Here is a 56,349-nt window from a genome sequence, read left to right on the forward strand (position 1 = left end):
GGGCGTGATGTCTGCCTGGGGGACTTGATCCAGCAGTTCGGCCGACTGGTTCAACACGGAGTTGATGCGGGCGTGAGCGTACTGGATGTAGTAGACAGGGTTCTCTTCGCTCTTGGACAGGGCCAGATCGATATCGAATACGAACTCGGAGTCCGCTCGGCGCTGGATCAGGAAAAAGCGTACGGCGTCCTGGCCAACCCATTCGATCAGGTCGCGCAAGGTGACATAGCTGCCAGCACGTTTGGAGATTTTTACTTCCTGGCCATTGCGCATGACCTTGACCATCTTGTGCAGGATGTAAGCCGGGAATTCCTTAGGAATGCCCAAACCCAGACCTTGCAGGCCAGCGCGCACGCGGGCGATGGTGCCGTGGTGGTCGGAGCCTTGAATATTGATGGCGTGGTGGAAACCGCGCTCCCACTTGGCGACGTGGTAGGCCACATCCGGCACGAAGTAGGTGTAGCCGCCTTCGGATTTGCGCATTACGCGGTCTTTGTCGTCGCCTGTGCCCAGTTCCGTCGTGCGCAACCACAAGGCGCCGTCCAGTTCGTAGGTATGGCCGGCGTCGATCAGGGCCTGCACGGTTTTTTCAACTTTGCCGGAGGTGTACAGCGAGCTTTCCAGGTAGAAGTTGTCAAACTTCAGACCAAAGGCTTGCAGGTCCAGATCTTGCTCACGGCGCAGATAGGCCACGGCAAAGCGACGGATATCTTCCAGATTGTCCAGATCACCACTGGCCGTGACAGACTCGCCATCGGCGGCCTGAACCGTTGCACCGGCTTGGTAATCGCGGGCGATATCCAGAATGTAGTCGCCCTTGTAGCCGTCAGCGGGGAACTGCTCGCTATCGGGTTCGATACCACGGGCACGCGCATGCACGCTGGTGGTCAGGTTGTCGATCTGGTTACCGGCATCGTTGTAGTAGAACTCGCGGGTAACGTCATAACCTTGCGAGCTAAACACGCGGCACAGCGAATCGCCCAGGGCGGCTTGACGGGCATGGCCAACGTGCAAGGGGCCGGTGGGGTTGGCCGATACAAACTCCACCATCAGTTTTTCCTGGGTGGGGGCCACGTGACCAAAGCTTTCGCCTTGCTCGGCAATGGTGTTCAAGACCGCCTGATGCGTTGCGGTCGACAAGCGGAAGTTAATAAAGCCTGGACCCGCGATTTCGGCACCGGCCAGCAAGGCAGCGGCGTTTGGATCGGCTAAAAGGGTATCGACGATTTGCTGAGCCAGCTCGCGCGGGTTGCGTCCGGCTGGTTTGGCCAGTTGCATGGCAATATTGCAGGCGGCATCACCGTGCGCAGCCACTTTAGGGCGCTCCAGCGTGATGTTGGGCTCAGCCTGGGGCAAGATGGCACGGACGGCAGCCTGAAGGCAGGCGATTAATTGAGTTTGTTGCTCAGCAAGCATAGGAAAGGTCTGGATCGGTAGAAAGACAACTGGGGCGGGTTGAACGCACCCAGATGGAAGGCGCGACATTGGCCCGCCGGGTAGCCCCACATGATAGCGTGATTTGACGCCAAATTCTTTTCAACGCGCCTAGCGTTCCCATCCCAGGTGGTTCTGTAACCACGCATCGTAAGCGTCCATGTCTATCCAGGCGGCCTGAGAATCAATGCGTGTGCGCCAATTATCAAAGCGTGTGATCAGGTTTTCCATCGCCTCCCGTGTCTTTTGGCCCAAGGCAGGGTGGGAATCCTGGTACAGCAAGTCTTGGCCGTGGCCGTGATAGTTCACCCGGCGCACACCGTGCTTGGTCAGGCGCATGCCAGGAGGCCGCATATCCAGCAAAACAGGATGCATCACGCTTAAATCAGTCTGGGGAAGTTCCGCCAGTTTCAGTCCGGCTGCCTTGGCCTGCCAATGCATCCAGGCCAAGGCGACTTTGTCCAGGTCGCTGACCTCTGCATTTTCGTCGGGCAGGACGCCGCCACCGATCTGGCTATGGGAGCCGATAAAGGGCATTTCCACCGTATTCATGGCTTGGGCCAAGGCGCTTAAGGGGAAGTGAAGGCGGTGTTCGTGCATGGCTACTGCATGGGCAACCCAGTTCCAGGCTTCGGATACTCCCAGGCGATATTGCTTGTTGCTCCACCCTCCCAGACCGAACTGGGCCACCGTATCGAATAGCCCCAGAAAACGCGGTGTGATGCAGGCCCGTATTGCACCGCGTTGGGGATCATTCAGTACAAACCAGCCCTGATTGGTGTAGTCCATGATGCGGTTGGAAAAATCCCGTGCCAGTGCTGCGCCGCGTGAAAAACCCAGCAGATCAATGGGTATGGCGGTGGGCGCGGGGCCCTGCTCTTGCAGACGATTCAAAAATTGATTCCATTGGGATTCCAGAATGCGGCCCGCTCGCCACGCAGTCAGCGTATCCCAATCGGTGGTGAGCGGATTGCCGGGGCCTTCGCTGTAGTGCACGGCCCCGTCCTGATACAACTGCGACAATTTCCAGACATTGCTTTGAGTAATTGGGGCCTGTCGGGTGCCATCAAAGGCAAACAGCAGCAAACCAGTGGGATCAATATGGCGCATAGCTTGTTGCCGGGCATAGCCTACGGCCTGAGTGCCGGGCCACGGCCCCAACGGGTCGGCTTCCAGATACTGTCCGTGGCTGGGAAGATAGCTGCGCAGCAGATTGTCATGCCAGCCGGTGGCGGTTTCTTCATACTGACCGGGTAGACGCAGATTGAACTCCACCGACTCCTTCAGTAATTCGGCCTGCCCCAAGGGGTTCAGGTCCGCTCCCCATACTGCTTGCCCGTCCTCGTCACTGATCAGCCGCACTGCCGCCATCAAATCACTGTGCAGGTAGTACAGTTGGCCTTGCTGATTTTGCCCATACACAATCATGGCCACGGGAGTCAGCCCTGCATAGAGATAACGCCGGGATACGAGCTGGCCGGAAGATGCGGGTAAATCCAGTTCGGCCATCAGTTGCTGACCATGAAAGAAAAAAGCCCGTTCTTGCTGGCCCTGTTGACGCCAAATGCGCTGGCCAAAGGCATCGTGATGATATTCAACCAGAACTTGATCGGGCGCTTGCACACGCCGCAGTCGGCGGTTGGGCCCATAGTCCAGACTTAGCGAGCCTACGTTTTCAGCCATGCCAGTGGGGGAGCGTTGAATCCGCTCTATCTTTTGCGGAGTACGCGCTTGCAAAGCACCACTATCGTCCCAAGACAGCCAGTGGGTCGGCCCTGCTTGACCTTGGCGGAAGGCGGCTAGAGCTTGGTTGGAGTCGTAGTGCATTAACCAGTGCCGGTTTTGGCCTAGTGCCAAATAGTCATGCCGTTCTTCCAGCACCTTGCCTTGCTCATCCACACGGCGGGATTGTGTCCAAACGGGTTCACCGTTTGGGCTCAGAACCATCTGGTCTAAAGTCTGGCCTGCGCTATTGGCGCGACTGATTAATTGCAAGCCGTTGCCCCAACGATAGCCATACTCCTGGGCTTGGATCACCGTGTGGCTGCGCCCTTCTTGGTTGATCCACTCCAGCGATTGCAGGCGGCCATTGTCGTCCCATTGATAGCGAATGTGGCCGCCTTCGGGCAGTGAGTAATGCGTCAGCCTTTGCTGCCCATCGTATTCAAACCGCTCGGTCCACTGCTGGCCTGGGCTGTGGCTACGTTCCAGACGACGCTCTTGCAGGAGACCAGCACGCAGCTTGAGCCATTGGGTTTCCTTGGGGTGGCGGATGCGCAGGGTGGTCGGGCCCAACCAGTCCAGCTCACTGAGTTCGCTTTCATTGTTTTCTTGGTGCCGTACACGGCTTAAGCGTCCTTGCTGGTCGTGCTCAATCACCAGTTTTCCGTGTCCGGCGTAGTCGATCTGCTGGAGTTGCCCGGCGGCATTCCAGTGCCGTTCTTCAGTGCCATATTGATCACTGCCCCAGCTTTGTAAGCGCCCTTCTGCATCCAGATTCAGTGTCAGCCCACCCCAGTCGCCCCGCTTCTGGTTCAGCTGGGAAAGTGACCCATTCTCGCGGCGTTGTGCCCGCCACGGGCCCGCCTGTAGCCAGCGCCCCTGCGGGTCATACGTCCATTCCGAGCGGTAAGCGGGACAGTCTGCACACATACGGCTTTCCAGACTGTGCAGTCGCGCCTGCCCTTGGTAGTTGCCATAGAGGAAACGGTGTCGCTCTTTGCCTATAGACCATTCGCTTTGGCCTGGCGCATAACGGGCAGTCCATTCTTGATTGAAGGCTTGGGAAAGTAAACGGCTGACCCGGCCCTGCTCGTCATATTCCCATTGCTGTACAAGTTGGGCAGGCTGGCCAGGAGCTTGCAAACTGCTGCCACCCAGGCGCTTTGTCCATGGAGCCCGTGCGCGATGATAGTGACGCAGCATGCCGTCCGGGCGGCTGACACGGGCCAGCCACAGTCCTTGGTCATCTTGCTCCATATGTAGTTCAAACGGCCCGGCGGGAGTGCGTATGCGTATCTGGTTCGGATCACTGTCCCAATCTAGTTCCAGTGTTTGCCCCAGATGATTGCGTACCGTTTGAACGGCATAGGCGTGGGGATGATGGGCAGGGAGACGCTCAATCTGCAGCCATTGTTCTGGGGAAATTCGTACGTGCTCAAGCCAGCCTTGCTGGTCAAAACGCAGCACCAGTCCATGGGGGCCTTGCCAGGACCAGCCGGAATCTATCGCCCGTGCGGGAGGATACAAACGGGTTTGGCGGCCATCCGGCATGAACAAGGCATGGCCTTGCTGGCGCAATTGCAGATCGTAATTCCAGGCCCAGCCTGTGCGTCCCAGGCCAGGCGTGGAATTGTGATCCTGCCCATTCCAGTGGCGTTGCAGTTGTAGCAAGGGCCAGGCTTCACTTAAGGGCAGGTCTGTGTCGCTTTGGTGTTTGTGCCCGCTCAGGAGATCCACGGGGTTGAGCAAACCCAGGTCTGGCGCGGGCTCGGCTTGCTCTCCCAGTTGGGCGGCGGGCGCGCACTGGGTGGAGGCGGGAGGCAAGGGACATTCAAGAGTGCTTTGCGCCCAGGCCAAGGCAGGCAAAGTGGCCAGCAAAAGGATTAGCCATTGCAGAAGTGCGACAGGCATGATGGACTCTCCACAACGAGGGAAACCCTGCTATCTTGCAGGGGTGTGTATCCTGAAAGTCGAGTAGGAAACACAAAGATCCATAAGGAGAAACCGTATGCTAATCGTCTTTAAAAGCAAAGCCGCCGCCGATGTTTTGATGTTCGCTGAACATGCCACGCCTATTCTCCGGGCCGCGGGGCGTTCCTACCCTGATGGTTTGCCTGAGCGGGGAGTGTTCACGCCCGAGCAGTTGGCCGAGGCGATCGGCAACATCGAGCGAGCGATGGGGCAAGACCGTGAAACAAAAAAAGCACCCCACGAGGATGATGACCAGGACAAAGAACATCCCATGTCGCAGGCTGTGAGCTTTGGCCAGCGTGCTTATCCCCTGCTGGATATGTTGCGTCAGGCCAATAACAGCGGTGTACCTGTTATGTGGGAACCCGCAGATAGTTCCTGGTAGTTCTTGAAATGTCGGCCCGCCGACATTTTGGCTGGCCGACTTTGCTTAAGCTCCAGAGTTGATCTAATTCTTTTCGGAGATCGTCTATGAGCGCTATGGTGCTTGTGATCTTTAGTCCTCGCCAGCACATAGAGCTGGTCACTCCAATACAAACCATCGATCCTGAAAGCGGCAAACAATCTCGTGATTGGTTTGACCGCACTTGGCAGGAACTGGGCTGTGAGCCCATGCGAGCCAGCGGCAAAGTGTTATTGCTGGACAAAATTATGGGCGTTGCCGATGCCATGGGCTACACGATGCTGTCGCAAGATGACGATCGCGCCCAGGAGTTTGCGCGCCATTGCTTGCAAGCGGTAGGCTCCATGCAAGTCACCGTGGATTTGCCGGGTTTGGCGGTCACGTATTAAGTAGTTTCTTAGAAGAAAACCGGCTTTTAAAGCCGGTTTTTTTTGGTCTGGAGTTTTGTCTGGTGGAAAAGCTGCAGCAATGAAAAACCCGCCTTGTGGGCGGGTTGCGGGCAGAGCGAGGATGGCTCGCACTGCGAAAGCGGGTCTGGCGCGGCTGTGGTGAGCCGGGCGCGCGCTGGGGTGGGATCGCCACCCCAGTCGCGAAGTAAAGAAGCTTTTTAGGCCGTAGTGGCTTCGGTCTCTTGCTGCGCGATTGTGTGGCGGTTGACCGCGCTCAAGATCGCCAGGAAGGAGGAGGTCACGATGTCGGAGTGGATGCCCACGCCAAAGCCAGATTGGCTGTCGCCAATACGCATTTCCACGTAGGCGGCGGCACGAGTATCAGCACCGGAGCCAATGGCGTGTTCGTTGTAGTCCATGATCTTGATGGACAGATCCAGCGCGTTCACAAAGGCGGAGATAGCCCCTTCGCCCGAACCCTTCAGGGTGCGGACCTGGCCGTCTTGCTCGATATCCACTTCAATGGTGAATTGCTGGCCGCTTTCGGCGTGTGGCTGGCTGATGATGTTGTGCTTGAGCAGTTTGAAGTGCTTTTTGCAGTTCAGGTATTCGGACTCGAAAATACCGTACACATCGGCTGGCGTGACTTCTTTGCCGGAAGAGTCGGTCACACGCTGAATGGCGCGGCTGAATTCGATCTGCATGCGACGTGGCAAGACCAAGCCGTGCTCTTGCTCCAGCAAGTAGGAAACCCCACCCTTGCCCGACTGGCTGTTGACGCGGATAACGGCGTCGTAGCTGCGGCCCAGATCGGCCGGGTCGATAGGCAAGTAAGGCACTTCCCAGAGTTCGTCTGCTTTTTGCTGAGCCAAACCTTTCTTGATGGCGTCCTGGTGGGAGCCGGAGAAGGCGGTAAAGACCAAGTCACCTGCGTAGGGGTGGCGGGGGTGGACGGGCAACTGGTTGCAGTACTCGGCGGTGCGACGCACTTCGTCGATGTCCGAGAAGTCCAGCTCAGGGTCCACGCCCTGGGTGTACAAGTTCAGGGCCAAGGTCACCAGGCAGACGTTGCCGGTGCGCTCGCCGCTACCGAACAAGCAGCCTTCGATACGGTCTGCGCCGGCCATCACGGCCAACTCAGCCGCCGCCACGGCGGTGCCACGGTCGTTGTGCGGGTGCACGCTCAAGATCACATTGCTGCGCTGGGCCAGGTTGTTGTGCATCCATTCGATCTGATCGGCGTACATATTGGGCGTGGTGGCCTCAACAGTCGCTGGCAAGTTCAAGATGACGCGCTCGTCGGGAGCGGGGTTCCAAGCTTTAACGACGGCATCACACACGTCCAAAGCAAACTCTGGCTCGGTGGTGCTGAACACTTCAGGGGAGTACTCGTAGCCCCACTGGGTTTGCGGGTACTTGGCCACTTCGCTCTTGATCAAGCGGGTGCCGGTCAGGGCAATTTCTTTGATCTCGTCTTTGCTCAAGTTGAAAACAATCTTGCGAAAGGCGGGAGCACATGCGTTGTACAAGTGAATGATGGCGCGCTTGGCACCGGCAGCGGCTTCGGCCGTGCGCTTGATCAGGTCTTCACGCGATTGCGTCAGGACGATGATGGTGACGTCTTCAGGAATACGGTTTTCATCAATCAGCTTGCGAACGAAATCGAAGTCGGTCTGCGATGCGGACGGGAAACCGACCTCGATTTCCTTGAAACCGATTTTGACGAGCTGCTCGAAAAAACGCACTTTACGAGCCACGTTCATGGGTTCGATCAGGGACTGGTTGCCGTCGCGCAAGTCTGTGCTCATCCAGATGGGCGCTTTGGTAATGCGCTTGGAGGGCCAGGTGCGTTCAGCGAAGTCGCGATCAAAGGCGACAAAAGGACGATACTTTTGAGAGGGGTTTTTCAGCATTGCCATGGGGATACCTGTCGGACAAAAAGTGTTTAATTACTTCTTGCCGTCACCAGCGATTGCAGCATTTACGTAGGCCGGTGGCGGCACAAATTACGTAGATGTGGCTGAGTATTGGCTGCCGAACTGCCACAGGACACTAGGCCCGGCAACCGGACGCTAGTAGTAGCAGGCAGGATAGGCTGGAGGTGGTGGCCAACGAGTGGCCGCCACGCACGCAACGCAACAAGGCTGCTTCAGCAGCTGGGCTGAAACCTTGAGAGGCGTAGGAGAATTGGCGTGCGTGAGTCATGACCGTAAGTCAAACACAAAAGAAACAGGAAGGCAAGTATCAGGCTTGCGGTTCGTGCCGTTCATAATCGGCCTGTAACAAGCGGTTTTGCTGTTGAGCCAGTTCAATTTTGCCAAAGCGACCGGCGCGCAATTCGGCGTAAGCGCGTTGTAAATCACCCACAGTCAATGGGCTGCGTTGGTCTGGCCAAGACCATAAAATCACTTCACGCGCTGGACGACTAAGGGAACGGGCCAATTGCGCCACGGTTGCCTCGTCAATAATGCGTTGCTGATTACGTCGCATGATCGCTTGTACGAAGCCGTGCAAAAGATAGGCAATAATGAGGGTTATGACGCCCACTACCGTCCACCAGAAAAACGGGTTGTATTGTTTGATCAGCGCCAGGTTTTGAATGCTCAAGGCTTGCAGGCCGGAGTAGTCCAGACCGCGCCCAAAGCTGATAAGACGGTTCAGCAGGTCCCACCAGATAATGGCAACCACGATAGTGACGACGGTACAAATGATAGTGGCCGTGGCACACAGCTTAAATAGCGTGCTGCGCAGAGCCTGACTGTCATTGGAAGTGGGGGTCTGGGCGTTGTCGGTTTTCATGGAAATGATTGTACCTATGCTTACGCGTCAGTCACTAGATTTACGCCAGCAGCAGACGCTGGTTTTGACGCCGCAATTGCAACAGTCTATTAAAGTGTTGCAGCTATCGGGGGCGGAGCTGGAGCAGGAATTAGCTCAGGCTTTGTTGGACAACCCCTTGCTGGAGCGTTTGGACGTGCAGGCGGATGTCGTCGCCGAGCCGTTGCCCGAAGCCGCTTCGGGCGAGGCGGAATCCTCGTGGGCGAGTCTTGAGTTTCCCAAACATCAGGGCGACTCCGATGACCCGGACTGGAGCCCGGAATCCGCCCTTGTTCAGGACTTGCCTGCCTACCTGAGCGAGCAGTTGGGACTGTTGCGTTTGAGCGACCGTGACCGGATTTTGGCGCAGCTGATTATTGATGAGCTGGACGATAACGGCTACCTGCCCGTGTCCTTGGCAGAAATCCTGGAGTGCCTGCCGGACGAACTAGATATTGATGAAAGTGATATGCGCTGTGCCTTGGCGCAAGTGCAATCGTTGGAGCCAGCCGGAGTGGGTGCGCGGGATCTGGCTGAATGCCTGGGTTTGCAGCTATTGCAGCAAGCCGCCCAGCTTGAGACCACTGTGTTTGATTGCGCTCGTTACCTGGTGCGCGAGCACGTCAGTATCCTGGCCTCGCCCAGCCAATTGCGCCAACGCTGTGCAGGCCAATATCCAGCCGAATTGGTGGAGCGTGCTCATCACCTGATTTTGAAACTGGACCCCAAACCTGGCCGTGCCTGGACTCAGAATGTCTCGGCCTATGTGGTGCCGGACGTGCTGTTGGTACGTGGCAAGGAGCGCTGGCAAGCGGTCTTGAACCCCCTGGCGGTCCCCCGTTTGCAGATGGTCCATATGCCTGACCATGAAATCGACGCTCATCCCGCCTTGTTGGCAGAACGTCAAAAAGCCACGGGTTTGCTGCGCAGTGTACACAGCCGTTTTGTGACGATTCTGCGGGTGGCGCAAGCCATTGTGCAGATGCAGCAGGACTTCTTTACGAAAGGGGTGTCGGCCTTGCGGCCTATGCAGTTGGCTGATTTGGCTGCCGAGTTGGACCTGCATGAGTCGACGATTTCTCGTGCAACGCGGCAAAAATACATGCAGACCCCCCATGGCGTCATGGAGCTCAAGCAGTTCTTTACGGTGGGGCTGGCCAGTTCCGATGGCAAGGCGGATATGTCGGCCGCTTCGGTGCGGGCGCAGATTGTGCAGATGATTCGGGATGAGCCGCCTGCCAAGCCGCTGTCAGATCAGCAGATCACGGATCTTTTGCAGGCTCAGGGCCTGACCCTGGCGCGACGTACGGTCGCCAAGTACCGGGAAGCTGAAGGTTTGGCACCCGCGTCGCAGCGCAAGATGCGGGCGGCGGCGGGGGTTTAGCCCAGGCGGCAGTGTCCTTGTCGTACACGTCCCGCCCTCCCCACCGCCTTCGGCTTAACTAAACAGCCAGGGTTCCTTTATCTTGCGCTGTTGTTCATAGGCTTGGATAGCATCCAGCTTTTGCTCAGTGACGCTGATGTCGTCCAGGGCCAGCAGCAAGCGATGGCGACGCTCGGGCTCTACCGCAAAGTCCATGTGCAGACCCGGCCCGGTCAAAATGCCCTTTTCCAGATCCACACCCCATTCTCCCCACGGTTCACGGGCGGCGATGGTAAACAGCGTGTCTACTTGTTCCTTGGTGAGCTGTATAGGTAGCAAGCCATTTTTAAAGCAGTTATTCCTGAAGATGTCGGCAAATGAGGGGGCAATAAGTACAGCAATACCTACATCCTTCAAGGCCCAAACAGCATGTTCCCGGCTGGACCCGCAACCAAAGTTCTCCCGGCTTAGCAGGATTTGTGCGTTTTGTGCTTGGGGCTGATTCAGGCAAAAGCTGTCAATGAGTTCCCGTTCTTCCAGCGCTTTGCCGGGATAGCCAATGTCTGCGTAGCGCCAGTTGTCAAAGGCATATTGTCCAAAGCCGGTGCGCGACAGGGAGGTCATGTACTGCTTGGGCAAGATGGCATCGGTGTCCACATTGGCGCGGTCCAGGGCAATCAGGCGTGATTGTACGGTGGTAAAGGGCGTATTCATGAGGCGTCCCAAAGGCGGATATCGACAAGGTGGCCTGCAATTGCCGCTGCGGCGGCCATGGCTGGGCTCATCAAATGGGTGCGACCCAAAGCGCCCTGCCGCCCTTCAAAGTTTCGATTGGAGGTTGAGGCGCAGCGCTCTCCGGGGTTCAGGCGGTCTGCATTCATGCCTAGACACATGGAGCAGCCGGGCTCGCGCCATTCAAAACCGGCTTGTATGAAGATTTGATCCAGACCTTCTTGTTCAGCCTGACGTCGTACCAGCCCCGAGCCGGGTACGACCAAGGCTTGCAGCACGGTGCTGGCAACGCGCTTTCCTTGAATCATGCTGGCGGCGCTACGCAAGTCTTCAATGCGCGCATTAGTACAGGAGCCGATAAAGACCCGGTCTATGGCAATGCCTGTCAGTGGCTGACCGGCTTGCAGATCCATATAGTCCAGCGCTCGCTGTGCATCCGCTTGTTTTCCGATGGCTGCTTTCTGGGGATCAGGGATGTGCTGGTCAATAGGTGCCGCCATATCGGGCGAGGTCCCCCAGGTCACCGTGGGGGCCACCTGTGCCGCGTCTATGCATAACTGCTGCTCGTAGTGACAGCCTTCATCACTGACCAGCGTGCGCCAGTAGCGTTCGGCCTGAGTCCACTGCGCTCCTTTGGGGGCCAGGGGGCGACCCCGCACATAATCCAGCGTTTTTTCATCTACCGCGACCAAACCGATGCGGGCGCCTGCCTCAATAGCCATATTGCACAAGGTCATGCGCCCTTCCATCGACAAGGCCCGAATCGCCGGGCCGGTAAATTCAATGGCGCAGTCCCGCCCGCCATCGGCGCCCAGACGGGCAATGATGTGCAGGATCAAATCCTTGGCGGTGCTGGTGGTAGGGAGCTCGCCTTGCACGTCCACTTGCAAGCTGCGCATGCGGCGTATGGCCAGGCATTGCGTAGCCAGCACATGCTCGACCTCTGAAGTGCCAATGCCAAAGGCCAAGGCAGCAAAGGCCCCGTGTGTGCTGGTATGGGAATCGCCCGCCACGATGCTGGAACCGGGCAGTGTCATGCCTTGCTCGGGGCCGATAACGTGGATGATGCCCTGGCGCTCGTCATCCAAACCAAAGTAGCGCAGGCCAAATTCCCGGCTGTTGATCTCCATCTGGTCGATTTGTGCTTGGGCCAGAGGGTCATCCAGTACTTGATGGCGTTTGTGGGTGGGGACGTTATGGTCCACCGTGGCCAGTGCAGTGTCGGGGCGACGCACGTGTCGCCCTGCCAGACGCAGGCTTTCAAAAGCCTGGGGGCTGGTGACTTCGTAAAGCAATTGCCGGTCTATATAGATCAGATCGTGTTCGTCATCCAGACTGGCAACCCGGTGGCTATCCCAGAGTTTTTGAAACAGGGTACGTGGGCTGCTCATGCTTGGCACACCTTCAAGGCATAGGCTGGGCCCGCTTTGTGCAGGCGGCTTTGTATGGGCTCTTGTGTCAGTGCGGCGATTTCTTCAGCCAAGGGCTGCAAGCCTTCCAGACTAAGCCCGGTCTCTACCCCACTAATCTGGAACATATGTGCCATGTCTTCCAGGCTGGCATTGCCACTGGCCCCAGGGGCATAGGGACAGCCACCCAGGCCAGCCAAGGCGGCGTCAAAGCGACGCCCGCCTTCGCGGTAGGCGGCCCAGGCATTTGCCAAAGCCAGCCCACGAGTATCGTGAAAATGGCCGGTAACCCCTTGCTCCCCGTACAGTGCCAGCGCGGCTTGGGTCAGGCGTTCTACATCTGCGGGAGAAGCCATGCCAGTGGTATCGCACAGGCTGACCGAACTTGCGCCTATGCGCTGCACTTGTTGCATCAGCTCAATCACATGGGTTGGCGCGACAGCCCCCGTAAATGGGCAGCCAAAGGCAGTGGACAGGGAAACGTTCACAGGGGTGTCGCCCGCTGCGCTCAACACTTGTTCCAGCTGTGCCAGGGACTGCGAAATAGACATGCGCAGATTGGCCTGGTTGTGGGCCTCCGACGCTGAAAACACAAAATTCAATTCGTCCATCCTGGCTGCCAGGGCACGCTGGGCCCCCCGTAGATTGGGAACCAGGGCGGTATAGCACACCAGTGGATTGCGCTCAGTCAGACTTGCCAGCTCATCTGCATCGGCCAGCGACGGGATGGCTTTGGGCGAGGTAAAGGATGTCAGCTCGATTTTGCGCACGCCGCAGTTGGGTAGCGCCTGTGCAATGCGCAGCTTGTCCGGGGTGGGTACCCAGCGAGGCACGATTTGCAGGCCGTCGCGCAGGGTGACATCGGTAATTAACACGGTACTCATTCCACGATTCCTTGTTCACGCAGCGCCTGGAGCCGTTTTGGGGCGATACCCAGCTCTTGCAGGATGCTGTCAGTGTGTTCACCCAATTCAGGCCCCAACCACTGGGTAGCGCCGGGTGTACGGCTGAGCTTGGGGACGATGCCGGGGATAGTCAGTTCCTGGCCATCTGCCAAGGTGTGCGCTTCCAGCATGCCGCGTGCCTGATAGTGCGGGTCCTGCAGAATATCGGCGGCGGTGTAGATGCTGCCGCTGGGAACTTCGGCTTGCTCCAGAGCCTGCAATACTTGATCCAGTGTGCGTGCGCCAGTCCAGTCACTGATGGTTTGATCCAGCATGGCGCTGTGCTCCACGCGTCCCGCGTTGTCGGACAAGTGCTCGTCACTGGCCAGATCGGGTCGGTTCATGGCTTGCATCAGGCGGATGAAGATGGCATCACTATTGGCGGCGATCACCACCCATTTGCCGTCGCCGGTGGGGTAGGTATTGGACGGGGCGATACCGGGCAGGCTGGCGCCGGTGCGCTCACGTTGATGGCCGTTCAGTTGATAGTCCGGGACCAGACTTTCCATGATGGCAAAGACGGACTCGTACAAGGCCACGTCAATCATCTGGCCCTGCCCGCCGTCCTGGCGCAGGTGGTGCATGGCCAGCAGCGCGCCTATAGTGCCGTACAAAGAGGCCAAGGTATCGCCCAGGCTGACGCCAGCGCGTACGGGTGGGCGGTCGGGATAGCCGGTGCCGTAGCGCAGTCCCCCCATACATTCTGCGATGGCGGCAAAACCGGGGCGGCGGTGATAAGGGCCGTCCTGCCCATAGCCGGAGACGCGCACCATGATCAGGCGCGGGTTAAGCGCATGCAGTGTCTCCCAGCCCAGGCCCCATCGTTCCAAGACGCCGGGCCGGAAGTTCTCAATGACGATATCGCTTTGCAGGGCCAGTTCGCGGGCAATTTCCTGGCCTTCAGCCTGACGCAGATCCAGCGCAATGGAACGCTTGTTGCGGCTTTGCACACGCCACCACAAGGAAGTGTCTTTGTGCAGCTGACGCCAACGGCGTAACGGATCGCCCTTGCCCGGTGGTTCGATCTTGACGACATCGGCCCCGAATTGGGCCAGCAGGCTACCGGCATAAGGACCGGCAATAAGTGAACCCAGCTCCAGGACTTTGATGCCCTTTAAGGGTGGTTCTGAAAATGCTTTGTTATCCATTTCTTGTTTCCTCCAGTGATTCATTCTGGTGTAGAAAAAGAAAGCAGAAAAGCAATCAAATATTATGCTGCCATCGTAAAAAACGTCGGTGGAAAATAATAAAAAACCCGCCAGCGGCGGGTTTGGTTTTTAAAGGGTTCTCGGTAGCCAAAGAATAATATCGGGGAATATCGTCAAGATCACGATAGCCAGAATTTCCAGACCAACAAAGGGCAGCGCACCGCGTGTAATCTGCTGTAGCGAGATCTGAGGTGCAATTCCTTTGATTACATAGAGATTCAAACCTACGGGCGGCGTAATCACAGCCATTTCGCAAGCAATAATCATCACAATGCCAAACCAGAGCGGATCGTAACCCAAAGCCACAATAACCGGCAGTAAAACGGGTGTCGTAATCAGGATAAGAGAAACAATATCCAGAAACATGCCGACCAAAATCAGGAATAGCAAAACGAATATCAGGATTACCCAGGCTGGCTGAGAGGAAGCTGTAATCAACGCGACCAGTTTCTGGGGGATCATCAAACGCGTCATGATGTAGCCAAACAGCAGCGCAGACGCCAGAATCAACAAAATCATGCCGCTGGTTACCGCTGTGGAGCGCAGAATCTGCAAGGCGGTACTCCAGTTCATCTCCCGGTAGGCAATAGCGATGATGAAGGCACCGGCAGCACCAATACCGGCTGCTTCAGTCGGCGTGGCAATACCCAGGTAAATGGTTCCCAGCACCAGCAAAATCAGCAGTGCGGCAGCCCAGATGTCTTTCAGTGCCATCAGCTTTTGCGACCAGGTCACGGTCTCGGAGTTGCGCGGGGCTGCTTCTGGTTTGAATACGGCGACCAGGGCCACATACACCACCATCATGACTGTGACCATCAATGCAGGCAGCAAGGCACCAATAAACAGCTTGCCGATGGATTGATCCGCCATTTCGCCGTAGAGCACAAAACCGATGCTGGGGGGAATCAGCAGAGCCAAGGCACCGGCCGCTGCAATCGTCCCGCCAGACAGGCTGGGTGAGTAGCCACGCTTGAGCATTTCGGGAATGGCAAAGCGACCAATTGTGGCTGCACCGGCTACACTCACGCCGCTCATTGCACCAAAGACGGCCGAGCTGCCTACCGAGGCGACGGCCAGGCCGCCGGGCAGGCGGTTCAGCCATAGGTAGAACAGATGGTAGAGCTTGCCGCCAATACTGGTGCGGGCGATTACTTCACCCATCAAGATGAACAGCGGGATGGAGATCAGGGAGTAGCTGGCCATGCCACGGTGCAAGGTGGCGGGAATAACGTCCAGACCGCCCAGACCCGACTTCATCAGAATGCCGGAAATACTGGCAACACCCAAAGCGGCAAAAATAGGCGTACCAATGACCATCAGGATGGCAAAGCAGGCCATCATCAGGCTGAAAATGAGCATGGAATCCATGTCAGAACTCCTTGATACTGTCGTTGGATTCCACACTGTTCGGGATGAACAGTTGGCGCAAGGTCGCCAGACCCAGCAAGATTCCCCCTAGCGGGATCATGCCGTAGGCCATCCAGAGCGGAAAGCGCAGCATGGAGGCCGACCGGTAGTTACGGGCAATTGCGGTCTCTACAACCGAGATGCCTGCCCAGATCAGGACCAGACAAAAGAACAGCACGCATAGTTGCGAGATGCACAGAGCTAGGCGTTGGCCTCGCGGGGAAAACTTTTGCTGGAAGGCTTCCACGCTGACGTGGCGGTTTTCCAGATGCACCCAGCCTACGGATAGCCAGGAGCACACCAGCAGCAGGTAGACGCAGATTTCGGTGATGTAGATGCTGGGGCTGTTAAAGACGTAGCGGGCGATGACGCCGTAGGCGCAGGCGATCATCAGGGCGGCCAGTGCGACCTCGGCCACCAGAATGGCGACCCGGTTACTGCCGCGCGCGAAGGCGCCCATAAAATGGATAAGTGGATTCATGGTGTCTCCACACGGAGCGCGCACGCCAGCCGCTCAGGCTGGCGCACGACTGCGCGTGATCAGGGCTGGCGGGTTTTTTCGATCAGGTCCAGATAGGCGGGCCCGTTATCAACCTGCTTGCTCCATTCATCAATGGCTGGGCGGGTCAGCTTGCGCATTTCCTCCAGGGGGGCGGGTTCAACGCGGTTGATGGTCACACCGGCTTGTTCGTAGCGCTTCAATGCCTGCTCTACAAAGGCGTTGACGCGTTCAAACTGCTCCTCGTCACGCTGGTGAGCCGCTTTGGTGATGATCTCTTGCAGGTCAGGCGGCAGGGACTCCCACTTCTTGCGGTTGATGGTCAAAACGGACACATCGATACCGAAGTTGGCGATGGATACGTACTTGGCCACTTCATACAGGTTGCGGCCAATGCCTGTCAGCAAAGGACGGGGGGTGGCGTCGATAACGCCACGGTCAAAAGCCAGGTAAAGCTCGGACGAAGGCATGCCGGTGGGCGAGCCGCCCAGCAGTTGCAAAGCGCGTGCGTCCATGGAGCTGGTCGAAGCCCAGACCTTGCCTTTTACGTCGGCTGCCGAGTTGATGGGGGCTTTGCGGCTGTAGAACTCGTAAGGGTCCCAGGGAGCCAGGCCCAGCACGACAGCATCGTGGGTATCGCGCAGTTCTTGTTCTGCACCCAGCTTGAACAGACCCTGGTCCAGAGCACGTTTCAGGTGAGCGGTGCTGTCAAACAAAAATGGCAGGGTGAAGATGTTCAGCGCAGGAACGGTGCCGCTGGGGTAGGTGCTGGTCATGTTGACGATATCGACGTCACCACGGGACAGGGCAGGCAGTTCCTCGTAGCCGTCAAACAACTGGCCAGAGTGGAATACGTTGATCTTGATCCGGCCCTGGCTTTCTTTTTCCACGGTCTGAACAAAGTTCTCGATAGGCTTCCAGGCGTATTCGTAGGAAGGCGGCAAGTAGGTGGAAAAGGTCAGTTCGACCTCTTGGGCTTGGGCAGGCGAGAGGCCTAGCGCCAGGGTGCAAGCGGCCAGAGCCGCGGTCAAGGCGTTCTTCATAAAGTCTCCTGTGGTGCTTTCTTGTTGTGTGCGACGCTTTAAAGCGTCTGCAAATGCTGGATCAGTTGTGCCGAGGGTAGGACTTCGGCGTATTTGCTGGCCATATCGACCAGGTTGCTGCGGTGCTGGGCTGCCGAACGGTCAGCGACCGCATCTTCAGCCACGAAAGGGGCAAAACCGGATTGCAGGCTGTCTACCACGCTGGCGCGTACGCAACCGCTGGTGGTGGCTCCAGCCACCAGCAACATGTCGCAAGCCTGATGAGCCAGCAGTGCAGACAGTGGCGTGCCGTAAAAGGCGGAGGCCTGGGTTTTGTAGAGGATGATGTCCTGCTCGGGGTCGTAGTCCAGGCGCGGGTCCAGTTCACAGGCTGATGTGCCGCGCAACAGATTGCGCAGTGACGAAGCCTTGGTCAGCCACAGATTGGCATCAGCCAGATGTGGCTCGTAACCAATGATGGTGAAAATGACACGGCCTTTGCCACGCATGGCGCGAATCAAGGCATTGGTCTGTTCGATCTGGCTGTCGCAGTTGGACGCCAGCGGGGTCAGCCCAGGCTCAGTAAAACCACGTTGAAAGTCGATTACGACCAGAGCCGGCTTTTGCCCCATCGGCAAGGTGCCATCGAACCCCCCCTTAAGATTGTCGCTATCGCGCATCTTTTCATCTCCCGATATTTTTCTGATTTAAACAATCAGGTTCCGTATTTTTTGTGTAGTCTGTCATCGCTAAAGATGTCAGTACAGCGCCAAATTGCGATGGCGTTATCGTATTTTGTGATGGTGAATCGCTTGTCGCTACGCCTCTCATAGGGTGGAATACCAGATTATGAATATTGACCCCAAGTCCTTGCGGCTGTTTTTATTGGTGATCGAACGTGGCACGATCTCGGGTGCCGCCGAGCAGTTTCACATTGCGCCAGCTGCGGTCAGCAAACGCTTGAGCGATCTGGAAGAGCAGTTGGGAGCGACGCTTATCGAGCGCAGCAATAAAGGTGTGCATCCCACGGCTGCCGGCAAAGCCCTGGCTGCTATGGCGCAGCGCTTGCTGGACGATATGGCCGCGATGGGGGCGCTGATGCGTGATTTTGCGGGCGGCGCAACGGGTCATGTGCGCATTGCCGCAAACCTGTCCTCCATTACCCAGTTTTTGCCCCAGGCGCTCAGTTCCTTCATGGCCCGCCATCCCAAGGTTCGGGTGTCGTTGGAAGAGCGCATCAGCTCCGATGTCGCGCAAGCGGTGGCCGACAATAATGCCGATCTGGGAGTGCTTATACGGGGCGCAGGCAGTGTGGAGGTCGAATACTACGATTACCGGCAAGACGAACTGGTTTTGCTGGTGCCACCAAGCCACCCCTTGGCAGGACGCAGGGAAGTCGCTTTTGCTGACACCTTGGATTTTGACTATGTCGGTATGCACACAGGCAGTCATCCCAACCTTTTGCTGTTGCGTGCGGCCAGCGAGCTGGAGCGCAACTGGCGCTGCCGTGTTCAAGTGACCAGCTACGACGCTCAGTGCCGCATGATTGAGGCCGGGTTGGGCATAGGTGTACTGCCGCGCTCAGTGGCAGGCTCTTATGTACAAGGGCTGGGACTGTCCATGTGTGTCTTGAAAGAAGCCTGGGCTAAGCGCCGCGTGGCTCTGTGTGTGCGCAGTCGCTACAGCTTGTCGCCCGCTGCCCGCTTATTGATGGATCATTTGTTGCAGAATTGATGCGCTGGCCAAGGGTGCCAGAGGACTGTGTCAGTGCGCGTCATAGAGGGGCCGAAGTCGGCCTGTGTTTTAGATGCGAATGACTCTTGATATTTTCTGGGTTCTTGATAATAATAGTTCTCATGTTTATTTGCATATGTAATGCCATCACCGAGCGGCAAGTACAAGAAGCAGTACGAGGCGGCGCTGCCAGCCTGGCGGACCTTCAAGGTCAGTTAGGTGTAGCATCTTGCTGCGGCTGTTGTGCGGAGACGGCTCAGGACTATTTGCCCGGCGGGCGCTATGCCAATCAGACCATGATTGCTAGTGTTAGCGCGGCCCGGGTGGATCATGCTGCCAACGACAGCTTGATTCCTGCTCCTGAGTTTGGCCGTCTTGTTTGTCGCGCCTGAGCGCGCGTTTTTTGTCAGGATCTTTCGTTCCCGCTAACGCTAGTGGGAATGATTGTTGTTAGTCCTGTTACTAACCCAAAAGTGCAACGCTTTCTGGGTGTTCTAGCCGTTTTTTAAGCCATTGCATATGCGTGCATGGTAGCCTGTGACATTCATCCCCCCCACTGTTTTTGGCCTGTTATCGCCTTCCAGGCGAGCCAGGCGTGAGCATGACTATGCGGGGGTTCGGCGATTCGTTGGGGATAGCGCCGTCAGATTTACAGGAGAACAGCATGTTTGGCGATAAAGTGGTAATTCAGCATTTGAACAAGCAGCTAAAGAACGAACTAACAGCAATCAATCAATACTTCTTGCACGCTCGCATGTTGAACCATTGGGGTTTTACCAAACTGGGCAAGCACGAATATGACGAGTCCATCGGCGAGATGAAGCACGCCGATATGCTGATCGAACGTATCTTTATGCTCGATGGCCTGCCTAATCTGCAGGACATGCACAAGATCATGATTGGCGAGAACGTGCCTGAACTGTTGGGCTGTGACCTGAAGCTGGAACAGGCCGCACGTGAAACCGTGGTGGAAGCCATTGAATACTGTGAGTCCTCGCGTGACTACGTGTCGCGCGATCTGTTCTTGAAGATTTTGGACGACACCGAAGAGCACATCGACTGGCTGGGCACCCAGCTTGAGCTGATCGAGAAAGTGGGTCTGCCTAACTACCTGCAGTCGCAGATGGGCGAACACGGCGAGTAATGTTTCTATCTTGCCGATCTGGTATCGGCAAGATAAGAACTGCCTTGGATTGCATTGAACCCCATAGCCTGGAATTGATTCCGGCTATGGGGTTTTTTTCATGGCTAAGGTTGTATCGGCGGGAAGTACGCCAAGGTCTGTCCCAGGCCCCACAAAAGCAGCAGCACCGCGGGAATATGGACCAACAACTGGACAAAGGTAAAGCCGATCAGATCACGCGCCTTCAGGCCCAGCACCCCTAGTAGGGGCAGCATATAGAAGGGGTTGATCAGGTTCGGTAAGGCCTCGGCAGCGTTATAAATCTGCACTGCCCAGCCCAGGTGATACTGCAGATCATTGGCAACCTGCATCACATAAGGGGCTTCGATAATCCACTTGCCACCGCCCGATGGGATAAAGAAGCCCAAGACGGCTGAATAGACTCCCATCAGCAATGCATAAGTGTCGTGCGTGGCGATCCGAACGAAGAACTCGGAAATATGGTGGGCAATAGTTTCGCCACCTGAACCTTGCACCGTCGTCATGATGGCTGCAATCGAACCGTACAAGGGGAACTGGATCAAGACCCCGGTTGTGGTTGGGACCGCTTTGGATACGGCATCCAGAAAGCTGCGGGGACGCCAATGCAGCAAAGCACCAGCCATCAGGAACAGCAAGTTATAGGTGTTCAAGCCCGAGATAGCGAGAATGGCAGGCTTGGTGGCGAACTCTTGCCACAGCCAGCCACCAGCCAGGGCGACCAGAACAATAATCAGGAAAGGACTGTATTCCAGCCACTCGCCCGGTCGCTGGGGCCTGGGTGTCTCAGGCAATACAACGGTGGGATCAATGCCGCAGGCTGCTGCATCTTTGGCGCTGGCGCCGCTGGGGGCAGTGGCATAGGCCACGATCAGGGACACCACCATCAAGACCAGGAGCATGATGCCGGACTGCCACAGGAAAATAGTCTCTGTAAACGGGATGACGCCTGTGATGGCCAGAATGGAAGGAGGCAGGCTGGCCGGGTTGGCTTGCAACTGTGCGGCGGAGGAAGACAGGCCCAAGGCCCAAACGGCTCCCAGCCCCAGATAGGCCGCCGCGCCTGCTGCGCGATAGTCCATTTTCAGGTCGGTGCGTCTGGCCAATGCTTTGACCAGCAAACCACCAAAGACCAGGCTCAAGCCCCAGTTCAGCAAAGATGCCACCATGGAGACCACGGCCACCCAGGCGACAGCAGAGCGGCCATTGCGAGGCAGCGCGGCGCAGATATCAATCAAACGGGAAGCCGGTTTGGAGCTGGCAACGACATAGCCTCCGATGACTACAAACGCCATTTGCATCGTGAACGGTATCAGGCTCCAGAAGCCGTCTCCAAATGCCTTGGCGGTTGCCGTGACAGGGGCACCGATGGCCAGGGCAGCCACCGCCACAATCAGTACGGCAAGTGTGGCAAATACCCATGAATCCGGGAACCAGCGCTCAGCCCAACTTGCGCAGCGCATTGCAAAACGCGCCGAGCGGCTTTCTTGTAATGCTTCAGACATAGAGAACCCCTCCTTTAATTGATACAAAAACAATTAGCCTGCCCTCTTTTTGGCTTTCTGATCGGCGTAGAGGTACAGGCTGTAAAGCTTTCTGAATACAAGGGTTGGGACCACCATGAATAGGGGTCGGACCATCTGCTATCGAGTTATTCCAGTGCCTTGTCTGTGCCAGGATAGCGTTTGTCCACCTTGCAGGCTCAGTCTGGGAATATTTATCTACTTGATATTACGCACAAAAAAAACAGGTAGGTGAAGCTACCTGAGGGTAAACACATTCTATAGACAGGGCGTCTGTAGGGGCACGCTAGCCAATTTCTTGGCCAAGCGTACGTCCTGACGTATTAGAAGGACTTGCTAGGACAGCCGGCCACTTGGCCCCAGGCATTGTTCGGTCCACAGTATTTGTTGCGCGCTTCCCAGGAACAGCTGGGGCGGTCAAAAAAGCCTTTGCTGCTACAGGCCTGTAATTCTTGTTGCAGTTGGGCCTGCCAGGCTCCGCCGTTATTGCTGGGAACCTGAATATCTTGCGGTGGTGGCGGTGGGAGTGTGCCCACATCCACAGGCTGAATGGCGTTGGAGTCACCCAGATTCACACGGGCAATCCCTTGCAGTTCACGATTTTGCTCGCTCATTGCAATCTGGATGGCTTGCTCCAAAGAAATGGCGGTCGTGGCCAAGGCAATAGGAGGCTTCTCGTCGGTCAGCGTGGAGGTGTCGATCTCCCAGGCAATGGGAGTGGGCTCTTGCGGCACACCTAAACGCCCATTGGGCAAAGGTTGCGGAGGCTGAGCTGTAAAGGGTTTGCCATTGGCATCCAGCGTGGGCAAGTCCGCGGGGTCCGGAGTGCTGACTGGCAAGGACTTTTCAGGGCCGTGCGCAATAAGCCAGTTCCCCAATTCCAGGCCGCCCCATACTGAAGCACCTGCGGCAAGCAGCAAGACAGCAATGATAAAACGCCAGGGCATAAGCGATGTCTCGGTTGAGTCAGGGGCAATCCGGGGGTCGGATGCACGATATTAAAAGAAAGGAGCCGTCATTGTAGCGAAATGTCGGCCCCACTCTTGTGACAGAATTAGACGGCATCCCCGAAAACGTGTCCACCATGTTCACGCAAAGCGTGGAACTCAATGCCAGGATTCAGCTCCTGGGCGACACGTAATTGAGCGGGCGAGGAGGCCAAAAAGGCAATGGCTTCCACCACGTCATAGGCAATATTGCCGGCGTTGGTTTCAATGAACTTCTTCATGTCCTTGGGATCTTTTGCAGTCACCCAACGGGCCATATTGAAGCGGCTGGATGCCAGCCTGGCCTCTACGCCATATTCTGTTTTCAGACGATGGGCCACCACTTCAAACTGCAGTTGGCCGACCGCACCCAGCAGCATCATGCCGCCTGCCATATGGGGGCGGAACACCTGAATGGCGCCCTCTTCACCCAGCTGAGTCAGGCCGGTACGCAATTGCTTGGTGCGCAATGGGTCTTTGACTTCAATGGACTGGAACAGTTCAGGGGCAAAGAAAGGCAGACCGGTAAATTGCAGATTCTCGCCTTCGGTCAGTACGTCACCCAGCTGCAAAATGCCGTGGTTGGGGACACCGATAATGTCGCCGGCAAAAGCATCGTCCAGCAGTTCACGACGTTGCGACAGGAAAGACACCACGTTGTTGGGACGAATTTCCTTGCCCGTGCGTGAGACTTTCAGTTTCATGCCACGTTTGAAGTGGCCGGAGCTGACACGCACAAATGCCACGCGGTCGCGGTGAGCCGGGTCCATATTGGCCTGCACCTTGAACACCACACCGCTGAATTTGGGTTCATCTGGTTGCACTTCACGTTGCAACGCCGTGCGTGGGCCGGGGGCTGGTGCCAGATCGACCAGGGCATCCAATACTTCTTGAACACCAAAGTTATTGATGGCCGAACCAAAGAACACCGGCGTTTGCTGACCCGCCAGGAACATTTCCAGATCGAACTCGGGTGCCGCAGCGTTCAGGAGTTCAATTTCTTCCTGAGCCTTTTCAAAGGTTTCGCCAAAGCGTTCGGCAATAACGGGGTTGTCCAGACCGGGGATGATTTCATCCTCGCCATGACGCTCCTGACCGGGCTTGAACACACGCATGTGGTTGGCACGCAGGTTGAACACACCACCAAAGCGGCGCGCCATCCCGATAGGCCAGGAAAATGGCACCACTTTCATACCCAGATGCGATTCAATTTCCGACAGCACATCCAGCGGCTCTTGAACCTCGCGGTCCAGCTTGTTCACAAAAGTGATGATGGGCGTATTGCGGGCCCGGCACACTTGCAGCAGGCGAATGGTCTGGGGCTCCACACCGTTGGCCGCGTCAATCACCATCAGGGCAGCGTCCACGGCGGTCAGCACGCGGTAGGTATCTTCCGAGAAGTCCTGGTGACCGGGGGTGTCGAGCAGGTTAATAACACAGTCGCGGTATTCCATCTGCATGACCGAGGAGGCCACCGAGATCCCACGTTGTTTCTCAATTTCCATCCAGTCAGAGGAAGCATGACGGCTGGCTTTACGCGCCTTGACACTGCCTGCAATCTGAATCGCACCCGCGAACAGCAGCAGTTTTTCAGTCAGTGTGGTCTTACCCGCGTCGGGGTGAGAAATGATGGCAAAGGTGCGGCGTTTCTTGACTTCAGAGCGTATGTCACCGGACGACATTGAAAATCCTTGTGGCAGCGCCAGTCTGGCGCGTGGAAAATAGTGAGCGAATTATCCGTAAAGCAGGGCCGTGGGGCAAGCCAATACGTGCAGGGCGCTAACGCGACACGCTGGCCAGTACCGTTCCTGCCAGAATAAATAGCGAACCAAACACGCGGTTCAGCAGCCGGACATGCTGGGCTTGGCGCAGCAAACGCAACATGCGTGCGGCCAGCGACGTGTAGCACCCCATGGCAACCAGATCCGTAAAGCACAGCGTCATGCCAATGAGCAGGTACTGCAGGGGCATGGGCCGGTTCAGATCCAGAAACTGGGGCATGATGGCCAGCAGAAAGACCAGACCCTTAGGGTTGGTGATATTGATCAGACAGCCCCGAAGGACCAGGTCGCGAATGCGAAAGTCTGTAGGTTCCTGACCGGCTACTTGTACGGGCATTGAGTCCGTGCGTAGTTGCTTCCAGCCCAGGTAAATCAGGTAGGTGGCACCGAGCCACTTTAAGATCGTAAAGGCCAGTTCCGAGCGTGCCAGGACTTGTCCCAGCCCCAGGCTGATGATGAATACCTGGATCATGATGCCGACATTCAGGCCAATCGCCATCCAGTAGCCACGCTTGAAGCCGTATTTCAGGCCGGAGGACATGGAAGAGATCGCGCCCGGGCCGGGTGAAAACGAAATAACCCAGGAAGCCGCGAAAAAGGCGAGCCAGGTGCTCAGTGCCATGATGTGCTCGGTTCAAAGGCAGGCGCTGTGCCCGCCTTTGGCAGGCACAGCCCCTAGCGGGGTTTAGGCTTTGGCTTGTGCAGGAGTACGGTTGCTGCGGTTAGGACCGCGGCTGTCCTGACGGCCACCTGGGCGACCTTGGCCAGCACGAGCTGCGCCACCAGTAGGAGCACCACCAGGAGCGGCGCTACGACGAGGGCGGTTGTCGTTACCAGGACGGCGAGGACGGCTTTCGCCATTGCCGCCACGGCCTTCAGCCGAACGAGCCTGACCACCTGCACCGCTACCGCTGCGACGAGCACCGGCAGGTGCGCGAGCACTTGGAGGCGCAGCAGCGTGAAAGCGGCGTTCTGCGTAGGTGTCTTCCTTGGCTTCTTCAGCCAGGGCGGCACGCGACGGAGGAGTCCAGCCTTCAACCACAATGCGCTCGATAGGAGTGCGCGTCATGCGTTCGATCTGCTTGAGCAGACGCATTTCAGTGCGATCCACCAGCGACAAGGCCACGCCTTCGCTACCGGCACGGCCAGTACGGCCGATACGGTGAACGTAGTCTTCAGGTACGTTAGGCAGTTCGAAGTTGACCACGTAAGGCAACTGATCGATGTCCAGGCCACGAGCGGCGATGTCAGTCGCAACCAGCACGACAACTTTGCCATTCTTAAAGCCAGCCAAGGCACGAGTACGCGCTGCCTGGCTCTTGTTGCCGTGCAGTGCTTCAGCGGCCATGCCGTCTTTGGACAGTTTTTCAGCCAAACGGTTGGCGCCGTGCTTGGTGCGGCAAAACACCAGAACCTGGTTCCAGCTGCTTTCGCGGATGATGTGGCTGAGCAGGTCACGCTTGTGTGCCTGGTCGGCCAGAATCACTTGCTGGGTAATCAGTTCATTGGTGGTGTTGCGGGCAGCAACGGCCACTTCGTCCGGATTGTTCAGCGAACCGCGAGCCAACTCACGGATTTCATCCGAGAACGTGGCCGAGAACAACAGAGTCTGGCGGTTAACCGGCATCAGGCTGATGATCTTGCGGATATCGCGGATAAAGCCCATGTCCAACATGCGGTCGGCTTCGTCCAGTACCAGAATTTCCACGCCGGTCAGGTCCACAGTGCGTTGACGCACGTGATCCAGCAAACGGCCTGGGGTGGCAACCAGAATGTCCAGTGGCTTGCGCAGCGCATGGAACTGAGGATTGATGTTCACGCCACCAAACATGACCATCGAGCGCAGACGAGTGTGCTGGCTGTACAAACGTACGGATTCTTCAACCTGGGCGGCCAACTCGCGAGTAGGGGCCAGGATCAGGGCGCGTGGGCGGCCTGGTTTACGGTTTTGCTGAGGACTGTTCAGCAGACGGTGCAAAATAGGCAGCGTGAAACCAGCGGTTTTACCGGTACCGGTTTGCGCAGCAGCCAACAGATCACCGCCTTCAATGACCTTAGGGATTGCCTGGGCCTGAATGGGAGTGGGATGGGTGTAGCCTGCGTCAGTTACAGCACGCAACAGGGGTTCTGCCAGCCCAAGGGAGGCAAAAGTAATTTGAGAGTCCAAGAATTTTCCAGTGACTAGCCCCAAAGCCCTCTTTGGGGCTATACCAATCCAGGCTAAGGTATTTTAGTTATGGCGACAATGCCACGGCAGGGGCAAGAACGCCGCCTGCTGCAAGAGGCGCAGAGATTGGTGCGCTGCGCAATCTGCCATTATAGCGTGAAATTAGTAAAAATCCTCATTGACCATCTTGTATCATTTTGAGCGGTAGCGTTAAAACAACCTGTTTCAGGCATAAAAGGTCAGGCTTGGTGCTGGCCGGGATATGACAGAAATTGTTAAGCGTCGTCATAGACGTACTTGTTATGCCGCGATACGCGGTTTACGCTTGGCGTGCACAGACCGTCAGGCTGTATTTGGCACGCGCCCGGCCCTTTAGGTCGGAACTCGTTTTTGTTGTTTATCTGCTTATTTTTGCAGGAAAAAATCATGACATCATGGATACGGTGGGTCTTTATCAGCAGCGTTGCAGTGTTGCTGTCTGGCTGTGGTTATAACGAGATCCAGCGCCTGGACGAGCAGGTCAAGGCTGCGTGGTCGCAAACATTGAACCAATATGAACGTCGGGCGGAGCTTGTGCCCAAGCTGGTCAGCGCGGTCAATGCCTATATGGTCAACGAACGAACCGTGCTGACGCAGGTAACGGAAGCACGTGCCAAGGTTGGCACCATTCAGATGAAAGTGGATGACATCGACAACCCCGAAGTCATGGCACGCTTTCAGGAAGCACAAAACCAGTTGTCCTCGGCTTTGTCGCGCCTGATTGCGGTTTCTGAAAACTACCCGCAGTTAAAGAGCGACGGGCTGTTTCGTGACTTGATGACGCAGTTGGAAGGCACGGAAAACCGCATCGCGACCGAACGTGGCCGTTATGTGCAGACCGTTCAGGAATACAACCTGTTCATCCGCCAGTTCCCCACCCTGATTACGGCCAAGCTGTTTGGCTATCAGGTGAAAGAAAACTACGGTGTGGATCGTCAAAGCGAAATCACGCGTGACCCCGAGGTCAAGTTTGATATTCCTGCCCCTGCCGGGTCTTGATTACTTCTGGAGATAGCATGATGAACGTGCACGATTTTGCACCGACTGCTGGGCCTGGGTCTGCACGTTCTGGCAGGCTGGTCTGGGTCTGTAGCTTATTGATAGCCATGCTGATGCTGTGCTGGCCTTGGGCCCAGGCGCAGGCCAAACCGGAACCCATTCCCGCTATTGCGGGTTGGGTGACGGACACCACAGGCACCTTGAGCAACGATCAAAAGAACGCGCTAAATGAACAGCTCAAAGCTGTTGAGCAGGAAAAAGGCGCCCAGGTCGTGATCTTGATGGTGCCCACGACGGGCGAAGAGACGATTGAGCAGTACGCTTTGCGAGCCTTTGATCAATGGGAGATTGGTCGAAAGAAAGTGGATGACGGGATTTTGCTGGTGGTGGCCAAGGATGACCGCCGCATGCGCATTCAGACCGGATATGGGCTGGAAGGCGCGGTGACGGATTTGCAGGCTGGCCGCATCATCCGCGAGCAAATGACACCCCGCTTTATTGAAGGTAATTTCTACGCTGGTATTCAGGCCGCCACGGATAGTCTGGTGGGCTTGGTCAACGGAGAAGAATTGCCCCCTCCCCCTAAAAATGCTCCGGTCACCTCCTCGGGTGAAGAAGGCGTGTTCTGGGAGCCCCTGCTGGCGGTGGGCGCGATTGTGTTCTTTGCCTCCCCCTTGTTTGCAGCGTTTGCGGCCGGTGTTTTCACCTTGGTCGTCTCGGGCAGCATCGGGCTGGCCTTGATCGCTGCGATTGTCGGGGCGGTGTTAAGCATGATTGGCCGCCTCTTTGGGGCAGGCGGTAAATCCAGCTCCGGGCGTGCTTCTCGTCGTGGCGGCATCATTGGCGGACTGGGTGGCTACTCCTCCGGTGGTTTTGGCGGCAATGGCGGTGGTGGTGGCGGCTTCGGAGGCTTTGGCGGCGGTAGCGGCGGTGGTGGTGGCAGCAGCGGAGGCGGTGGCGCTTCCGGTAGCTGGTAAGCCACAAGGGAGAGCGACATGAGTATGAATTGGAAAGAGTTATCTGGCTGGGCCTCGGTGCAAGGCCAATGGCTGCGCCGTCGTTACTTTGATGCCGAAATGTTGGGCCATGTGGCCGAGCAAATCCGCAAGAGCGAACAAAATCATAGTGGTGAGCTGGTGGTGGCTATCGAAGCCGTTCTGCCAGCCCACGAAGCGGACAGCGCCCAGCGTGCGCTGGAAGTTTTTGGCCGTTTGCGTGTCTGGGACACCCCCTTGAACAGCGGTGTCTTGCTGTACCTGGCGCTGGGCCAACGCCGTATCCACATCATTGCAGATCGCGGGATTCAGGCCGCTCCAGGGCAATGGGCACAGATTTGCCAGCAACTGGAGCAGCATCTGGCCTCTCGTGAATATTTATCGGGTTTGCTGGCTGCTGTTGACTCCATCGAAGCTGTCTTGCAAACAGGCGCTCCGGCGCAGCCGCAGGGCTCGGCATCGGTGAATGCCCTACCCGACGAACCCGTACTTCTCTAAGTGGTGGCCGGTGCCATGAAACCGTCTGAACCCGTCGGCTCCTGGCAGCAGCAAACTCTGGTTGAAGCCATACGTTTGCGCGAGACCCTATGGGGGCCTATTGAAGATCTGGCTGAGTCGCGCCGTGCGCGTGCGGCGGGTGGTTCATTTGCTCAGCGTGTATCGGCCCGGGCGCTGGCTTTGGCGCGTCGGGACGGCCTGGAACAAGCCTGGACCCGATGGTGGCGGATTGCCCGCCTTTTACTGATTGTCATGGCGGTGCTGGCCTTGCTGGCAGGGGCTGGAACGGCTGCAGGAGCCTTGGGTGATGGCAGCCGTCCGGTCAATGTCCTGACGGCCCTGGGGGCCTTGCTGGGCCTGCATGTGCTGACTCTGGTGTTCTGGCTGTTCAGCCTGGCGTGGTCGGGCAAAGGTAGCGGCACCGGTAGCTGGGCGGGGGATGCCTGGTGGTGGCTAAGCCGCCGCTTTGTCAAAGGCGATGCCAGTCTGGTTCCGCAGGCGTTTGCCGCTGTGCTGGCGCGTCGCGGTAGCCAGTCCTGGCTGGCGGGCCTGATCAGTCACTCGTTGTGGGTGCTGGCCTTCATGTCGGCCTTGAGCACTCTGCTTTTACTGCTGGCTTCGCGCCGCTATCACTTCAATTGGGAAACCACGCTCTTAACGCCCGATACCTTTGTCTGGCTGGTTGAAGGCATTGGTGCCCTGCCGTCTTTATTGGGCTTTTCTTTGCCCGATACGCTCACCATACGCAGCAGCGATGGCTTGCAAATGCTGGATGCTCAAGCACAGGCCCTGTGGTCCAGCTGGTTGCTGGGCGCAGTGGTCACTTATGGTTTGATCCCCCGCTTGCTGGCCTTGGCCTGGAGCCTGTGGCAATGGCGTAAACATACCGCCGCTTTACGTCTGGATGACAGTTTGCCGGGCTTGGCCGAGCTGCGCCCGCGCCTGATGCCGGCCAGCGAACCGACAGGTGTGGATGAGCTTGCTTCGCCTGATAAAGTGGCTCGGATTCAGAGTGAACCCAGGGCTCCTTTGCTTGCGGATGCTTTATGTGTGGTGGGACTGGAATTGCCTCCCGAGCAGAGCTGGCCACCCTCTTTTGTGAAGACGGGTATGCAGGATTTGGGTCGGGTGGATTCACGGGCTGAACGACTGGATATTCTGGGGCGTTTGCAGTCCGTGACCCCTCGCCATCTGTTGATGGTGTGTGATGCGGCCCAGACACCGGATCGCGGTGTGGTGGCCACGCTGGTCGAGTGGGCACAGTTGGCTCAGCAGTCTGGTGTCGTCTTGTTGGACGAGTCTTTGGCGGACCCGGATCAGGCGCGCCGTCGCAGTTGGCATGAGCGTCTGGTGGCAGCGGGTTTTGCGCCTGGGCAGATTCACGATCAATGGCCTGAATTGTCTCTGAAGGAGCCTTCATGAGTGCCGCTGCTTTAACGCTGGCTGTGGTGGGCCATACCAATACGGGCAAGACCTCTTTGCTGCGTACGCTCACGCGCGACACCGATTTCGGGCAGGTCAGCAATAGCCCTGGTACGACGCGCCATGTGGAAGGAGCTCGCCTGACAGTGGATGGCGAGGCCTTGGTGGAGCTGTTTGATACGCCGGGCCTGGAAGACAGCATGGCTTTGCTGGATTTCATGGATCAGTTAAGTCAGCCCGGTGAGCGCATTGACGGGCCAGAGCGGATTCGGCGGTTTTTGGAGTCGCCCGCTGCTCAAGGCCGTTTTGAACAAGAGGCTCGGGTACTGCGCAAGTTGCAATCTTGCGACGCAGGTTTGTATGTGGTGGATTCGCGCGACCCTGTGCTGAGCAAGCACAAGGATGAGTTGACGCTACTGGCCTATAGCGGCCGGCCTTTACTGCCGGTGTTGAATTTTGTGCGCAGCCCGCAGGCCCGGACTCAGGAATGGCGCGCCGCCTTGGCGCGTTTAGGTCTGCACGCCATGGCAGAGTTCGACACCGTGGCCCCTGCCCTGGATGGCGAGGCCTTGTTGTACGACAAGCTGGCAGTGCTCCTGGAAACTCAGGCCGGGGTGTTGCAACAGCTAAAGGTAGATATTGCGCAGCAGGCGGTCTTGCGTCGTCGTGATGCTTTGCGGCTGTTGGCGGAATTGTTGATCGATGTGGCGGCTTGGCGTGTAAGTAGCGCTGCGGATGCGGAATCTATGGAACTGGCGGCGCAGCAATTGCGTGAACCGGTTTTGGCGCGCGAGTCCAAGAGTGTGCAGGCTTTGCTCAAGCGTTATAGCTTTGGTCGCCAGGATGTAGTGGCCGATTTGCTGCATTTTGACGGTGGTCGCTGGGGAATGGATTTGTTCGACCCCCAGGCCCTGAAAGAGTTTGGCGTGCAGTTGGGCAAGGGTGTGGCTGCGGGAGCAATGGCCGGGGCCACTCTGGATGTGATGACAGGTGGTTTGAGTCTGGGAACTGGTACGGTTCTGGGGGCGTTGGCCGGTGGTCTTTGGCAAGGCGCGGACAAGTGGGGCCAGCGTTTGATGGGCAAGCTGCGCGGCGAGACTGAGTTGAGTGTGGATGACGCGGTTTTGCGTTTGCTGGCGGTGCGGCAGTTAAGTTTGATTGCCGCTCTGGAACGACGTGGGCATGCGGCGCAAACGCCAATTCGGCTAGGCGAGATTGATGCTGAAAGTTTTGATCAGGCCCTGCGACGAGAGCTGAATGTTTGGCGGGCGCAAGGCTTGCCGGAGGAGTTGGCGCAGGCGCGCATTCATCCGACGTGGTCTGCTTTGCGTTCTGACTACGCGCCGGATTCGCGGCGTGAGGCGTGTGTGCAGAGCTTGGTGCAACGCTTGCTGGGTGCTCGCAATGCAGCGCCTGGGGTAGTGGCTGAGTGATTGGTTTGTAGCGGTGACGCTGTGCCTGGCGGGGGCTTGGAGAGGGTTTCTAAAAGGCCATTCCTGATCTGCACAGGGTGTCGCAGGCTGATCACTTGCCGGCGCTGCGCACCGGGTCCCACGTTTGGGTCATTGCGACGGGCGCATCCTGAACTCGCACGATAACTCGTCCCCCGGACGAGCTATAAGCGTCGCGCTCAAACAGCAGGATGCTTGAATCCCGTCACTATGGCCCAAACGCGGCAAGTGCTCTGACTCGCCTGCAATGCCGTGTGCAGATCAGGAATGGCATTTGGTTTTTGCTCTCCCTCCCCCCTACTCATCAGGCTGTTTATTTATTTGATCTCTGTCAGTGGTTCAGGGAGTGCCGGCTTGGAGGTGTCCCTTGTCTTTGTTTCGATCTTTTGCTCTGTCGCCTGTGCAGTCAAAGGGAGCATGTTCAGGACATAAAAAAACGCCTGCCGGGGGGAGCCGGGCAGGCGTTTTTCGTTTTTGGTGATCTTGGGGATCAGGCTTTTTTGCTGACCAGCCCGTAGATAAACAGGACGATGATGGCACCGACAATGGAGCCTATCCAGCCTGCGCCTTCGCCGGGTACGTACCAGCCCATGGCTTGTCCCAGATAGCCTGCGACAAATGCGCCGACAATGCCCAGGATGGTAGTCAGGATCCAGCCCATTTTTTGGTCACCCGGCATGATGGCTCGTGCCAGCAAACCGACGATAAAGCCAACAATGATCATGGAGATAATACCCATCGCGCTACTCCTGTGTGTTGTTTGCCGGTCAGAGGTTCAGACCGCTGCGTCTATCTTAGGTATGGAGTTTTTAGGCGTCTATCGTTTTGCGCTATTCAAACGCTTGAAAGTGTCAGGCTTTGTAAACGGAATGTTGGAGCGCAGGCAGGCTATCTCGTGCAATAGCCTGCCTGTGTAGCTGTTAGGGCGCTTCTACGCCCCTATCCCGTGGCGTAGGTACAGGGTTTGCTCCATTTTTGTGGATCGCTGCCTTGGGCGGGCTTAACCCAGCAAAGCCGGTTTGTGCTTTTGTACCCATTGGGTCGCTTGTTCGTAGGCGTAGGACAGTTGCAACACGGCCAGGTCTGCCTGGGCTGGCCCCATGATTTGCAGGCCCATGGGCAGTCCGGCTTCGTTAAAGCCTGCTGGCACGTTCATGACGGGCAAGCCTGCCAGGGAGCCGCCAATCACAATTTCCATCCAGCGGTGGTAGGTGTCCATCTGGCGTCCGGCGATCTCGGTGGGCCAGTGGGTGCCGCCTGCGAAAGGGAAAACTTGGGCAGTAGGCAGGACCAGATAGTCGTAGGTCTGGAATAGTTTGCGCAGGCTTTCGTACCATTTGCTGCGGTTGACGGATGCCTGGTAGACCTGGGCAGCGCTCAGGTTCATGCCGCCTTCAATCTCCCAGATGGCTTCGGGCTTCATTTGGGCGCGAAGTTCAGGTTTGGCGTACAGGCCTTGTGCGGTGCCGGCTACCAGAAAGTGACGCAGGGTTAGCCAGGTTTGCCACAGTTGTTCCATGGAGTAGTCGGGTTGAGCTGCTTCGACGGTGCAGCCTATGGCCTGGAAGCTCTTTAAGGCGGTTTGGCACAGTTCCATGATGCCGGCCTGCATGGGCAGATAGCCGTTGAAGTCGCCCAGCCAGCCGATACGTGTCCCTTTGAAGTCCCGCTGGAGTTGGCCAGCAAATTGTCTTGGGTCCTGATTAATGCTGAGCGGGGTGCGTTCATCAAACCCGGCTTGGGTGGACAGCAGCATGGCTAGGTCGGAGACGGTACGTCCCATCGGGCCTTCGTAGCCCATTTGCTGGTAGAACACGTCGGAGGTCGGGCCATAGGGTACGCGGCCTTGCGAGGGTCGAAAACCGTAGACGTTGTTGAATGCGCCAGGGTTGCGCAATGAACCCATCATGTCGCTGCCATCGGCAACCGGCAGCATGCGCGTGGCCAGGGCAACGGCCGCGCCTCCGCTACTGCCCCCCGCGCAAAGATCGGGGGCGTAGGCGTTGCCGGTGGTGCCAAATACGCTGTTGTAGGTGTGCGAGCCCAGGCCAAATTCCGGGGTGTTGGTCTTGCCGATCAAGATGGCTCCCGAGCGCCGAACCCGTTCGACGATGATGGCGTCTTGCTTGGGCAGGTAGTCTTTGAAAATGGGGGAGCCATTGGTGGTGACAATATCAACGGTGGCAGCTAGGTCTTTCGGCGCTTGCGGCATACCGTGCATCCAGCCCAAGTACTGACCGGCTTGTAATTGCTTGTCGCGCTCATCAGCCTGGGCCAGCAAACCGCTGCGATCCTGTAAAGACACAATGGCGTTGACCTTGGGATTGATCCGTTCGATATGGTCCAGATAAGCCACCATCACTTCACGGCAGGACACTTGGCGTTGTGCTATCCAGTTAGACAGTGTCAAAGCATCGGCCATGATGATGTCTTGCGCCTGCCCAGGGCCGGGGACGGGCTTGGCAATGGCGTGACGCCCCAGGATCGGGGTCAGGCTTGCCAGTGACAGCAAGCCGCTTGTTTTCAGAAATCGGCGGCGTGCGCTCAGGGGCGTCAGTGTGTCGGTCATCTTGTCTCCAGGTGTTCTTTTTTTTGCGTGTGCCATCAAGTGGCCAAGCCATTCTATGCAGGTACAATGCGCGGCTCAAACGCCAAAAAATCATCAAGTTGATGCGGTCTGTGCATAAGCCGGTACAAGCGTCAGCAGGGGGACAAGCATGGACTTTCGCAAGCTGCGCCACTTCGTGGCCGTGTGCGAGCACGGTACTTTTCACCGGGCTGCACAAGCCGTCCATTTAAGTCAGTCGGCGCTTAGCCGCAGCATTCAGGCTTTGGAGCAGGAACTGGGGGTGCCGCTGTTTGATCGCAGCAGCCAGCGCAGCTTTCTGACCCCGTATGGCCGGGTGCTGCTGGAGCGCGCCAACCGTTTGCTGCAAGAAGGGCGAGCCCTGCAGCGCGAGCTGGCCTTGATTCAGGGCGAGGACGCGGGCAGTTTGCGCTTAGGGCTGAGCTCCACACCGGCGGCGGTTCTGCTGCATCCATGCATGGTGGCTTTACTGGGCGAATACCCGCGTTTGCGTGTTGATGCGGTCATTGGCCGCACCTTGGAATTGATCGAAGGCCTACGGCGCGAACGCTACGATATGGTCGTGCTGGATGTCAGCGCCGTTACCGACGTTCGCGGTCTGGAGATTGAGTATTTGCCTGCTATGCAGGGCGACATGCTGGTGCGCAAAGGCCACCCGCTCTTGCAACACCAGCCGCCGGATTTGGCTGCGGTCAGCCAATATCCCGTTGCTTGCTCGGTCATCAGTGATGATTTAACGGATCGTCTGATTGCTGAATTCGGGGCACAAGGACATCCAGAAGGTTTCGTGCGCTTTTGTTGTGATAGCTTCAGTATTCAGCGTGATGTGGTGCTCGATAGCGATATGGTCTTGATGAGCGTGTTGGCCGCCGTGCGTCGCGATATTGATTCGGGTGATCTGGTGCCGCTGGGGCTGTTCTCGGCGTCTTTGTCTGGCCATTACGCCTTGGTGCGCTTATCAGGGCGGACTCAACTGCCCGCTCTGGATCTTGTTTACGATCTGGCACGCCGCCTGTGTGCGACTTAAGCCAGTCGCTGTCTGTTGATTCGCCTTCTTACAGGGTTGGCTCATGACGATTCCCTTACCCACTTTGGACCTGCAACAGTTAGGCTCCGAGCAATCTTTGCGTGCGTTTATCGGCTGGTGGCCGGATGCGCAGACCCGCGCTTATCTGGCTGAGCAAGCGCTTCAGGCGCACGCCGTGTATGGCGGGCGGGTAATGCAGACCGATCACTTTCACTTGACGCTCGCCTTTCTGGACGGCAGTTCTGGCTCCTCTTTGCAGACTTTGGCGGCAGACATGGCGCACTGGACGGTGCCTGATATTCAGATGGACTTGAACCTGCGGGATGTGTTTGAAAAACCCCAGGTAGTTTGGGCGGGGCCGGATGAGTCGCAGAGTCAGGCGCAGGCTTTGTTACAGCAATGGCACGAGCAGATTTGGGACAGGCTGACCGCCTTGGGCTGGACTCAGCCGCCACGCCGTTTTCGCCCGCACGTGTCCTTGCTGCGCCATGCCCGTATTGCTCCGGAGCAATCACATTGCCATCCCTTACCCGTCCAGGCCTTTGTGGGGGAAGGCGTGGGTCTGATTGTGTCAGTGCCGGGCGAGCAGCGCAGCCAATATCATGTGGTTGCGACGGTGAACCCTGAAAGGACGGGCGCATGAACATCCGCTTTCTGGAGACATTTATCTGGATTGCCCGCCTGGGCAGCTTTCGTGCAGCAGCCAATAAGCAGCATCTGACGCAAGCGGCCGTGTCCGGACGGATTGCGGCTCTGGAGAGCGAGTTTCAAAAGACTTTGTTCGAGCGGGGCCATCGGGATCTGCGATTGACGCCCGCCGGGCGCAAGCTCATCCAGTATGCCGAGCAGATGCTGACTATGGAACATGACTTGCGTGAAGCCTTGGCGGGCTCCAGTCGCTTGAGTGGGCGAGTGCGTCTGGGCGTAGTGGAATCCATTGTGCATACCTGGTTCAAGGATTTGATTCGTCAGTTGCATGCCTTGTACCCCGAGCTGGAAATTGAACTGACGGCCGAGTCCACCCTGCGCCTGCACGACTTGTTAAAGCGCGGCACGATCGATGTGGCCTTGCAGACGGACCCGATTATGGGCGATGGCATTCGCAACTTGCCCATGGGCTCCATGCGCATGGGTTGGGTATGTATGGCGGGCGACACTATGCCGGCTCATAGTGGCTTGCAGGAGCTGGTACAACGCTGGCCCTTGGTGACATTCCCGCGTGGATCGCAGCCGCATCTGGCCTTGGTGCAGTTGCTTGAGCCTTTGCCCGTGGACCAGGCCCGGATTCACTATGTGTCCTCGATTGCGGCCAGTATGCAGTTGATTGAAGCCCAGCCCTGCGTGGCGACTTTGCCCTTGGCTGCGGTCAGCCGTCAATTAAATAGCGGCCTGTATCAGGAAATTGTTTGTGAACATACCTTGCCCGACTTGCGCCTGGTGGCCAGTTGGCGCCCTGACCCGCTGACGCAGACCGCTCAGGCTGTCATTGGTGTTGCCCTGGAACGCATGCATCATTTTGCTCAAGAACATCCCGGACTGGCCTTGCCCCCACCCGATACCCGTGTCTTCGCCATTTAGCCTTTGAGGGTTTTCCCCTTGCCTGTGCATGTGTACTGAGCGCAGGCTTGCTTGATAAGCTATATACCGCGCCACTCGCTGTAACTGATCGCTTTTTCCGATTGCTCCAGGCTGAAAAAAAACGTTTGGAATCTGCCTAGCCGCCATTGGACACTCCCATAAAGACTGTGCAATGACCTTGATTCGGGGAGCTTTTGTGTCTACTACCTTACGTACTGATCGTGATGCACCGGGGGAACTGTTCATCTGGACAGATATCGCGCCGGAGCATGAGCAGGATTTCAATCAATGGTATGAGCGCGAGCACATGGCAGAACGTGCGGCCATACCAGGCTTTCAGTGGTCTCGACGCTATGTGCGTCAGGGGGCCGGACGCAAGTATCTGGCCTTGTATCGCACTGAATCCCTAAGAGTGTTTGGGACTGAGGCCTATCGCCAGGCCTTCGAGCAGCAAACGGACTGGTCCATCGGCAATTTTGGCCGCATGAGCAATACCCAGCGCCGCGTGATGGCAGTGTCCTTATTAGGCGGTGCAGGCACCGGGGCTGTCGTCTTGTTGGTGCGTATGCCTGATTCTTCTCAAATCCAGCAACTGGCTCAGCAAAGTGCTGAGTTCTTGCAGCACACCGACGGCTTGCTGGCCTTGCGTGTGCTCACACCTGACCCAGACCTATCTACCCCCTTGCCGTCCGAAGATACGCAGCAGCGTCGTCTGGAACCGTATCTGGTGGCAGATCTGACCACTGCGGCGGCAGCTCGCACGTTCGCTGCGCAACTGCAAAAGGACCTGGGAGTAGCGAGCAATGATGTATCCGAGTTTTCTTTGTTGTGGGATCTGCGATCAACGGATCTGAATGCGAGCCGCCCATAAGGCGGTCATCACCTCAATTCTTGGGAGAAGCACCATCATGATTAAAAAACTACTTTCGCTTGCTTGCGTCGTGGCGCTGGCCGGTACGGCTCAGGCAGCCACTAATTGGAATATGACGGCTGAACAGCCCGATAGCAATTTCCTGACGCAAAACGCCCGCGAGTTTGCGGCGGACATTAAAGCGGCAACCAATGGTGAGCTGAACATCAATGTGCAATCAAACTCCGTCTTGCTGAAACGCCCCGAGGTAAAGCGCGGTGTGCAGCAAGGTGTGGTGCAGCTTGGTGAAATGCTGGTGGCCGCCATTGGCAACGAAGATCCTTTGTTCGAGGTCGATAGCGTCCCCTTCCTGGCTTCGTCTTTTGATCAGTCAGAAAAACTCTGGAAAGCGACCCGTCCTTTCCTGGCCGAGCGCCTGGACAAGCAGGGCATTGTTCTGGTCTACGGTTCGCCTTGGCCACCGCAAGGTATCTACACCAAAAAGCCGGTTGAGCAGTTGGCAGACCTGCAAGGCGTGCGCTTTCGTGCCTACAGCCCAGCCACCAGTCGTCTGGCGACTTTGATGGGCGCCGTGCCTACCACGGTGCAAACGCCGGAAGTACCACAGGCTTTTTCCACCGGCATTATTGATGCCATGCTGACCTCGCCCGCCACGGGTGTGGACTCCCAAGCCTGGGACTACGTGAAGTACTACTACGATGCGCAGGTTTTCATCCCCCAGAGCTTTGTCATCATGAACAAGCGTGCTTTCCAGCGCCTGCCTGAAAATGTTCAGAAAGCCGTGCTGGACGCCGGTGCGCGTGCCGAGGAACGGGGCTGGGCCATGTCGCGCGAACAGACCTCCAAGCTGACTCAGACCATGGCGGATAAGGGCATGGTGGTGGGCAATCTGAGCGAGAAGCTTTCAGGCGAGATGCACGCGATTGGCAAGACCATGACAGAGGAGTGGCTGGGCAAGGCCGGTGCTGATGGCCAAAAGCTGCTTGACGACTACCGTCAACCCTAAAAAGAGGTGCGTCCATGATCTTGCTGGAACGTATGGCCAGATGTTGCGGCGCACTAGCCGCCTTCTTTCTGTGTTTGATTGGGGTGGTGGTGACCGCGCAGATCGTGGCGCGCCTGTTTTCCATGCAAATACCCGCCTCGGATGATTTCGCAGGCTGGTTTATGGCAGCGTCCATTTTTCTGGCGCTGCCCTATGCCATGTTGCGCGGCGATCATATCCGCGTGTCCTTGTTGCTGCAGGTAATCCCCCAGCGCCTGCACCGTCCCTATGAATTGGGTGCCACAACTTTTGGTCTGCTTTTGTCGGCCTGGTGTACCTGGGAAACGGCTCATTTTGTGTACGAGTCTTTTATTTATAAGGAAGTGGCCCAGGGCATGGTGGCGGTGCCGCTGTGGGTACCGCAGTTGGGCATGCCTATTGGTTTGGGATTGCTGACTTTGATGCTGCTGCGGCGTTTGCTGCGTGTCATCCAGGGTCAAGAATTGGAGGCAACTGAACATGGCTGATTTATCTCAGGCAATTGTGCTGTTTGTGGTTCTGCTTGCCTTGCTGGCCAGTGGCGTGTGGGTGGCGCTGGTTCTGATTGCTTGCGGTATTTTGTCCATCATTTTGTATGCAGATGCACCAGCGGGCATTATTTTTGCCACCAAGGCGTGGGATTCCTCGGCCAGTTGGGCGCTGACGGCGTTGCCCCTGTTTATCTGGATGGGGGAGATTTTGTATCGCACCCGCTTGGCTGAAGACATGTTCAGCGGGCTGGGGCCGTGGGTGCAGCGTTTGCCTGGTCGCCTAGTGCACGTCAACACGCTGGGCTGCGGTATTTTTGCGGCAGTTAGCGGCTCTTCTGCTGCCACAGCCGCGACCATCGGCCGTATTTCCTTGCCGGAACTGAAAGCGCGGGGGTATGACGACAGCATCAGCATTGGTTCCCTGGCGGGGGCTGGAACGCTGGGGCTGCTGATCCCGCCTTCCATCGTCATGATCGTCTACGCCGTGGCGGCGCAGGTGTCCATCATTCGCCTGTTTGTGGCGGGTGTGCTGCCGGGCATCATGCTGATGTGTCTGTTCTCGCTCTACATTGCAATTTGGTCTATCCGTCATCCTGACCGTGTTCCGGCCTCTACCGAGGAGCTGAGCCTGGGCGAGAAAATCCGCCGCCTGCGTTTGCTCTTGCCGGTGGTCTTGTTGATCATGGCGGTGATCGGTTCAATTTACGGTGGGATTGCCACGGCGACCGAGGCGGCTGTGCTGGGCGTAGTTGGTTCGCTGATTATTGCTGCTTTTGGACGCTCTTTGAGCTGGAAGAACTTTACGGACAGTTTGCTGGGCGCGGCTCGCACCTCTTGCATGATCTCTTTCATCCTGATCGGTGCCGCTTATCTGACCAGTGCCATGAGCTTTACCGGCCTACCCGCGAATCTGGCTGCCTGGATTGGTTCTTTGGGCTTGAGCCAGTATGGCTTGATCGCGGTCCTGACCGTTTTCTTCATCATCCTGGGCGCATTCCTGGACGGGATTTCCATTGTGGTGCTGACTACCTCGGTGCTTTTGCCTGCTGTCATCGCGGCCGGTATTGACCCGATCTGGTTTGGTATCTACTTGATCTTGACGGTGGAGATGGCCCAGATTACCCCGCCCATTGGCTTCAATCTATTTGTGATTCAGGGCATTACCGGGCGCAATTTGTTTGAACTGGTACGCATGGCCTTTCCGTTCTTCTTGGTGCTGGTTCTGGCGACGGTGCTAGTGACGATCTTTCCGCAAATCGTCATGGTCTTGCCCAATGCCATGTAAGGGGGAGGTGGGATGACAACGTCGTATGTGGTCTTGGGTTCGCAGCGTTATCGGGTGGACCGTGTCTGGACGCAAGCCGATGTCAGCAGCATCAGCAGCGTGGCGGTCCTGGCCGATGGGCGTATTGCAGCCTTGCTGCGGCGTCCGGCCTGCGTGCTGGTGCTGGCGCCGGACGGTCAAGTTTCCGCCCGGTGGGCGCTGGACGAGGTTCTATGCCCGCACCACATCAGCGCCCGTCCGCAAGGCGGTGTCTTGATCACGGATCTGGACGGGCATCAGATCATTGCCTTGGATAATCAAGGCAATGAGCAATGGCGACTGGGCCAGCCGGACCAGCCACGCTGGCAGGAGCCTTTTAATCACCCTACTCATGCGATTGAATGTGCGGACGGTGGATTGTGGGTCAGCGATGGCTACGGCAACACCGTGGTGCATCGCTTTGACCCGCAACGTCAATGGCTGGCTGCCCTGGGGGCACCAGGCAGCGGGCCTTTGCAGTTCAGTACGCCCCATATGCTGGCCAGCGCAGCCGATGGCTCAGTCTGGGTGGCAGACCGGGAAAATAACCGGGTTCAACATCTGGACGGGCAAGGCCGTTATTTGGGTGAATTGCGCCCCATGCACAAGCCTATGGCAGTGGCGGTACAAACGGACGGCTCGGTTTTAGTTAGTGACCAAACGGCTGCCCTATCCCTTTTTGACCCGGATTCGGGCAGTTTGCTTGGCCGTTGCCGTGTTTATGGCGTGTATGGGCATGGCTTGGCTGCGGGTTTGGACGGGCGAATTTATATAGCGGAAATGCTGCCCGATTGCCTGACTTGCTTACAGTCAGCTTAATCGTCCACAAAGGATGAAAAAGTAGTCTTTGTTATGCAAGCTCGCAAAGCAAATCCATTAGACTATGCGCATGAATACGTCCGCGCCTCTGTATGTTCGTACAGATTCTCCCGGCCAGCTGCAATTGCTGGGCGATTGGTCCTTGCGTCACTATGAAGCTCTGCAAAGCAGTTTGCATGCGCTCAGTGACAAAGAGGACCAGTGGTCGCTGGATTTCAGCGAACTCAAATCCCTGGATACTGCGGGTGCCCAAGTCCTGTGTGAATGGCTGGGCGCCGAGCGCGTCCACGCTGCCCTGGACGGCGCACAAGGTCTGTCCAAAGAGCGTCATCAACTACTGAACACGGTTGCCAAGGCAATGAGCCGTATGGACCAGAAGCATCTGGCCCCAGCGCGCTGGGGCATTCTGGATTTGTTCGAGCGGGTTGGTCTGGCCATGGTGCACATCACACGCAATGTGCGTGAGCTGCTGGGCTTTATTGGTCTGACGCTGGAAACGCTGGTTTTGAATATGCTGCGACCCAGCCAATGGCGCGTCACGTCCATTGTGGCGCAACTGGAAGAAACCGCCTTTAACGCTGTTCCGATTGTGGCTTTGCTCACCTTCTTGGTGGGGGCGGTGATCGCCTTTCTGGGGGCGACTGTCTTAGCGGATTTTGGGGCCACCATCTACACCGTCAACTTGGTTGGCTTTTCCTTTCTGCGCGAATTTGCGGTGCTGTTAACCGCCATTTTGATGGCCGGCCGTACGGCCAGTGCCTTTACCGCACAGATTGGCTCCATGAAAGCGAACGAGGAAATCGATGCCTTGCGTGCTCAGGGCTTAAATCCCATCTTGATTCTGGTGATCCCGCGTGTGCTGGCGATGCTGCTGGCCATGCCCATTCTGACTTTTGTCGGCATGGTGGCCGGTATTTTCGGCGGTGCATTGGTTTGTGCTCTGATTCTGGATATTTCGCCCACCATGTTTATCAATATCTTCAATCAGGATATTGATTTGCGGCACTTTGTCCTGGGGATGTCCAAAGCGCCGATCTTCGCGTTTTTGATTGCCGTCATTGGCTGTCAGGAAGGCTTTAAAGTCACAGGCAGTGCTCAGTCGGTGGGTGAACACACGACTTCCGCGGTGGTTCAATCCATCTTTATCGTGATTCTGATCGACGCGCTGGCAGCGCTGTTTTTCATGGAGATGGGATGGTAGAGGAAAGCGCTCATGCCATTATCCAAGTGCGCGATCTGGACAATCGCTTTGGCGATCACGTGGTGCACGAACATCTGGATATGGATGTGTACCCCGGCGAAATCGTCGGTGTGGTGGGGGGCTCGGGGACCGGGAAATCCGTACTCTTGCGCTCCATCCTGGGTCTGCGCCCGCCCACTGGTGGCACAGTGCGTATCTTCGATCAGGAAATCGGCAGCTTGTCGCCCGAAGAGCGCTCGCGTCTGGAGCGTCGCTTGGGGGTCTTGTTTCAGCAAGGCGCCCTGTTCTCATCACTCACCGTGGTGGAGAACATTGCGATGCCTTTGATCGAACACATAGGCTTGTCGCGCTCCTCTGCCGAACATATTGCCGCCATGAAGATGGCGCTGGCCGGTTTGCCGGCTAATGCAGCCACCAAATATCCTGCTGAGCTGTCCGGTGGCATGATCAAACGTGCTGCCTTGGCCCGAGCCTTGGCACTGGACCCGGAAATTCTGTTTCTGGACGAACCCACTGCCGGTCTGGACCCGGTGGGTGCAGGTGATTTTGACCAGCTTATTTTGACCTTGCGTGATGCGCTGGGTCTGACTGTGTTTCTGGTCACACACGATCTGGATACGCTCTACACCATTTGTGATCGGGTGGCCGTGCTGGCGCAAAAGCGCGTGCTGGTTAACGACACACTGGCCCGTGTGGAGCAAGTTGATAACGACTGGATCAAGGAATATTTCCACGGTCCACGGGGACGGGCCGCCCAACAGGCCCAAAACCGTCGTCAGGAGCATTGTTAATGGAACCGCGTGCCCATCATGTATTGATCGGGGTCTTCACCTTAGTGGTGGCTGTGGCTGCTGTCTTGTTCTCGCTTTGGCTGGCCAAGGCAGGACAGGATGCCGAGACCCGTGATTACGATATCGTCTTTTTGGAAGGCGTCCGTGGCCTGTCCCGTGGCAGTGCCGTGCAGTACAACGGCTTGCGTGTCGGTGAAGTGCGCTTGCTGCGCCTGGACCCGAACGACTTGCAGCGTGTACGCGCACAAGTGTCGATTCAGGCCTCCATCCCCATTCATGAAGACACACAGGCGCGTCTGGCCTTAGCTGGCATTACGGGCCAGTCTGTCATTGAGCTGAGTGGCGGCACACCTAACAGCCCCTTGCTGCAAGCTACGACGGAAGAAGGCCTGCCCATGATCGTGGCCTCGCCCTCTCCGCTGGCTCAGTTGATGGCGGGCGGTGAAGAGCTGATGACGCAAATTTCCATGCTGCTGGATAACGCCAATAACTTCCTGTCGTCCGAGAACTCCCAGTCTTTGTCGGCCAGTTTGCAAAAACTGGAGACCTTGATGGGGCAGCTATCGACGGCGGGTGAAGGTGTACCTGCTTTGGTGAAAGACTTGTCTCAGGCCAGTCAGCAGGCCACGACCTTGCTGGCCTCCACCCAGGGTCTGGTGGATAGACAAGGGACACAGGCCATGAATGCTGTGCAGAAATCCATGCAAGATTTCAGCCGTGCAACGCAAAGCCTGAACAAGCTGCTGCAAGAAAATTCGGCGGCGATTGGCCGAGGCGCTCAGGGCCTGACCGAGATTGAGCCCGCTTTGCGAGAGCTGCGTCAGGTGCTGGCCGGTTTCCGGGCCGTGACATCCAGGCTGGAAGATAATCCCGCTGGCTACCTCTTGGGTCGCGACAAATTACAGGAGTTCACACCATGATGCCCATCGTTGTGCGTCGTTTGCTGCAGGCATCGGTCCTTGGTTTGGCTGCTTTGTCGGCCGCTTGCTCGATCTTGCCCCAGGCCGAATCTCTGACTTATTACCAGCTTCCTGCGACAGATCTGAGTGCCCAGACGAGCTCTGCCGCGCATAAGAATCTGGTTATCCAGGTGGACCGGCCTCATGCGGATCGCTTGTTGGCCAGTTCACGCATTACCGTCCTGCCTCAAGGCAATGAGCTGAGTGCTTATAAGGGCGTGCGGTGGAGCGATGATGTACCTGCTTTGCTGCGCAATCGTTTGGCTGATGCCTTGCGTGACGCTGCCCAATTTCGCGCCGTTGTACTCGATAGCGAGTCTGTCATTGCCGACTGGGAGCTGGGCGGAGCCCTAAGTGCCTTCCAGGTGGAGTATGTCCAGGGCGCCCCGCGAGTACGTGTTCAACTGGACGCCTTGTTGCGTGACCAGCGATCAGGCCAGTTGATCCAGACCCGCCGCTTCTTGGTGGAACAGAACGTGGATGGCACGGCTGTGCCGCAGGTGGTGGAGGCCTTTGGTGCCGCTACCGACACCTTGTCTCAGCAAGTGACCCAGTGGTTAGGCTCTTTGACGGTTCAAAACCCACCACTTTAATGACATGTATGAGTCTCGCAATCAGCCTTTGATTTCAAGTGTTCAGTTTGCCAAACGGCTGCTGGGTCATGGTGTGATCGGCATTGTGTTTGTGGCTTTTTCCCTGATGCTGGGTGCATTGGGCCATATGTGGTTTGAAGATAATGTTCATTGGCACGATGCGGCTCTGAACGCGGCCATGATGGTAGGGGGGCTAGGCCCAATGGCCTTGCCCGAGACCTGGGCAGGGAAAGTGTTTTTTGCTGTTTATGGGGCGTATGTCAGCTTGGTATTGGCCGCTACTTTCGGCTTGATCATTGCCCCTGTGCTGCATCGAATACTGCATACCTTCCATCTGGAAGATTAAAAAAGGGCGCTGTTTTCAGCGCCCTTTTTTATCAACCCTGTACCCGCTCTTGCTCCAGCCTGGCAATCAGTGCCGGTAATTCGTCCATGCGGCGAAAGGTGTCGTGCACACCGATTTCTCGCAAGTCCTGTTCTTTGTCGGGAACGGGGCAATAGCCCAAGACCGTTGCACCTGCTGCCAGACCTGCTGTAGCACCGGTCACGCTGTCTTCCACAACGATACAGTGCTTTGGGTCTACGCCCAGGCCTTGGGCCGCGGCCAGATAAACATCCGGGTAGGGTTTGTTGCGGGGCGTTTCGGCACCGCTATAAATGTGGCTGCCAAAGTAATCCAGCAGGCCGGTTTGCCCCAATTGCAGGACCAGTTTGGCCCGATCCGCACCGGAGGCGCAGGCAATCATGCCGGGCTTGTCACGCAAAATGGTGTCCAAGGCGGTTTGTATGCCGGGAATCGCTACGACCTCGTTGCTCAGGGCGTGATTGCGGCGCATGCGAAAGGCCATCACCCATTCCATATCCAGGTCTTTGCCTGTCATCTTGCGCACGGTGGGCATTTCATCTGGCAGTGCTTTGCCTATAAACCAGTCATAGCACTGCTCGTAGCTCATGACCCAGCCTTCCTCTTGCAACATGTCCCGCAGTACACGAACCGTGATTGGTTCGCTGTCCACCAGCACCCCGTCACAATCAAACAGCACAGCAGAAAATGTCATCGGTAATACCTTTAAGCCAACAAAACTATAAGACTGTGATGATACAGCAGGCAGACCTGGGTCAGGATTGAGCGTCCCGGTGCAGGCCGCGCCCTATGAGGGCTGACTGTGCCTAGTGAAAACCCCGACTCATAAATAATTGATTATTGATATATTTATATCTAAACTAAAATTTCATAATAAACCTTTCTGCGGAAATTCCGTCATGGTGCATAAAACAACTCGGGTGGTGGCAGCAGCTTTGCTGGCAATGGGAATGGCTGGCGCTCAGGCAGCGGAAGTAACGCTTAAAGCGGTATCTGTCTTTACGATGGACACCTTTTTTACCAAGCGATTCAAGCAGTTCGTTGAAAAGGTCAACACAGAAGGCAAGGGCCTGGTGCAGATCAATGTTATCGGTGGTCCAGAGGCGATTCCTCCTTTCGAGGTGGGTAATGCCCTGCGCTCCGGCGTGATCGATTTTGCCAATACCACGGCTGTGTTTCACGCCAATCTGGTGCCGGAAGCGCTGGCTTTGACGCTGACAGAAAAGCCCATGAGCGAGCTGCGCCAAAATGGCGGCTACGAGCTGATGGACAAGATTCACCGTGAAAAAGCCAATATCACCTGGCTGGCACGCACAAGCGACGGCTTGCAATACCACATCTACACCAACAAACCTGTCACCTCTGCAGACTTGTCTGGCTTCAAGCTGCGTGGCGTACCGGTGTACCTGTCCTTTTTCCGTGAAATCGGCGCGACTCCTTTGCAGATTCCACCCGGCGAGGTCTACACCGCGCTGGAGCGTGGCGTGGTGGACGGCTATGGCTGGCCATCGGTGGGTGTGATGGAAATGGGCTGGCATGAAAAAACCAAGTATCGCGTAGAGCCTGGTTTCTACAACGTGGAAGTGGGCTTTTTCATGAACCAAAAAAGCTGGGAAAAGCTGGACGAAGAACAAAAAGCCTTTATGCGTAAGCAGATCGAGTGGATGGAGTCGCAGAACGTGACTGAACACCAGATGGCTATCGACGAAAAAGCCGCTACCGAGCAAGCTGGTGTGCAAGCTCTGGTGCTGGAGCCTGAAGTGGCTCGTTCCTTGCGTACCAAGGCTTACGAATCCGGTTGGGCCGGTATCGACAAGTCCAGCCCCAAATATGCCGCGCAACTGCGTGAACTGTTTGGTGGCTACCAGCCTTAAACACGACTGCTGTTGTTAGTGCTTGACGGTGGACATTGCTCCTTTAAGGACGGTGTCCACTTTTTGATGGTGTCTCCTGGGCTGCATAGTGCAGTTCCGTTCAGTGACCTTGATTTGCGGAGAAGACGAGATGTCTGCTGCAGCTTCCCCGGAAGGCTTGCCTTCCAACCAGACCTGGGGGCGTCCTTACGCCCTGTTAATGAACACCTGCGGCGCAGTGGCGGCCCTGACTTTTGGGCTGATGAGCCTGCTGGTTTGCGCTGACGTCGTTCTGCGAAACCTGGGTTACGACCTGCTGTCCACCAGCGTGGAAGTGACTGAATACATGCTGATTATTGCCACCTTCATGGCAGCGCCTTGGGTGCTGTATCTGGGCGGTCATATTCGCATTGATGTGCTGTGCAACAACTTGCCCCTGAAGGCTCAGAAGGTGCTGGATACGATCTCCAACCTCTTGGGCTTGGTCGTGTGCGGTGTGCTGGCCTGGCAATGTGCGCTGGTCGCCCTGGACTCGCATGAGCAAGGCGCCATGGTATTTAAAGCGCTGGTCTTTCCGGAGTGGTGGTTGAACCTGCCGCTGATGGTGGGGGCTGGTCTGCTGACACTGGAATTCCTGCGCCGTCTGGTCTCCCGTAACACCGAGCAAGGAGCCTGAGCGTGGAATGGCAAATGGCACTGATCCTGATGCTCGGATCACTTTTTCTTTTGATGGCAATTGGCACCCCCGTGGTGTTCGCCTTCTTATCCGTTAACTTGCTGGGCGCCTGGTTGTTTCTGGGCGAGGCCGCCGGTTTGGCCCAGTGGGCGCGTAACACCACGGCCTCCATCGGCAGCTTTTCCCTGACGCCTATCCCGCTGTTCATTCTGATGGGTGAGGTTCTATTCCATACCGGGCTGGCCTTCAAAGCCATCGACTCCATCGAGCGCATGATCTCGCGTGTTCCCGGCAAGCTGTCTATCGTCAGTATTCTGGGCGGCACCACCTTCGCCACCTTGTCTGGTTCGTCTATCGCCAACACGGCCATGATGGGCGGCGTCATGCTGCCTGAAATGCTGCGTCGCGGCTATCACCCCACCATGGCAATGGGCCCCATCATGGCTGTGGGCGGTATCGCCATGCTGATCCCGCCTTCCGCGCTGGCAGTGATGCTGGGTAGCCTGGCTGGAATCTCCATCGAACGCCTGTTGATTGGCGGTATCTTGCCCGGCATGCTGATGGCCCTGGGCTTCCTGGCCTACGTGATCGTACGCAGCCGCCTGCGCCCGCAAGACGCACCCATGAGCGACGAAGACCCCGCAACCCGCCTGAAAGGCTGGGCGCTGTGGAAACCCTTCGTGCTGAACGTCGTACCTTTGCTGGGTATCTTTATCGCGGTTGTTGGCTCCATGCTGGCAGGTTGGGCATCGCCTACCGAATCGGCTGCCATCGGCGTGCTGGCCTCGGTGATTGCCACCATCGCCTACCGCGCCCTGACCCTGAAAGCTTTGTGGAAAAGCCTGATAGAAACCGCCAAAGTATCGGTGGTCATTTTGTTCATCCTGGCTGCGTCCACCACCTTCGCTCAACTGCTGAGCTTCTCCGGTGCCAGCGCAGGTTTTCTGAGCATGATCAAAGACTACAACCTGTCGCCGTTCGCGCTGGTTATTTGCATGCTGCTGGTCTTGCTGGTGATTGGCACGGTGCTGGATCAAATCTCCATGATGATGATCGCCTTGCCCTTCTTCATGCCCCTGGCTCTGGCCGCTGGCGTGGACACCGTCTGGCTGGGTGTGATGATCTTGATCGCCTTGGAAATTGGCCTGCTGACCCCACCCTTTGGCTTGCTGTTGATCGTGATGCAAAGTGTGGCCCCGCCTTCCATCCGCCTGCCGCACATCTATCGTGCTGCCGTCCCCTTCCTGGTGATCGAAGTCGCGGTACTGGCACTGGTGCTGTTCATCCCTTGGATTGCAGTGGGATTGCCCGGTTTGATTGGATAAGGCAGAACAGTCGGCCTGAAAGTGGGATAACAAGCAGCTTGTCCCACGCAGAAAGTCGAGATCTTGGAACGACTTTCAAACTAAAAAACCTGAGTTCGGCAGAAGCCAAGCTCAGGTTTTTTTTGTGCTTGATAGTGTCGATCGGTTTTTACCGTCGTCTGTCTGTGTGTTCACGCTGCCTTTCAAGAGTTTGCAGGCATTCAGCTTTGGGGGTGAGGGGCCAGTTGCTTTGTGTACACAGATAGCGTTGATACGAATACCAAAACCTGTCCTACAAACATTGCGATAGCCCCCGCTCGATAACAGATGCTGTGAGCTGATGCAGTGGTCCTTAAGGCTTTGGGGCGGTTTAGGTGACTTGCCGCAGGCGGATAATCGCGCAGGGGTGCAAGCACCTTGCTGTTTGAGTCCGACGCTTGTGCTTAGTCCGGGGGACAAAGCACCGGGCGAGTTCAAGGTGCGCCCGTAGCGATTAGCGGACCAGGGCACCGGGGCGCAGCACTGGCAAGTTGCCAGCACGGACGCCTCAAGGGCCCCTGAATCAGCGCCCTATAGTGTGACCTTCTTACTCTCGAATGGACGGCGCGTCAGAGTGCTGGCATGCACTCCGTCTGCACCGCTCCTGTCTTGTCATGGCACGTTAAAAAGCTCTCTCCCAAGGGGCGTAAAACTCCCAGAGAGAGCATGCTTTAGCTTTCCACGGTATCCGCGTAAATCCCGCCATCCCGCAAAACCAAAGCTACTTTATCTCCGCGTCCCACCTTCTCATCCAGCACGCGGGCAATCAGCACCGGCCCGGCATCACTGGCCACCGTCGCCAATATATACAGCGCCTGCCCGCCGTCTAGCGCAGGCGTAACACTGCGAGTTAGCTCTGTCACGGTCCCTGAACCACACTCTTGCGCCTCAAACACATCCCCATGGCACGAGGGACATAAAAACCGCGCTGGGAAAACGCGATGATCACACTGCACACAACGAAATACAGTAGAACTCATCACAGGGCCTCCAAAACAAGTGCTGTCGAACACATGCCATAGCGATACTCCACCATGCCGTAGCCCGTTACCAAGCCATAGCGGGCCTGCGCCACCTGACGTTCCCCAGCTTGACTGCTTAACTGACGCATTACCTCCACCAGACCATGCAAGCTGCATGCTGCTCCTGCCTGACCTGCGGACAATTGCCCGCCAGAAGTATTCAGGGGCAGACGTCCCGTTGCAATCGACTCGTGAATAAAGCGCTTGGCTCCATCAGCTTCAAAAAAGCCCAAATCCTGCAACTGGGCCAAGACCATGACGGGGTAGTCATCATAAATGCTGACGACATCCATATCCGCTGGACTCAAACCCGAATCCGCCCACAAAGCCGGTGCCAGGGCAGCCAATCCGGTGCTCAGGCCGTCGCCCTGCTGATCATCAATATTGTGAAAACTGCGTAAAGCCTTCACCGTAATGGCGGGTTGATTTTGCGCCGCCGGATGGTCCGCGCGCATCACAATCAAGGCATTGGCCCCATCCACCACGGGCACGCAGTCCAGGCGAGTCAAGGGGTCAGCCACCACAGGCGCGTTCAGATACTCGTCCAGACTCATGGGTGAGCGATAAGCGGCATCAGGATTCAGGCTGGCCCATAGGCGCTGGCGCATCACCAAGGCTGCATAATCTTCCCGCTCCAAACCCAGCTTGCGCATCTGGTTTGCGGTCAGCATCGCAAAGCGATGATTGGGACTACCCGCCCCTAAAGGCCGCAAATGCTCGTAGGTTGTCTGGTTATAGTTTTCAACCAGTTGCTGGAAATCTTTGGCCTGAAAGTGATCGCCCGCCACAATCGCAATACAGCGCGCATCACCTGCTTGTACGGCGCGAATGGCGTGCTGCAAGATGTTCAGGCCGCTGGCACCGCCATTGCTGTCGTCCATAACCCAGCCCACCTTCAAACCCAACTTCCAGGCCAAATCAATTGCCCGGTCCGGCGCATGCGTGAATGAAGCCACGCCCAGCCCGTCAATATCGCTGGCCTGAACACCGGCTGCCGCAATGGATTGCTTGAAAGCCTGGGCCAAGAGCTCGGATGTGCTGCGCTGACCGCGCCGTGTATAGGTGACTTCGGTAGCGCCTAGAAGGCGCACCGTATCCAGATTGAAACTAGGCGTCATAGTGAAGTCCCGTGGCAGCGATTAGCGGCGTACTTGGTAGCCGGCTTTTTCTCTATCCCAGGTGTCGGGACCAATGCCACGATCACGCAGGGCAAACTTTTGAATCTTGCCATTTTCCGTGGTGGGCAACACGTGTGCAAATTCAATAAAGCGCGGCACTGCAAAGTAAGGCAGACGGCGTTCGCAGTGTTGCAGCAGTTCTTCGCAACTGACCGCGCAATCCGGGCGCAACACAATCATGGCCATAACTTCGTCTTCGGCCAGCTCAGACTTAGCCGCATAGACGGCCACAGTGTGCACGGAGGGATGGCTGGCCAAAGCCTGCTCGACCTCATAAGAAGAAATGTTTTCACCACGGCGGCGAATCATGTCTTTTAGGCGGTCCACAAAACGGTAATAACCATCAGCATCGCGCACGACACGGTCGCCGGTGTGAAACCACAGGTTTTTCCAGGTTTCCACTGTCTTGTCAGGCTGGCCGTAGTAACCCAGTGCGAAAGCATAAGGCTCATCGGCGCGCAGCAACAATTCACCCACTTCACCGTCTGGTAAAGGGCTGTCATTCTCATCAACGACCAAGGCTTCAAAGCCCTCAGAGACGCGGCCCATATAGCCATTGCGCTGCTCTTGAATGCCGCGGCCCATCACATAGTTGGTTTCAGTGGAACCGAAGCCGTCCAGAAGGTGCATATGGCAGCGTTCCAGAAACTGGCTGTGAAATTGTTCCGGCACGCCAGGGCCCAGGGCGATGCGGGTCTTGTGCTGCTTTTCAGCTGGAGTGACTGGCTTGGACAGCAAAATAGGCACCATCGCACCGAGCAGGTAAGTGATGGTCGCGCCGGTCTGGCACAGATTGTCAAAGAAACGGCTGGCAGAAAAACGCTTGTCCACGACCATGCAGGCGTCGCTGACCAATGCCTGGAAGAAGGTGTTCAAGGCATTGGTATGGAACAGGGGCAAGCAGGTATAGAGCACATCGTCCGGCTTCATGCCCAGCTTGCTGGCGGTGTAGATGCCCCACCAGTAAAACTGAGCGTGCGGGCATTGCACGCCTTTAGAAGGGCCGGAGGTGCCGGAGGTGTACAGAATGGCCAGCGTGTCGCCGGGGCCGATATCGGCAGGCTCGCAGTAGTCACCCAAAGGGGGGAGTTCGCAGGTGGCAACCGACAGCGTTTGTGCGGCTTGTTCCCCCTGGATCAGCCAGGCCTGTTGCACGGCCGTGGCACCCAGGTCCACGTCCGCCAGCAATGGGGTCAGATCGGTTTCGATGACCAGCAGGCTGGCCTGGCTATTGCTCAGGATATGTTGCAGCTGTGCACCGCGCGAGGCGGTGTTGATGGGCACCACAATGGCACCCAGCCAGCCGCAGCCCAAGACCATGTCCATGAACTCACGTCGGTTGGTGCAAAGCAGGGCAACACGGTCGCCACGCTTGATACCGGCAAGACTTAAGCGGCTGGCACTGGCGGCGGCAGCCTGCAAGGTCTGAGCACCGGTATAGCTGCTTTGTCGGTCTGAAAACAATGGCGCATCCCCCATGCGCTCTGCACGCAGGCGCAGCAGTGCAGGCACCGTGCGTTGCGCGGCAGGCAGTGAGTGCAGCGGCAGTTCAGAAGCAGGAATGGAATGGGCGTTCATCGTCTATCTCCCGGCCAGCGCGATTAAGGCAGCAAGCCGATGTGCATGGGTGAAATTACTAATATCGTGCAAACAGTATACTGCAATATATTATTTATAAATTCCTGTCCGTCACCGGAAAAACCCGAAGTGTCAGAGGCTGCCCAAGCGCGGTATTCAGGCGTATTAATGGGAAGGGTGGAGGAGAGAAAAGGAGGTGGTTCGTGGGCTGGAGGCGCATTCAAGCGACGAGGGCAGCGAGCCGCATGATCAAGTTCGGGACGAACCTACGATCAGCAATAAACAAGCCAGACCCTCGGGTTTGAGCAAATGTGCTTCACAATGACTTTGAATAAGCCCAGATGGGCAACGGGGATAAAACAATGAAGGTATGGCTTAAGTTGGCAACGTGTTGTGCGCTGATGTTGGGTGCACAGGCCCATGCACAGACAAAGAATGTGACGCTGGTTGTACCTTACCCACCGGGCGGTGCGGCAGACCAGTTGGCGCGTGTGATTTCCCAGGAAATGGGGACACGCTTTGATCAGAAAGTGATCGTGGAAAACCGTCCGGGCGCCGGCGCCCAGGTTGCCATGAACGTAGTGAAAAATGCCAATCCCAACTCTTTGGGTACGGTGCTGTTTCTGGCCGATAGCGGGGCTTATTCCCTGAACCGCCATCTGTATCAGCGTCTGAATTACAACGTGTCCACTGACCTGATTCCCATGACGCTGGCGGCTAAGGCTCCGGTGTTCCTGTTGGTGAATAAAGACAGCCCCTTCAAGACCGTGCAGGACCTGGTGGCTGCAGGCCAGAAGCAAGAGCTGACCTACGGTTCGCCCGGCATGGGTACTGGCACCCACCTGCTGGGTGAGATGCTGCGTAAAGAGACGGATGCCCGCTTGGTGCACGTGCCTTACAAAGGAGCTGGCCCTGCTTTGATCGATGCGGTCAGCGGCCAGATCGACTTTATTTTTGATGTTCTGACCGGTAGTCGTGGCTTCCTGGAAGATGGCCGTCTGCGTGCGATTGCTGCCGCAACGACTGAACGTAGCCCACTGCGTCCTGATGTGCCTACGATTGCCGAAAGTGGCATTCCTAACGTGGCGTTCACCATCTGGTGGGGTATCTCTGCCAAGGCAGGTACACCGGATGAAGACGTGGCACGCCTGACCGAGCAGTTGACCGCTGTGCTGAAAGAGGAATCCGTAGTCAAAAAATTCGTGGACTTCGGTATTCAGATCGAGCCATCGACTCCCCAGGAGTTTGCGGACTTGATCGAGCAGGATGCACAGGCCATGGGCCCAACCATCAAGGCTTTGGAAATTACGCTGGACTAAGCCGTGATGGCTTAAACAAAAAGGGCGCTACGGCGCCCTTTTTTATGGTCTGAGTTTTGTGGCCATGTGTTCAGCCCTACTTGGGCAGAGACTGGCGTGTGGGGCTTCTGAGTGCTAAATGCAGCACCTCAATCACCCCCGCTTTTTTTGCTTGTTAAGCCAGCAGCTCTGCTTGCTTGAGGCAATACGCCGAGCAACAAATAACCAGGTTTTCCATAATCAGCTGGGCGGCTTGTTCTTCCTGGCGCTCGCTGAATGCCTGGCAAATCGCCTTGGCCCGTTGCATGGTTTCCAGGCGGAATTGAGCATCCTGCAAACAGGCAATCCGCGCCTGATCTGCTTGGTCATGCAGGCGTGCCATCGTGTCGACTAACTGCTTGTTGGGCACCATGCTGATCCAGGCGCTGCGAAAGGCCCAGTTGGCCTGGATATTGTCGATAGGGTCACCTTGCTGATGGGTGGCTTCAATCCGGCTCAAGGCCTGTTCCATGGCCAGCATGCCTATCTTGCTTTGATTCAGGCAGGCCAGTTTGGCGGCAGGCGGCTCCAGTAAAAGCCGCACCGAGAAAATATCTTCAATATCCTGAGCGGTGTAGACGCGCAGCACAAAGCCACGGGAGGTGCCATCCAGCACCCCTTCGTTTTTCAGTTGCAACAAGGCTTCGCGCACCGGCATGCGTGACACATTAAGGCTGGCGGCAATTTCGTTATCTACTAGCCGCACATCAAAGCCGATTTTGCCTAAGGCAATATCCTGGCGCAGCATGCCATAGACCTGTTCTCGGATATTGGGTTCGCGTTTTTTGTAGGGATTGGCAGCCATAAGCTCACCCGGCGTCTGGCGCACGGCAAAAGACTCAAAGGGCTATAGGATACCAAGTAAGCGTAGGGGGCTGATGTGTTTCATGTCAGTCCAGATTTGCGGCTCAAGTTGCTGGATAATGAGGTGTTTTCAGACCAGCACGCGCCAGGAGGGCCAGGCTATGCGGTGGCGGCATGTAGAAATTTTTGATGCGATCTGCCGTGGAGGCACCCTGACGCAGGCGGCGCAGTTGTTGCACGTCTCGCAGCCTGCCGCCAGCAAGATGCTGGCCACCGCGGAAATGCAGCTGGGCTTTCGTTTGTTTGACCGTGTGCGGGGGCGCCTGATCCCCACCCGGGAGGCCAGCATTCTGGCCCCTTATGTGGCTCGTTTGCATCAAAACCTGGACGATGTCAGCCGTCTGGCCCGTAATCTGCGCTCTCATCACGAAGGTTTATGGCGCATCGGCAGTAGCCCGGCCTTTGGCCTGGAATTGCTGCCCGTGGCTTTGAGTCGTTGCCGTCAGGCGCATCCTGCCATGAGCTTTGAACTGCGCACGCACCACAGCGGCGAGTTATTGCAGGCCTTGGAAACGCGCGATCTAGACATGGTGATGAGCTTTGACCAGGGCGAATCCTCGGGTGTGCAGCAGCAGGTTCTGGCTCATACCGAACTGGTGCATGTCACCTTGCCGGGTGTTGCGCCTATGCGTCGTTGGGAAGAAATGGCAGAGCGTGCGTTCATCGCGTTGGATGCGGATGATCCTGTGGGGGCCATGGTGGAAGATCTGCTGCAGCGCTATGCACCGGATGTGGCTCCTTTCATGCGGGTGCAGACGCACTACGTGGCCTGCGGTCTGGTCTTGCAGCACGTGGGCGAGGCATTAGTAGATT

General features: G+C 57.0%; 53 protein-coding genes (2 of these 53 only partly in view). 29 read left to right on the forward strand and 24 right to left on the reverse strand.

Features of this window, described 5'->3' with window-relative positions:
* Both argS and AC1RSM_RS17785 read right to left on the reverse strand, forming a co-directional pair.
* On the reverse strand, window positions 1–1,416 hold the 5' portion of the coding sequence (gene argS / locus AC1RSM_RS17780; RefSeq protein WP_492933900.1) for an arginine--tRNA ligase. Its footprint begins 270 nt before the window's first position; 1,416 of the gene's 1,686 nt are visible here — the first part of the coding sequence; it begins with the start codon at window positions 1,414–1,416; the stop codon falls past the left edge of the window.
* A gap of 129 nt (window positions 1,417–1,545) precedes the next feature.
* Entirely contained in the window at window positions 1,546–5,067 is a 3,522-nt protein-coding gene (locus AC1RSM_RS17785; protein ID WP_492933901.1) for a phospholipase effector Tle1 domain-containing protein, read from the reverse strand.
* 97 nt (window positions 5,068–5,164) lie between these two features.
* Between AC1RSM_RS17785 and AC1RSM_RS17790 the strand changes: the two genes are divergently transcribed.
* Together AC1RSM_RS17790 and AC1RSM_RS17795 are read left to right on the forward strand one after the other, a co-directional pair.
* Entirely contained in the window at window positions 5,165–5,512 is a 348-nt protein-coding gene (locus AC1RSM_RS17790) for a DUF1840 domain-containing protein (protein ID WP_492933902.1), read from the forward strand.
* An 86-nt stretch (window positions 5,513–5,598) separates the two neighbouring features.
* The gene (locus AC1RSM_RS17795; RefSeq protein WP_492933903.1) at window positions 5,599–5,919 is read left to right on the forward strand and encodes a hypothetical protein; all 321 of its coding nucleotides are present in this window, start codon (window positions 5,599–5,601) and stop codon (window positions 5,917–5,919) included.
* Between the two features lie 218 nt (window positions 5,920–6,137).
* Here the strand turns inward: AC1RSM_RS17795 and leuA are convergent, their stop codons facing one another.
* Both leuA and AC1RSM_RS17805 read right to left on the reverse strand, forming a co-directional pair.
* On the reverse strand, window positions 6,138–7,832 hold the full coding sequence (leuA, locus tag AC1RSM_RS17800; protein WP_492934011.1) for a 2-isopropylmalate synthase: 1,695 nt from the start codon (window positions 7,830–7,832) through the stop codon (window positions 6,138–6,140).
* A gap of 331 nt (window positions 7,833–8,163) precedes the next feature.
* Window positions 8,164–8,718, reverse strand: coding sequence for a hypothetical protein (locus tag AC1RSM_RS17805; RefSeq protein ID WP_492933904.1), 555 nt, complete (start codon window positions 8,716–8,718; stop codon window positions 8,164–8,166).
* A 16-nt stretch (window positions 8,719–8,734) separates the two neighbouring features.
* Between AC1RSM_RS17805 and rpoN the strand changes: the two genes are divergently transcribed.
* Complete coding sequence (gene rpoN, locus AC1RSM_RS17810; RefSeq protein WP_492933905.1) at window positions 8,735–10,120, forward strand: RNA polymerase factor sigma-54; 1,386 nt, start codon at window positions 8,735–8,737, stop codon at window positions 10,118–10,120.
* Window positions 10,121–10,174: 54 nt separating this feature from the next.
* Here rpoN and leuD read toward each other — a convergent pair whose 3' ends face one another.
* The 8 genes from leuD to AC1RSM_RS17850 all read right to left on the reverse strand — a co-directional run bounded on the left by leuD (window position 10,175) and on the right by AC1RSM_RS17850 (window position 18,000).
* The gene (leuD, locus tag AC1RSM_RS17815; protein WP_492933906.1) at window positions 10,175–10,813 is read right to left on the reverse strand and encodes a 3-isopropylmalate dehydratase small subunit; all 639 of its coding nucleotides are present in this window, start codon (window positions 10,811–10,813) and stop codon (window positions 10,175–10,177) included.
* On the reverse strand, window positions 10,810–12,222 hold the full coding sequence (gene leuC / locus AC1RSM_RS17820) for a 3-isopropylmalate dehydratase large subunit (RefSeq protein ID WP_492933907.1): 1,413 nt from the start codon (window positions 12,220–12,222) through the stop codon (window positions 10,810–10,812). Before leuC ends, leuD begins: the two co-directional genes overlap by 4 nt.
* Window positions 12,219–13,124, reverse strand: coding sequence for a hydroxymethylglutaryl-CoA lyase (locus AC1RSM_RS17825; protein ID WP_492933908.1), 906 nt, complete (start codon window positions 13,122–13,124; stop codon window positions 12,219–12,221). The genes leuC and AC1RSM_RS17825 overlap by 4 nt, the downstream gene beginning before the upstream one ends.
* The gene (locus tag AC1RSM_RS17830) at window positions 13,121–14,332 is read right to left on the reverse strand and encodes a CaiB/BaiF CoA transferase family protein (RefSeq protein ID WP_492933909.1); all 1,212 of its coding nucleotides are present in this window, start codon (window positions 14,330–14,332) and stop codon (window positions 13,121–13,123) included. Before AC1RSM_RS17830 ends, AC1RSM_RS17825 begins: the two co-directional genes overlap by 4 nt.
* Window positions 14,333–14,461: 129 nt before the next feature.
* Window positions 14,462–15,760, reverse strand: coding sequence for a TRAP transporter large permease (locus AC1RSM_RS17835; protein ID WP_492933910.1), 1,299 nt, complete (start codon window positions 15,758–15,760; stop codon window positions 14,462–14,464).
* Between the two features lies 1 nt (window position 15,761).
* Window positions 15,762–16,280 carry a TRAP transporter small permease gene (locus AC1RSM_RS17840; protein ID WP_492933911.1) on the reverse strand — a complete coding sequence of 173 codons (519 nt, stop codon included), beginning with the start codon at window positions 16,278–16,280 and terminating at the stop codon, window positions 15,762–15,764.
* A gap of 59 nt (window positions 16,281–16,339) precedes the next feature.
* Window positions 16,340–17,341 (reverse strand): TRAP transporter substrate-binding protein, encoded by a 1,002-nt coding sequence (locus AC1RSM_RS17845; RefSeq protein WP_492933912.1) that lies wholly within the window; start codon window positions 17,339–17,341, stop codon window positions 16,340–16,342.
* Window positions 17,342–17,379: 38 nt separating this feature from the next.
* Window positions 17,380–18,000 (reverse strand): isochorismatase family protein, encoded by a 621-nt coding sequence (locus AC1RSM_RS17850; protein WP_492933913.1) that lies wholly within the window; start codon window positions 17,998–18,000, stop codon window positions 17,380–17,382.
* A 169-nt stretch (window positions 18,001–18,169) separates the two neighbouring features.
* Here AC1RSM_RS17850 and AC1RSM_RS17855 point away from each other — a divergent pair, with 169 nt between their 5' ends.
* From AC1RSM_RS17855 to bfr, 3 genes are all read left to right on the forward strand, one after another.
* On the forward strand, window positions 18,170–19,054 hold the full coding sequence (locus AC1RSM_RS17855; RefSeq protein ID WP_492933914.1) for a LysR family transcriptional regulator: 885 nt from the start codon (window positions 18,170–18,172) through the stop codon (window positions 19,052–19,054).
* A gap of 122 nt (window positions 19,055–19,176) precedes the next feature.
* On the forward strand, window positions 19,177–19,446 hold the full coding sequence (locus AC1RSM_RS17860) for a (2Fe-2S)-binding protein (protein WP_492933915.1): 270 nt from the start codon (window positions 19,177–19,179) through the stop codon (window positions 19,444–19,446).
* Window positions 19,447–19,718: 272 nt separating this feature from the next.
* Window positions 19,719–20,198 carry a bacterioferritin gene (gene bfr / locus AC1RSM_RS17865; RefSeq protein ID WP_492933916.1) on the forward strand — a complete coding sequence of 160 codons (480 nt, stop codon included), beginning with the start codon at window positions 19,719–19,721 and terminating at the stop codon, window positions 20,196–20,198.
* Window positions 20,199–20,302: 104 nt separating this feature from the next.
* Here the strand turns inward: bfr and AC1RSM_RS17870 are convergent, their stop codons facing one another.
* From AC1RSM_RS17870 to AC1RSM_RS17890, 5 genes are all read right to left on the reverse strand, one after another.
* Window positions 20,303–21,721, reverse strand: a complete 1,419-nt coding sequence (locus AC1RSM_RS17870) for a short-chain fatty acid transporter (RefSeq protein ID WP_492933917.1) — start codon at window positions 21,719–21,721, stop codon at window positions 20,303–20,305.
* A 341-nt stretch (window positions 21,722–22,062) separates the two neighbouring features.
* On the reverse strand, window positions 22,063–22,686 hold the full coding sequence (locus tag AC1RSM_RS17875) for a hypothetical protein (RefSeq protein ID WP_492933918.1): 624 nt from the start codon (window positions 22,684–22,686) through the stop codon (window positions 22,063–22,065).
* 107 nt (window positions 22,687–22,793) lie between these two features.
* Window positions 22,794–24,407 carry a peptide chain release factor 3 gene (locus AC1RSM_RS17880; RefSeq protein WP_492933919.1) on the reverse strand — a complete coding sequence of 538 codons (1,614 nt, stop codon included), beginning with the start codon at window positions 24,405–24,407 and terminating at the stop codon, window positions 22,794–22,796.
* Between the two features lie 97 nt (window positions 24,408–24,504).
* Window positions 24,505–25,128, reverse strand: coding sequence for a LysE family transporter (locus AC1RSM_RS17885; protein WP_492933920.1), 624 nt, complete (start codon window positions 25,126–25,128; stop codon window positions 24,505–24,507).
* A 63-nt stretch (window positions 25,129–25,191) separates the two neighbouring features.
* Window positions 25,192–26,673 carry a DEAD/DEAH box helicase gene (locus AC1RSM_RS17890; protein WP_492933921.1) on the reverse strand — a complete coding sequence of 494 codons (1,482 nt, stop codon included), beginning with the start codon at window positions 26,671–26,673 and terminating at the stop codon, window positions 25,192–25,194.
* Window positions 26,674–27,099: 426 nt separating this feature from the next.
* Between AC1RSM_RS17890 and AC1RSM_RS17895 the strand changes: the two genes are divergently transcribed.
* From AC1RSM_RS17895 to AC1RSM_RS17915, 5 genes are read left to right on the forward strand one after another with little or no spacing between them, the layout of a single operon-like run.
* Complete coding sequence (locus tag AC1RSM_RS17895) at window positions 27,100–27,711, forward strand: LemA family protein (protein ID WP_492933922.1); 612 nt, start codon at window positions 27,100–27,102, stop codon at window positions 27,709–27,711.
* A gap of 17 nt (window positions 27,712–27,728) precedes the next feature.
* Window positions 27,729–28,688 (forward strand): TPM domain-containing protein, encoded by a 960-nt coding sequence (locus tag AC1RSM_RS17900; protein WP_492933923.1) that lies wholly within the window; start codon window positions 27,729–27,731, stop codon window positions 28,686–28,688.
* Between the two features lie 18 nt (window positions 28,689–28,706).
* Window positions 28,707–29,204 carry a TPM domain-containing protein gene (locus AC1RSM_RS17905; protein ID WP_492933924.1) on the forward strand — a complete coding sequence of 166 codons (498 nt, stop codon included), beginning with the start codon at window positions 28,707–28,709 and terminating at the stop codon, window positions 29,202–29,204.
* A 15-nt stretch (window positions 29,205–29,219) separates the two neighbouring features.
* Window positions 29,220–30,626: a DUF2868 domain-containing protein gene (locus AC1RSM_RS17910; RefSeq protein WP_492933925.1), complete on the forward strand. Its 1,407-nt coding sequence runs from the start codon at window positions 29,220–29,222 to the stop codon at window positions 30,624–30,626.
* Entirely contained in the window at window positions 30,623–32,059 is a 1,437-nt protein-coding gene (locus tag AC1RSM_RS17915) for a DUF3482 domain-containing protein (protein ID WP_492933926.1), read from the forward strand. The genes AC1RSM_RS17910 and AC1RSM_RS17915 overlap by 4 nt, the downstream gene beginning before the upstream one ends.
* Before the next feature lie 508 nt (window positions 32,060–32,567).
* Here the strand turns inward: AC1RSM_RS17915 and AC1RSM_RS17920 are convergent.
* Together AC1RSM_RS17920 and AC1RSM_RS17925 are read right to left on the reverse strand one after the other, a co-directional pair.
* Window positions 32,568–32,816, reverse strand: coding sequence for a GlsB/YeaQ/YmgE family stress response membrane protein (locus tag AC1RSM_RS17920; RefSeq protein WP_492933927.1), 249 nt, complete (start codon window positions 32,814–32,816; stop codon window positions 32,568–32,570).
* Window positions 32,817–33,077: 261 nt separating this feature from the next.
* Window positions 33,078–34,646: an amidase gene (locus AC1RSM_RS17925; protein WP_492933928.1), complete on the reverse strand. Its 1,569-nt coding sequence runs from the start codon at window positions 34,644–34,646 to the stop codon at window positions 33,078–33,080.
* Window positions 34,647–34,794: 148 nt separating this feature from the next.
* Here AC1RSM_RS17925 and AC1RSM_RS17930 point away from each other — a divergent pair, with 148 nt between their 5' ends.
* From AC1RSM_RS17930 to AC1RSM_RS17990, 13 genes are all read left to right on the forward strand, one after another.
* A complete protein-coding gene (locus tag AC1RSM_RS17930) occupies window positions 34,795–35,691 on the forward strand; it encodes a LysR family transcriptional regulator (protein ID WP_492933929.1) in 897 nt (298 codons plus the stop codon).
* A gap of 43 nt (window positions 35,692–35,734) precedes the next feature.
* Window positions 35,735–36,334 (forward strand): RNA 2',3'-cyclic phosphodiesterase, encoded by a 600-nt coding sequence (gene thpR / locus AC1RSM_RS17935; protein ID WP_492933930.1) that lies wholly within the window; start codon window positions 35,735–35,737, stop codon window positions 36,332–36,334.
* The gene (locus AC1RSM_RS17940; RefSeq protein ID WP_492933931.1) at window positions 36,331–37,269 is read left to right on the forward strand and encodes a LysR family transcriptional regulator; all 939 of its coding nucleotides are present in this window, start codon (window positions 36,331–36,333) and stop codon (window positions 37,267–37,269) included. The genes thpR and AC1RSM_RS17940 overlap by 4 nt, the downstream gene beginning before the upstream one ends.
* A 196-nt stretch (window positions 37,270–37,465) precedes the next feature.
* Window positions 37,466–38,140, forward strand: coding sequence for a hypothetical protein (locus tag AC1RSM_RS17945; protein WP_492933932.1), 675 nt, complete (start codon window positions 37,466–37,468; stop codon window positions 38,138–38,140).
* A gap of 37 nt (window positions 38,141–38,177) precedes the next feature.
* Window positions 38,178–39,146 (forward strand): TRAP transporter substrate-binding protein, encoded by a 969-nt coding sequence (locus AC1RSM_RS17950; protein ID WP_492933933.1) that lies wholly within the window; start codon window positions 38,178–38,180, stop codon window positions 39,144–39,146.
* Between the two features lie 14 nt (window positions 39,147–39,160).
* On the forward strand, window positions 39,161–39,652 hold the full coding sequence (locus tag AC1RSM_RS17955) for a TRAP transporter small permease (RefSeq protein WP_492933934.1): 492 nt from the start codon (window positions 39,161–39,163) through the stop codon (window positions 39,650–39,652).
* Window positions 39,645–40,940 (forward strand): TRAP transporter large permease, encoded by a 1,296-nt coding sequence (locus tag AC1RSM_RS17960; protein ID WP_492933935.1) that lies wholly within the window; start codon window positions 39,645–39,647, stop codon window positions 40,938–40,940. The genes AC1RSM_RS17955 and AC1RSM_RS17960 overlap by 8 nt, the downstream gene beginning before the upstream one ends.
* Window positions 40,941–40,952: 12 nt before the next feature.
* Window positions 40,953–41,777 (forward strand): NHL repeat-containing protein, encoded by an 825-nt coding sequence (locus tag AC1RSM_RS17965; protein ID WP_492933936.1) that lies wholly within the window; start codon window positions 40,953–40,955, stop codon window positions 41,775–41,777.
* A 64-nt stretch (window positions 41,778–41,841) separates the two neighbouring features.
* Window positions 41,842–42,978, forward strand: a complete 1,137-nt coding sequence (locus tag AC1RSM_RS17970) for an ABC transporter permease (protein ID WP_492933937.1) — start codon at window positions 41,842–41,844, stop codon at window positions 42,976–42,978.
* A complete protein-coding gene (locus AC1RSM_RS17975; protein WP_492933938.1) occupies window positions 42,972–43,769 on the forward strand; it encodes an ABC transporter ATP-binding protein in 798 nt (265 codons plus the stop codon). The genes AC1RSM_RS17970 and AC1RSM_RS17975 overlap by 7 nt, the downstream gene beginning before the upstream one ends.
* Window positions 43,769–44,689: an MlaD family protein gene (locus AC1RSM_RS17980; protein ID WP_492933939.1), complete on the forward strand. Its 921-nt coding sequence runs from the start codon at window positions 43,769–43,771 to the stop codon at window positions 44,687–44,689. Before AC1RSM_RS17975 ends, AC1RSM_RS17980 begins: the two co-directional genes overlap by 1 nt.
* A complete protein-coding gene (locus AC1RSM_RS17985) occupies window positions 44,686–45,321 on the forward strand; it encodes an ABC-type transport auxiliary lipoprotein family protein (protein ID WP_492933940.1) in 636 nt (211 codons plus the stop codon). Before AC1RSM_RS17980 ends, AC1RSM_RS17985 begins: the two co-directional genes overlap by 4 nt.
* A 4-nt stretch (window positions 45,322–45,325) precedes the next feature.
* Window positions 45,326–45,667 carry a hypothetical protein gene (locus AC1RSM_RS17990; RefSeq protein WP_492933941.1) on the forward strand — a complete coding sequence of 114 codons (342 nt, stop codon included), beginning with the start codon at window positions 45,326–45,328 and terminating at the stop codon, window positions 45,665–45,667.
* Between the two features lie 31 nt (window positions 45,668–45,698).
* Here the strand turns inward: AC1RSM_RS17990 and AC1RSM_RS17995 are convergent, their stop codons facing one another.
* Window positions 45,699–46,379, reverse strand: a complete 681-nt coding sequence (locus AC1RSM_RS17995; protein WP_492933942.1) for an HAD family hydrolase — start codon at window positions 46,377–46,379, stop codon at window positions 45,699–45,701.
* A 205-nt stretch (window positions 46,380–46,584) separates the two neighbouring features.
* Between AC1RSM_RS17995 and dctP the strand changes: the two genes are divergently transcribed.
* The 3 genes from dctP (at window position 46,585) to AC1RSM_RS18010 (ending at window position 49,539) form a co-directional block, all read left to right on the forward strand.
* On the forward strand, window positions 46,585–47,559 hold the full coding sequence (dctP, locus tag AC1RSM_RS18000; RefSeq protein ID WP_492933943.1) for a TRAP transporter substrate-binding protein DctP: 975 nt from the start codon (window positions 46,585–46,587) through the stop codon (window positions 47,557–47,559).
* Between the two features lie 130 nt (window positions 47,560–47,689).
* Window positions 47,690–48,214, forward strand: coding sequence for a TRAP transporter small permease (locus AC1RSM_RS18005; RefSeq protein WP_492933944.1), 525 nt, complete (start codon window positions 47,690–47,692; stop codon window positions 48,212–48,214).
* A 2-nt stretch (window positions 48,215–48,216) separates the two neighbouring features.
* Window positions 48,217–49,539 (forward strand): TRAP transporter large permease, encoded by a 1,323-nt coding sequence (locus AC1RSM_RS18010; protein ID WP_492933945.1) that lies wholly within the window; start codon window positions 48,217–48,219, stop codon window positions 49,537–49,539.
* A gap of 689 nt (window positions 49,540–50,228) precedes the next feature.
* Here AC1RSM_RS18010 and AC1RSM_RS18015 read toward each other — a convergent pair.
* Genes AC1RSM_RS18015 through AC1RSM_RS18025 form a run of 3 tightly spaced genes read right to left on the reverse strand, consistent with a single transcriptional unit; the run spans window position 50,229 to window position 53,335 of the window.
* Window positions 50,229–50,537 (reverse strand): Zn-ribbon domain-containing OB-fold protein, encoded by a 309-nt coding sequence (locus AC1RSM_RS18015; RefSeq protein WP_492933946.1) that lies wholly within the window; start codon window positions 50,535–50,537, stop codon window positions 50,229–50,231.
* Window positions 50,537–51,697 carry a thiolase family protein gene (locus AC1RSM_RS18020; protein ID WP_492933947.1) on the reverse strand — a complete coding sequence of 387 codons (1,161 nt, stop codon included), beginning with the start codon at window positions 51,695–51,697 and terminating at the stop codon, window positions 50,537–50,539. The genes AC1RSM_RS18015 and AC1RSM_RS18020 overlap by 1 nt, the downstream gene beginning before the upstream one ends.
* 21 nt (window positions 51,698–51,718) lie before the next feature.
* On the reverse strand, window positions 51,719–53,335 hold the full coding sequence (locus AC1RSM_RS18025; RefSeq protein WP_492933948.1) for an ATP-dependent acyl-CoA ligase: 1,617 nt from the start codon (window positions 53,333–53,335) through the stop codon (window positions 51,719–51,721).
* 362 nt (window positions 53,336–53,697) lie between these two features.
* Here AC1RSM_RS18025 and AC1RSM_RS18030 point away from each other — a divergent pair, with 362 nt between their 5' ends.
* Window positions 53,698–54,654: a Bug family tripartite tricarboxylate transporter substrate binding protein gene (locus AC1RSM_RS18030; protein WP_492933949.1), complete on the forward strand. Its 957-nt coding sequence runs from the start codon at window positions 53,698–53,700 to the stop codon at window positions 54,652–54,654.
* Between the two features lie 154 nt (window positions 54,655–54,808).
* Here AC1RSM_RS18030 and AC1RSM_RS18035 read toward each other — a convergent pair whose 3' ends face one another.
* On the reverse strand, window positions 54,809–55,477 hold the full coding sequence (locus AC1RSM_RS18035; protein ID WP_492933950.1) for a GntR family transcriptional regulator: 669 nt from the start codon (window positions 55,475–55,477) through the stop codon (window positions 54,809–54,811).
* A 160-nt stretch (window positions 55,478–55,637) separates the two neighbouring features.
* Between AC1RSM_RS18035 and AC1RSM_RS18040 the strand changes: the two genes are divergently transcribed.
* On the forward strand, window positions 55,638–56,349 hold the 5' portion of the coding sequence (locus tag AC1RSM_RS18040; RefSeq protein ID WP_492933951.1) for a LysR family transcriptional regulator. 173 nt of this gene lie beyond the right edge of the window; 712 of the gene's 885 nt are visible here — the first part of the coding sequence; its start codon is at window positions 55,638–55,640; its stop codon lies beyond the right edge, outside the window.

The sequence above is a fragment of the Alcaligenes sp. GW821-FHT11D07 genome (assembly GCF_058808495.1).

Bases quoted from the DNA above. Each gene is read 5' to 3' on its own strand.
- AC1RSM_RS17910 (WP_492933925.1), top strand. From the start codon at position 29,220: ATGAAACCGTCTGAACCCGTCGGCTCCTGGCAGCAGCAAACTCTGGTT.
- AC1RSM_RS17785 (WP_492933901.1), bottom strand. From the start codon at position 5,067: ATGCCTGTCGCACTTCTGCAATGGCTAATCCTTTTGCTGGCCACTTTG.
- AC1RSM_RS17985 (WP_492933940.1), top strand. From the start codon at position 44,686: ATGATGCCCATCGTTGTGCGTCGTTTGCTGCAGGCATCGGTCCTTGGT.
- AC1RSM_RS17960 (WP_492933935.1), top strand. From the start codon at position 39,645: ATGGCTGATTTATCTCAGGCAATTGTGCTGTTTGTGGTTCTGCTTGCC.
- dctP (WP_492933943.1), top strand. From the start codon at position 46,585: ATGGTGCATAAAACAACTCGGGTGGTGGCAGCAGCTTTGCTGGCAATG.
- AC1RSM_RS17970 (WP_492933937.1), top strand. From the start codon at position 41,842: ATGCGCATGAATACGTCCGCGCCTCTGTATGTTCGTACAGATTCTCCC.
- AC1RSM_RS17895 (WP_492933922.1), top strand. From the start codon at position 27,100: ATGACATCATGGATACGGTGGGTCTTTATCAGCAGCGTTGCAGTGTTG.
- AC1RSM_RS18015 (WP_492933946.1), bottom strand. From the start codon at position 50,537: ATGAGTTCTACTGTATTTCGTTGTGTGCAGTGTGATCATCGCGTTTTC.
- AC1RSM_RS17860 (WP_492933915.1), top strand. From the start codon at position 19,177: ATGTTTATTTGCATATGTAATGCCATCACCGAGCGGCAAGTACAAGAA.
- bfr (WP_492933916.1), top strand. From the start codon at position 19,719: ATGTTTGGCGATAAAGTGGTAATTCAGCATTTGAACAAGCAGCTAAAG.
- AC1RSM_RS17855 (WP_492933914.1), top strand. From the start codon at position 18,170: ATGAATATTGACCCCAAGTCCTTGCGGCTGTTTTTATTGGTGATCGAA.
- rpoN (WP_492933905.1), top strand. From the start codon at position 8,735: ATGCTTACGCGTCAGTCACTAGATTTACGCCAGCAGCAGACGCTGGTT.
- AC1RSM_RS17955 (WP_492933934.1), top strand. From the start codon at position 39,161: ATGATCTTGCTGGAACGTATGGCCAGATGTTGCGGCGCACTAGCCGCC.
- AC1RSM_RS17830 (WP_492933909.1), bottom strand. From the start codon at position 14,332: ATGGATAACAAAGCATTTTCAGAACCACCCTTAAAGGGCATCAAAGTC.
- AC1RSM_RS17980 (WP_492933939.1), top strand. From the start codon at position 43,769: ATGGAACCGCGTGCCCATCATGTATTGATCGGGGTCTTCACCTTAGTG.
- AC1RSM_RS17940 (WP_492933931.1), top strand. From the start codon at position 36,331: ATGAACATCCGCTTTCTGGAGACATTTATCTGGATTGCCCGCCTGGGC.
- AC1RSM_RS17790 (WP_492933902.1), top strand. From the start codon at position 5,165: ATGCTAATCGTCTTTAAAAGCAAAGCCGCCGCCGATGTTTTGATGTTC.
- leuC (WP_492933907.1), bottom strand. From the start codon at position 12,222: ATGAGCAGCCCACGTACCCTGTTTCAAAAACTCTGGGATAGCCACCGG.
- leuD (WP_492933906.1), bottom strand. From the start codon at position 10,813: ATGAATACGCCCTTTACCACCGTACAATCACGCCTGATTGCCCTGGAC.
- AC1RSM_RS18020 (WP_492933947.1), bottom strand. From the start codon at position 51,697: ATGACGCCTAGTTTCAATCTGGATACGGTGCGCCTTCTAGGCGCTACC.
- AC1RSM_RS17965 (WP_492933936.1), top strand. From the start codon at position 40,953: ATGACAACGTCGTATGTGGTCTTGGGTTCGCAGCGTTATCGGGTGGAC.
- AC1RSM_RS17995 (WP_492933942.1), bottom strand. From the start codon at position 46,379: ATGACATTTTCTGCTGTGCTGTTTGATTGTGACGGGGTGCTGGTGGAC.
- AC1RSM_RS18005 (WP_492933944.1), top strand. From the start codon at position 47,690: ATGTCTGCTGCAGCTTCCCCGGAAGGCTTGCCTTCCAACCAGACCTGG.
- AC1RSM_RS17795 (WP_492933903.1), top strand. From the start codon at position 5,599: ATGAGCGCTATGGTGCTTGTGATCTTTAGTCCTCGCCAGCACATAGAG.
- AC1RSM_RS17990 (WP_492933941.1), top strand. From the start codon at position 45,326: ATGTATGAGTCTCGCAATCAGCCTTTGATTTCAAGTGTTCAGTTTGCC.
- AC1RSM_RS17875 (WP_492933918.1), bottom strand. From the start codon at position 22,686: ATGCCCTGGCGTTTTATCATTGCTGTCTTGCTGCTTGCCGCAGGTGCT.
- AC1RSM_RS17885 (WP_492933920.1), bottom strand. From the start codon at position 25,128: ATGGCACTGAGCACCTGGCTCGCCTTTTTCGCGGCTTCCTGGGTTATT.
- AC1RSM_RS17930 (WP_492933929.1), top strand. From the start codon at position 34,795: ATGGACTTTCGCAAGCTGCGCCACTTCGTGGCCGTGTGCGAGCACGGT.
- AC1RSM_RS18025 (WP_492933948.1), bottom strand. From the start codon at position 53,335: ATGAACGCCCATTCCATTCCTGCTTCTGAACTGCCGCTGCACTCACTG.
- AC1RSM_RS17975 (WP_492933938.1), top strand. From the start codon at position 42,972: ATGGTAGAGGAAAGCGCTCATGCCATTATCCAAGTGCGCGATCTGGAC.
- AC1RSM_RS17870 (WP_492933917.1), bottom strand. From the start codon at position 21,721: ATGTCTGAAGCATTACAAGAAAGCCGCTCGGCGCGTTTTGCAATGCGC.
- AC1RSM_RS17925 (WP_492933928.1), bottom strand. From the start codon at position 34,646: ATGACCGACACACTGACGCCCCTGAGCGCACGCCGCCGATTTCTGAAA.
- AC1RSM_RS17825 (WP_492933908.1), bottom strand. From the start codon at position 13,124: ATGAGTACCGTGTTAATTACCGATGTCACCCTGCGCGACGGCCTGCAA.
- AC1RSM_RS17900 (WP_492933923.1), top strand. From the start codon at position 27,729: ATGATGAACGTGCACGATTTTGCACCGACTGCTGGGCCTGGGTCTGCA.
- AC1RSM_RS17880 (WP_492933919.1), bottom strand. From the start codon at position 24,407: ATGTCGTCCGGTGACATACGCTCTGAAGTCAAGAAACGCCGCACCTTT.
- AC1RSM_RS17920 (WP_492933927.1), bottom strand. From the start codon at position 32,816: ATGGGTATTATCTCCATGATCATTGTTGGCTTTATCGTCGGTTTGCTG.
- AC1RSM_RS18030 (WP_492933949.1), top strand. From the start codon at position 53,698: ATGAAGGTATGGCTTAAGTTGGCAACGTGTTGTGCGCTGATGTTGGGT.
- AC1RSM_RS17915 (WP_492933926.1), top strand. From the start codon at position 30,623: ATGAGTGCCGCTGCTTTAACGCTGGCTGTGGTGGGCCATACCAATACG.
- AC1RSM_RS18035 (WP_492933950.1), bottom strand. From the start codon at position 55,477: ATGGCTGCCAATCCCTACAAAAAACGCGAACCCAATATCCGAGAACAG.
- AC1RSM_RS17845 (WP_492933912.1), bottom strand. From the start codon at position 17,341: ATGAAGAACGCCTTGACCGCGGCTCTGGCCGCTTGCACCCTGGCGCTA.
- AC1RSM_RS17950 (WP_492933933.1), top strand. From the start codon at position 38,178: ATGATTAAAAAACTACTTTCGCTTGCTTGCGTCGTGGCGCTGGCCGGT.
- thpR (WP_492933930.1), top strand. From the start codon at position 35,735: ATGACGATTCCCTTACCCACTTTGGACCTGCAACAGTTAGGCTCCGAG.
- AC1RSM_RS17835 (WP_492933910.1), bottom strand. From the start codon at position 15,760: ATGGATTCCATGCTCATTTTCAGCCTGATGATGGCCTGCTTTGCCATC.
- AC1RSM_RS17840 (WP_492933911.1), bottom strand. From the start codon at position 16,280: ATGAATCCACTTATCCATTTTATGGGCGCCTTCGCGCGCGGCAGTAAC.
- AC1RSM_RS17850 (WP_492933913.1), bottom strand. From the start codon at position 18,000: ATGCGCGATAGCGACAATCTTAAGGGGGGGTTCGATGGCACCTTGCCG.
- AC1RSM_RS17905 (WP_492933924.1), top strand. From the start codon at position 28,707: ATGAGTATGAATTGGAAAGAGTTATCTGGCTGGGCCTCGGTGCAAGGC.
- leuA (WP_492934011.1), bottom strand. From the start codon at position 7,832: ATGCTGAAAAACCCCTCTCAAAAGTATCGTCCTTTTGTCGCCTTTGAT.
- AC1RSM_RS17805 (WP_492933904.1), bottom strand. From the start codon at position 8,718: ATGAAAACCGACAACGCCCAGACCCCCACTTCCAATGACAGTCAGGCT.